The sequence below is a fragment of the Enterococcus durans NBRC 100479 = LMG 10746 genome (assembly GCF_001544215.1).
Classification (GTDB): Bacteria; Bacillota; Bacilli; order Lactobacillales; family Enterococcaceae; genus Enterococcus_B; species Enterococcus_B durans.
Genome location: NZ_BCQB01000012.1, coordinates 1 through 57671, shown reverse-complemented (window position 1 = coordinate 57671; position 57671 = coordinate 1). Strand labels below are relative to the sequence as shown.

Here is a 57671-nt window from a genome sequence, read left to right as displayed (position 1 = left end):
TTTAACTAAGTATTTGGCCCGAGGATTTTGAAAAAAATCCTCGAGTTTTTTGTTTAGACATTCAGGTCGAGATAAAAGCCGTTTATTCGAGCGTCTATAGCAAAACTGATTTTTAGATTTGTTACACTTTCTTTTGTTTAGACATTGACTAATTGGTCTTTTTACTGTTTACTTTGTTGAGATGAAAAAGTACATAACCAACATAAAAATAAAGGGGGTGATGATAAGATGCGATGTGTATCTTATTTAAAAGAGTTTGAGGGCTTTATCTAGAGGCACTTTGATAGAAAGATCACTTTTTTCTTCAAAGTAGCCGATTTTGAAAGAAGAAAGGACTCAAAGTCATGGAAAAAACAATCAAACCATATCAATATTATTTTATCAAGCGAGAAGTCGAGCAGCTGTTAAACGCCTATAGTTCAGTGAATGATCCAAAGACAGTCCAAACAGTCCAAGCATTAGCTGCGGAAAAGATCCACGAGGTACTTGGTCATCCAAATACAGCTGTAAATGAATTTATGGAAAAGGTACTAGACGTCACTCTAAAAAAAGAAAAAGCAGAACGACTATTAGAGGAATTGAAAGTGATCGTTCTTCCATTCATACAACCGACAAAACCGCAGATCGATAAATTATTCCGAAAAGTGAAAAAGTTAAAACAACCAGATTGGAATCAACTGGATTTAAGGGAACATACTTATATTGGTTGGAACGATCCAGGTAGCCAGAAAAAATTTATGATCTATTATGAAGAAGAAAAACTAAAAGGGATCAGTGGAACATTATCTCCTACAATCAACAAAGGAATTTGTTCGATTTGTCAAAGAACTTCAAATGTTTCACTCTTTCTTTCTACCACAAAAACTGGTTCAGATGGAACATACACGAAAAAAGGAAATTATATTTGTCATGATAGTGACCAATGTAATCAGCAGTTGGTACAATTAGCTCCTTTTTACGAATTCACAGAACGAGTGAAACGTGAGCGATGATTTCATTGTATTTTTCTGAAAAATATGCTATCTTATTTGGTGAAGTGAATAGGTGATGGTGTTCGCCTTTAAACGTTGATCGTAAGATAACTAATGACGCCTACTAAAGAAACGGGGTACCCCTTTTTTTAGTAGGCGTTTTTTTGAGGAGGAAATGAAATGGAAAATCGATTACCTGATCCATTGAAGGTGATCATCTATATGATCAAATGGTTATTGATCACAGCAATTTTAGGTATTTTTATGGGAAGTTTATCCGCATTCTTTCTAACTAGTTTGACTGATGTGACAGCTATTCGGCTGGAGCATACTTGGTTACTTTTTCTTTTGCCGATAAGTGGGGGACTTTTTGCTTATCTATATACGACGTATGGGGGCAATTCTTCCCGAGGAAACAATTTAGTGATCGATCAAGGGAATGGAGGAAATGAAAAGATTCCATTACGGCTGATCCCACTGACCTTATTTGGCACCATTACCACGCATCTTTTTGGTGGTTCTGTTGGTCGGGAGGGCACAGCGGTCCAAATGGGCGGGGCACTTGCTGAGAACTTTGCTCGTTGGCTAAAATTGAACAAAATCGAGCGTGAGATTCTTGTCATCAGTGGGATCAGCGCAGGTTTTAGCTCAGTATTTGGGACGCCCTTGGCTGGGACATTGTTTGGATTAGAAGTATTGGCAATCGGAAAAGTGAGAACCGAAGCACTGTTTCCAAGCTTTTTTGCAGCACTTTTTGCGAACTTTGTAACGGAAAGTTTCAATGTCAAGCATACCCATTATCAAATGGGGGCGATTCCTGCATGGAACCCTTCACTTTTCTTCAAACTGTTGCTTGCGGGCATTGCATTTGGTATCATTGGCTGGCTCTTTAGCCGTTCGATCGTCTGGTTAAAAGCTTGGTATGCAAAGAGGATCCCCCATCCAGTTTTACGCAACTTTATTGGAGGAGCAGTCGTGGTACTCGTAGCAGTGATTTTACAGACGCAAAGATATCTCGGATTAAGCTTACCTTTATTACAAGATGCATTTAATGGAAGTGCTCATCCTTATGATTTTCTTGGGAAACTTGGCTTTACCGTTCTATCACTTGGTGCGGGGTACCAAGGAGGCGAAGTGACCCCTCTGTTTGAGATTGGGGCAACTTTAGGTGCGACATTAGCACCCATTCTTCATGTATCAGTACCTTTTTTAGCAGGATTAGGGTTTATTGGGGTGTTCTCTGGAGCAACGAATACACCGATTGCTTGCTTTGTTATGGGGATCGAACTTTTTGGAGGTCAAGCAGCCAGCTACTTCTTTATGATCTGTTTGATTAGCTTTATGTGTTCAGGGAATAGTGGAATCTATTCTGCGCAAAAAGTTGAAGTGAAAAAAGGGATCTTGTTCTTACCGATCCTTGGAAGAATCTCACGACAAAAAGAGAAATAAAAAATGGAGTGCCGCAAGGCCTCCATTTTTTATTGAGCAAATTTGAGAATAAGAGCAGAAAATACTGCAAAGCCGATCATCAAGCCACAGATGATAAGATGGCGTTTTTTGTGTAAGACAAGGATGGCAATAAATTCTCTTAAGATAGCATTCGGTAAGTAGTATAGTGCAGTTTTTGCACCGATTCCGTTTGCATTGAGTTTCGCTTGCCGCGCATATAGTCCAGCTCTAAAGGTATGGTAATTATTTGAAGTAAAAATTGCGCGATAAGGCCCATTCATTTGCTGATCCATTATTTCTTTTGAAAACAGCATATTTTCTAGCGTCGTTGTGGAATTCGTTTCTACTAAGATATCACGCTCGGGAATCCCTTTTTCTAAAGCATATTGTTTCATTGCAATGGCTTCAGCTACTTTTTCATCGGTTCCTTTTCCTCCTGACATGAGCAAGACTGGCGGATTCAAAGTTGCTTTACTTTGTGCCCAATAAAATGCGATCGCCTTATTGATCCTTTTAGCAAGTAGGGGAGATACGCGTTCACCATCAATCAAGCCAGCGCCGAGAACAACGATATAATCTTGGTTATACCTTGGACGGTTGAACTGATACAAAATTGAAACAGTCATAAAATTAAAGAAAACGATGAGTAGATAAGCAAAAATAAACGGAATGACAGCAAATAGAGCATTTGCCCATTGTGGGAGCCAACGGACTAATGTATAGTCCAATATCAAAAAGATAGTCAAAGCGACTCCTAACAAGAGGGTCAAAAGATTGGCCAAAGAACGGGATTCTTTTTTCATGACTACAACACCATTCCAAAATAAAAAAATGATCAAAATGTAGATACCGATTGCCAAAAGAATTAATATTGGTATCCCGATCAAAGCCAATAACCCATCGATAAAGATATTTTGCGTCTCTATTAGTAGCCACCCTAGATAACCACCAAAGACAATCAAAAACGTATTAAAAAGTACGCCATTCATTAACCTACGTTTCTCCTTAAAATAGAAAAATGCAAAAATACTGAAAAATAGCAATGGAATCAAAAAATAAAATGTATGATAAAAAACTTCTAAAACGACGAAGTAAGTGACCATCATCATAAAAGTCCACGTCCCACAATAAAAGAATAGAGCGGGATCGCTTTGGCGCTTGCGCCAATAGAGGATGCCTGACATTCCTAAAATATAGATAACTAAAAATATCAGGTCTCTAGTAAGATTCATTGAATGAACTCCTTTCGATTTGTAAATTTTTTCTTAAAAAAGATAGCATCATTTAGTAGTAAATACAGCGGATATAGATAATTGAGTTACTAAATAGTCAATCAGTTTTTTCACGACGTTTCTATTATAACGAATTATGTTGAAAAAAGCTTTTATCGAAAACATAAATCTTCAAATTAACAGATTTTTTAGACCTCGATCTTGAGGAAGACTTTTGTAGATACAAATAACTGTAACATTAAAAATGAATGCGAAAACGATATTTTTTTTATTGGAAAATATCGGTCAAGCAACAAACCAGTTGCATAATAAAATGTTAACGGCAACAAAATCTGTGGAAGGAATGAACTGGATGATTTGATGGAAAAAACAAGATGGACAAGAAGTATACATAGTAAAACGTGGAACAAGTAGGCCAGAATGAAAAAATCAGTATTTATCTACTCGCTTTTTTATACATTCACTGTCACAAATATAATCGAAAGTAATTCTATTTTGAGATAAAGTATTTTATAGGAGATAGTATATGAACAAAAAAAGATTTAAACGTATTGAAAGAAAATTTGCATTAACTTATGACCAAGCTAAGTATTTGAAAACACTATTTCCAAAACAGGTAGTTCGGGATAAATATAGTGATCATTTTATTTCTTCCTTGTATTTTGATACAAACGATCATCACTTTTTAAAAGAAATCACTACAGAAAAGTCCTATCGAGAAAAATTTAGAATCAGAAAATATGGAGATCCTCAGGACATATCGCCTATCTACTTAGAGATAAAAAGAAAGTTTCAAGGAATGACAGATAAACGTAGAATAAAATTAGCGCATCATGAGCTCGATGATATGTTGGAAAATATCGAGTTGGCAGAAACCACATTCAGTAATTTAGAAGAAGAGTATATTTTTAATGAAATACAGTGGTTGTTCAGAAGGTTGGCATTGGAGCCCAAAGTATATATCTATTATTTAAGAGAAGCATTTGTAAATAGAGATTCAGAAGATTTGCCAATCACTTTTGATCAAAATATCCATTACCGTCTAATGAACTTAACGACCTGGGAACACTGTACAGAAGACAATCTGGTAGCACCAGAAATCGATGTGCTGATGGAAGTAAAAACGACAGGAGAAATACCTGAATGGTTACAGGTAGGATTGGATAGGATGGGCAAAAAAGAGATAAAATTTTCTAAATATAAACAAGTCTATAAAAGATATATCCAAGAGGACCCGCTCTATGTTCAATAGTGTCTTAAAAAATGAGCCTTCTCAACTCACACTAGATGATTTCTTTTTATGTATGGTGGTGTCGATTTTGCTAGGCATTCTGATTGCTTACACCCATATGTATCAAAACAACTGTACAAAAAACTTCATGTTTGCCTTGATTGGGTTACCTACTTTAGTACATACCATCATTTTGTTGATCAACGGTAACTTAGGCACGGGGATCGCTGTTCTGGGCGCATTTAACTTAGTGCGATTCCGGTCTGCTCAAGGGAATTCAAGAGATATTTTCAGTATTTTTTGGGCAACGTCGATTGGTTTAGCCACAGGGACGGGGTATATTGTCTATGCACTATTCGTGTCTAGTATAGTTGCTGCTATCCAAGTCATCATCTTCACGCTTCCAATCAAAAATAAACATACAGTTTTTAATACTGAAAAAACGATCAAGCTAAAAGTTTCTAAATCCTTGTTTCTTTCGAGTATGATTGAAGAAAAAATTGCAGAATATACAGAAAACTGCAATTTAAAAAAAGTAAAAATCAATAAAGAAACTTGCTCCTTACACTATATAGTAAAAGTAAAAACGAGTATGCTTGAAAAAGAATTGGTTCGAACGATCATGGATCATCCAGAAGTCATTTCGATCACTGTAGGTATGGATAAATCGAATAAATTATTGTGATAACTAAGAAAAAGAAAGTACTTAACAATGAAGTAAGACCCCAGTTCCAAAGTTTAGCGGGGACACTTCAATAAAGTACTTTCTTTTTTGTCTTCAGCAATCACTCTTAAAACTGAGACCAAGCTTTCTTGAAAAGATAGCGATAAAGATCAACCTCCCTTTTTATCTCGAGCAATTTCCTTGCAAGGCTGTTTCGTTGATCTTAAACGAGTAATCAACAGTCAAAGATGCGATGGCCATAAAAAAATTGCATTAAGTTGGCTGGTATATGATAGCTGAGAATCTAAGGAAGACTATCCATTCTGTTTCTTAAATTCCGCTAGTTGATAGATATCAGCCAATTGTTCCAGATGATCAACATCAAAGATAACCGAAAGATGTTTCCTTTGATTCCCGTTTGCTTGAAGAGTTTTTATCTTCTCTTTGGTTCCTTCACTTAAAGAGAGCGTGACTAATTTCTCCCTCATTTTTTCTGGAAAATGAAAGGATACTTTGAAAAATCCGTCCCAAATAGAAAGCCAGAAGATCGGTTTTACTTTCTGAGAGTGGGACAAAAGTAAGAAACACTTTTGTCTCATTCTTTAAAAACGAATAAACGGTGGGAGCAGAAGCAACTCCTTCGGAAATAAGCCGAAATTCACAAAAATTTGAAAAGCAATTTTCGTGAATTTCTTCTTATTTCTCGGAGTTAAACACTTCTGTCCCAACCTCTTGTATTCACCTTTTGATAGCCAAGCTTTTCCATCATTATAAAACCGCCAATCCATAAGAGTGATTCCTTGGCTTTTTATATTCCTAATGAACTCTTCGTATAGTATAGTTGCTTCTCCTAGTCCAGCAGAGATTAATTCCTCGGTTGGCGTTACCGTTGCATCTCGCAATAATTGTTGCTTTTCACCCATACGTATTTCCTCCGAAATTTCCATTTACCTGATTATACCAAAGGAATCAGAAGGGACAAAAGAAAACCCACATACTTCGCATTATGTACTCATGCAGTGTACCAAGATTTAGTTGATTTTCTCGGAGAGCTACAGTTTTGTTGCTCGGAGTTTTGCAAAGCAAATATCCATCAGACACAAAAAAAACGAACAATACAAAAAGCGTATTGCTCGTTTTTCTCTTCAGTTTCTCACACCTAAACGACTTTTGTCTCGACCTCTTTTTGGTGACTATTCATGATGTTAAAATAAATTACTGAAAAAATCTGTGACATGGCGCCAACCAATGACAAAAATATTAGCTTTTTCAACAGTAGAAGTGGTGATGATGTCTGTCGAAGGCTCTTGATTTGCTTCCAAATAGCCTAATTTGTCATCAGCTAATTGGATCGTTGCTGAGCCAACTGTAGTGCCTTTGTTGATAGGAGCGTTCACTTGATCATCCGTTACTTTCTTTTTATCAAGTGTTGGAGTAATCGTTAATTTTCCAGTATCCATTCCATTTTCGACCCAGACTTTTACAGGGCTTTTTAGCGCAACATTGACGGAGGTTTCTTTTCCATCTTTCACTTTGATGTCTTTTAGGCTTGGAATGCTTGCATTTGCTTTTCCAAGTTCTTTTTCTGACCAGTTGTCATAACAATAATCCATCAATCGTGACGTTTCATTGAATCGGGCACTTGGATTTTCTTCATGGTTATCTGCATTTAAAACGACTGTGATGATGCGTCGGCCATCTTTGTTGATCGTTCCGACAAAGCATGCACCCGCAAAATCAGTTGTGCCAGTTTTTAATCCATCGACACCTTCGTGATAGTTTACAAAACCAGGTAGCATCCAGTTCCAATTGACCATTTCAACCGGTGACTGTGTGTTTTCGCCGAATGTTTGATTGGTGGTACTCGTGATTTTTAAGACTTCAGGATAATCTAAGATAAGGTGACGAGCAACAATAGCGACATCTTTCGCAGACAGTTGATTTTCATCTGTTTCACCAGTATTCTCAGGTCGATTCTCACCTAGGTAAGAATTGTTTAAACCTGATGCATTGACGATCGTTGCATCTTTGATACCCCAATCTTTTAGTTGTTTCTTCATTAGCTCAAGAAATTTACTTTCACTGCCTGCAACTTTTTCAGCTAAAGCAACCATAGAAGCATTGGCTGATTGGATGAAAGCTGAGTCAACAAGTTCTTTCACTGTATAATCATTTTCTTTATGCAAAGGAACATTCGATAGATCCGGCACGACACTTAATTTTTCTGCATAATCCGAAATAGCTACCTTATCTTCCCAAGATAATTTACCCTCTTTGATTTGGTCAAGTACGATATATAGACCAATGATCTTTGTGATGGAAGCAATTCCCATCGTTTTTTCGCCATCCTGATCATAAAGGATTTTTCCACTTTCTGCATCTACGGCAAAGGCAGCTTTGGCAATTATTTTAAATGCGTCGTCTGCTTGAACAGTTGCGCTAGGCAAGAAAGAAGTGATACATAAGATAAGACTTGCTAATAGTACAATAAAACGGGTATTTTTTTTGAACATCTTTGTTCTCCTCATTTTTAAATTGATTCTTACAACTTAGAATATTATCAGAGAGAACAAAAGGTTTCAATGGTTCTGAAAAAAACCTTATAAAGAACAAGTCTTATTAATGAGGAATCAGAGAAAGTTATCTTTTGGGTTCACTGACACGAACTCTGACTGGCTGTACTTCGGGTTCGGTTAGGCGTGATGCTGCAAAAAGGGCGCCTGCTGAGAGTGCGACCAAACTAAAAATCATGAATAATTGCATAAGATCACCTCGTTCTATTTTGTTTTTTTATAGTATAGCAAGAGAGTTTGAAGCTACTGTTAAGGAAATGAGCATATAATTGATGAAAGTATGAAAAAAATATGAAGTAGGACAACACAACTAAAATTCGATCAGGTATTTCTCTGGTAGGGATTCGTTTTATTGTATTGATAAAATGGGATGTGGTAGACTTTATTTACAGATACAAAGAAATGATTTTTTTAGGAGGGGTACGTTTATGGCAAAAAAAGAAAAAGAATTATTATCACAATTGACTTCAGAAGGTACCAAAGGACCGTTTGTCACGATTATGTTAAACACCCATGTTGCGCATCAAGACGTAGAAAAAGATCAAATCAAATTCAAGAATTTTGCAAAGGAAGCGAAAAAGCGCTTTGAAAAGAAATACTCTGAGCATGATTGGTCCCCATTCCAAGAAAAAATTACTAGTTTGCTGGACGATCCGTCTTTCTGGCGTAGTGCCACAACGAGTGTAGCTGTCATAGTATCATCAGAACAAGTGTTTATCCATCGTTTGGGGATTCCTGTAGATGACCAGTATTATGTGAGTGATCTACCTTATTTATTAGCGATCATCAAAAATGGACATTTCAACTATTCATACTATTTATTAGGATTGAATCGTGATTCGATGAAATTGTACGAAGTAACGAATAAACAAGTCAAAGAAGTGGCTTTGCCTGAAGATGCACCAAAAGATGTCGTCACTGCTTTAGGATCTGAACTAACAGGAGGCGGGTTGAACTACGCATCAAATGGTAGTGAAGGTACGACGTTCCATGGAGTAAATCCTAAAGATGAAGAAGTCGAAATTGATTGGGTCAATTATTATCAAGCAGTCGATGACTATTTGAAAGATACATTTGAAAATCCAGAGAAATGGCCTATCTTCTTATTTGCATTACCAGAAAATCAGACGATGTTCAAAAAAGTGGCGAAGAACCCTTATTATCGTTCCGATGTTGTGATCTCAGCTTCACCTGCACAACTTTCATTAAAAGAAATTGAAGCAGGCGCAAAAAAACTATCGCAAGAATTAGCTGTCAAAGAAGCAAGTGACTACAATAAGTTGCTTGATAAAAAGTTCATTGATCAACTCGTTGATATTATACCGGCAGCAAAAGAAGGGAAAATATCCCATTTATTCATTGCTACATCTAATTTAGCAGATGGTTTTGGCGAAGATCCAGAAACAGAATATGACCGCCGTCAGGTGCTGAATGAACTAGCAGATAATGTGATCACGAACGGTGGTCAGGTCTTTATCCTTGAACAAAAAGATGCACCAGACGAAAAGAGTTTAGTTGCGATCTTACGTTATTGAGTGAAAACTATCGAAGTAGATGAATGGTCAGGCGTTGATAGAAGTGTATAGCTCCGATAAAAGGAGTTTCCTCTGGTTCAGCCGTTGGATTCATCTTGAGCGAGAGACAAAAGTGTTCCTAACTTTTGCCTGTCGCTCATTATTTTTGTGCTTTAGTCGCATTGGCTTTGCGAGGGGAAGATACTTTTCTCAGAAAAACGACACCTTACAGTTGAGAGGTGATAGATGCGCATACTAATTTTTATCAGTTAAAAAATGATGTGGATCATTAGAGAATTCCAAAGTTCGTTCATCCTTTTTTCAGATAATAAATTGAAATTTTTTGCAAAAGTGAAAATAGAAAATAGAAATTTTCTGAATCTTATAGGGGTGATTTCGAGAAAACGCTCGTTTATTTGCAAATATATCTTCTAAATAAGAGAATAAATACAAAAAAATAAGGAAAAACTCTGGTAATTTTGTAAACGGTATGATATAGTAAGAATGTAGTTTTTGTTCGGTAATCTGTGGTAGCTTGTTTCAAATAAACATCTTCCAGACATACACCATTCAAGTAATTGCAAAATATGTGTTGATACACAAGGAGGATTTTTATTATGGAAACAGGTACAGTAAAATGGTTTAACTCAGAAAAAGGTTTTGGATTTATCACAGCAGAAAACGGTAACGATGTATTCGTTCATTTCTCAGCTATCCAAGGCGACGGCTTCAAAACTTTAGAAGAAGGCCAAACAGTAAACTTCGATGTTGAAGAAGGTCAACGTGGCCCTCAAGCAACTAACGTTGTTAAAGCTTAATCAACCTATATAATTTATAAAGCTCGGAGAAACTATTCAATTAGTTTTCCGAGCTTTTTTTGTCGTGCGCAACTGTTTTATCCATTGTGAAGCTCCCCATCTTTATGATGATTTACTAAAAGAAAGGAGAGGGTCAAAGTAATTTTCTTAGGTTTGTAGTATAATCGCAAGAGAATATTTAAAGGAAAGAGAAGGGGTATTTATTTTGAAACCAAAAACTTATGCAGTTGTTGATATCGAAACAACTGGGACAAATCCAAAAGAAGATCGAATAATCCAATTTGGGTGTGTCATGATTGAAGGTGGTCGAATCACTTCTCGTTTTTCGATAGATATTAATCCAGGCCGAAAGATTTCTAAACAAATCCAACATTTAACTGGGATTACAAATCAGCGTGTGCAGCAAGCACCTTATTTCGAAGATGTTGCACAAACAATCTATCATTTATTAGCTGACACGATTTTTGTCGCACATAATATATACTTTGACTATAATTTTCTTAACCAAGAATTGACACGTTGCAATACACCAGCTTTGACGATTCCAGGAATCGATACCGTTGAGTTGGCACAAATTTTCTTGCCCTGTGAACCAAGTTTTCGTCTTTCTGATTTATCGGAGAGTCTAGGTTTTGTCCACGAAAATCCCCATCAGGCAGACAGTGATGCAGAAGTGACTGCGCAACTTCTTTTACTGATCGAAGAGCGTATGCAGCAGCTGCCAATCATCACTTTAGAAAAAATCATTGAATTAAGCGGGCAGACAGGAATGGATACAGCTGGATTCATCCAACACGTGACCGATAAAATGCGAGAGAATCCTCCTAGATTGAAGGAAGACTGGGAAATCATCGATGGCATTGCTTTGCGAAAAAAAGAAGTAGAGCTCTACACAGATGTGCATTATGGCAAAAAGGTCTATCCAAGGAAGAAACAGGCCAAAGAGAAGATGTTTGGCAAAACATTGATGTATCGAAAAGAGCAGAATCGTTTGATGAATGCGGTGTATGACCATTTTACAAAAGATGAGTCTAAAAATCTGATGATTGAAGCTGCTACAGGAATGGGCAAAACAATTGGCTATCTCTTACCCCTTAGTTATCTGGCAACACCAGAAAAACCAGCAATCATCAGTACAGTATCGCTTGTTTTACAACAGCAGATCATGGAAAAAGATATCCCTTTGTTGAATCAGTTATTGGAGCAACCGATCCAAGCGACTATCATCAAAAGTTACCGGCATTATATCGATCTCCAACGATTCAAGGCAACACTGGCAACACCAAAGGAGCAAAAACAATATGCTCTCTATCAAATGTCGGTCTTGGTCTGGTTGACCCAAACAACAACGGGTGATTTAGATGAATTACATCTGACGAATCTGAATCATGCTTTTTTCTCAGAGATCGCGCATCGAGGAACAAACTTTTTAGCACGTAATCAATCTTTCTATGAACAAGATTTTGTCCGTTTCTTAGAAAGAAAAGTCCAGCAGAGCAATTTTTTGATTGTGAACCATGCTTTTTTAGTCCAAGAGACACAAAGGAAAACACCTTTACTTCCGAAAAGTCCTTATTTATTGATCGATGAAGCGCATCATTTACCAGACATTGCAGAAAAGGTGAACGACCAGCGTCTAAGTATTGCTCAATTTTATAAACAAATCCAGCAATTTGAAGATCCAGAACGATTGTTTGACCGCATTCAAAGTTATTTGCCGGAGAATCATGACATGCGTCGCAGGCTTGAGATTTACCGAGATGAATTAAGTGCATTATGTGAAGCACAGATTTTTCTGGCAGAAGGATTGAATGAGTTTGCACCTAAGGAGACCCATGGCGAATATCCAGAAGAAATAATGGTCACCAAAGATATGCTTGATCAGCTTCCATTAGAAGCAAGCATGGCAATTGATCATCTTCATTTGTTTTACCGCGAAATCCAACAATTGCAGATACAGATGCGCCTCAGTCTAGAAATCATCCAAGAAAGTTGGACGAACCAGATGCGGATCGATTTGGCGACTTTCTATCAGCTGTTTGATCAAATGGAAAAACAAGGATTTTTTATGGAAAAATGGCTAGAAGATTGGCATGAGAATCTGATTCATTGGTTCGTACCCGGTAAGAATCCGCAGCAAACGATTTTTCATTTGCATGATTTCCAGGCAGCTCTATTAGAAACAACCGCTTGGTATCCTCGCTATGAAAGAATATTATATATCGGTGGTACATTAAAAGTCGGGCCAAATCGTCACTATCTAGCGAAGCGCTTGGGGATAGAAGGAACACCACTCAAAGTGATTGCTTCTCCTTATGATTATGAACAACAAGCTAGAGTCTATGTGCCTAAAGATGCTCCGGCAATCAATCAAGTGAGCGGTCAGCAGTATGTTGATTATTTGGCAAATTCTCTCATGGAGCTGATTACACAAGAGAAGCGTCCGATCTTAGTCCTTTTTACCTCACATGATATTTTACAAAAAGTGTACCAACGGATTCATTTGACTATGTTGGAGCAAGGACGAGAGATTCTGGCACAAGGTTTTGGTGGCAGTCGCCAAAAACTTTTGAAACGGTTCACGTTATCGGAAATGAGCGTACTGTTTGGTGCAGACAGCTTTTGGGAGGGCGTCGATCTACCTGGAGATGCGTTACAAATCGTAGTAGTGACTCGACTTCCTTTCGATAATCCTTTGCGTCCGATGGTAAAGGCTAGAAATGCGTATCTTGAATCAGAAGGACTCAATCCCTTCTATCAGGAGTCGGTCCCCAAAGCAGCCTTGAAGCTGAGACAGGCATTAGGTCGCTTGATTCGTTCAGAAAAAGACCGCGGGGTTCTGCTGATTTTGGATCGGCGCTTGCTTTCTGCTAAATATGGGGCGCGGATCATTCAAGCTTTGCCTAAAAAAATCACGATCAAGGAAGACTCCATGGAAGAGATTTGCCATGATATCCATCACTTCTTAAACAAAAACGAAGAATAAACTTCCTGTGACATTCTTTTTTCATATCAAAAATCTGCTATAATGAATGATAGCGAACAAAAAAAGGAGCGACGATCCTTGAAAAAATCACCAAAGAAAAACAAAAAGAAAAAAACGGCAAAAGAAAAGATAATCAACCGCGTTTTACTTGGCTTGATCATTTTTTTATTAGCAGTGATCGTATTTAGTTCGATTTTCTATTTACGTTCAAGTCGTCCAATGATGCAGGCGAAAAAAGAAGCGACTGAGATTGCCGAAAAATATGCCGATCTAAAGGAAGTTGATCGTTTTTATTGGTTCACACGTAAAAAAACGTATTTCTCTTTGACAGGTAAAAATGATAAAGGCCAGGAAATCGTGGTCGTCATTCCAAAATCGGGTGAAAAAGTAAAAGTTTTAGCTCAAAAAGACGGGCTGACAGAAAAAGAAGCGAAACAAAAGATTGCGGATGCTCATCCAGATATCCAAGTCGAAAAAGCAACTCTTGGTATGTACGATGATCAAGTAGTCTGGGAAATCACAGGAGAAAATTCACATAATGAATTGAATTATTATCTAATTGCTTTTGACACAGGAAAAGAAGTAAAAACAATTACCGATATCTAAATTGTAAAGGATGAGTTAGATGAATCTATCAGAAAAAATTCAACGGCTAGAACCGTCTGTTACGCTGGCAGCAGCAGCAAAAGCGAAAGCGTTGAAGACACAAGGTAGGGATATTTTGAGCTTAACTGTTGGGGAACCTGATTTTGCTACGCCAGAAAACATTCAAGAGGCAGCCATCAAGGCAATCAAAAATGGTAAAGCTAGTTATTACACACCAAGCGCTGGTATCCCTGAATTGCGTCAAGCAGTCGTCGCCTATCTCAAACAGAATTATGGTGTCGATTATGCACCTTCACAAACAATTGTGACTGATGGGGCTAAATTTGCACTTTATGCGTTATTCCAAACCATTTTGGATCCGGCAGATGAAGTGATCATTCCGGTACCGTATTGGGTCAGTTATGGAGAACAAGTGAAGTTAGCAGAAGGAAAGCCAGTATTTGTCAAAGGCGAAGAGAGAAACGGCTTTAAAGTAACTGTTTCTCAACTCGAACAAGTACGCACAGCAAAAACGAAAGCAATCATCATCAATTCCCCGTCAAATCCGACAGGAATGATCTATGAGAAAAATGAACTTCAAGCAATTGGGGAATGGGCTGTCAAAAACGATATTTTGATAGTTGCAGATGATATTTATGGACGATTAGTTTATAATGGCAATGAGTTTACTCCAATTGCAACGATATCAGAAGCAATTCGTCAACAAACCATCATCATCAATGGTGTGTCAAAAACATATGCGATGACAGGGTGGAGGATCGGTTATGCTGTAGGTAACCAAGAGATCATCAATGGAATGATCGCTATTGCTTCACAGTCGACCAGTAATCCAACTGCAGTTAGTCAGTACGCGGCAGTTGAGGCTTTGACAGGGACTCAAGATACGGTAGAGGAAATGAGAAGTGCATTTGAAGAGCGTTTGAATATCATATATCCGCTTGTTTCTAACTTGCCTGGAGTAACGATCAATAAGCCCCAAGGTGCATTTTATTTATTCCCGAATGTCAAACAAACGATGGCGATTTGTGGATATGAGAACGTCACTCGCTGGGTAGAAGATCTATTAGAAGAAACTGGCGTTGCTTTGGTAACTGGTGAAGGGTTCGGTGCGCCAGAAAATGTGCGTATGAGTTATGCGGCAGATCTAGGAACCTTAGAAGAAGCAGTGAGACGGATTGCCCGATTCATTGAGAGTAAAAGTCAAAATTAATCCTAAAAATAGGAAATGATAAAGGAGAGTCAACGTGGAACAAATTCAAATCATCGATTCGAAAAACCATGTGGGAGAAACAGTAAAAATCGGCGCTTGGGTAGCCAATAAGCGTTCAAGCGGAAAAATCGCCTTTTTACAATTAAGAGACGGTACTGCTTATTTCCAAGGAGTAGTCGTAAAAAGTGAAGTGTCAGAAGAAGTTTTCCAACTTGCGAAAAACTTGCACCAAGAAACATCGATCATCATAACAGGTGAAATCCGTGAAGATAGCCGTTCGAAATTCGGTTACGAAATTGGGATCTCTGACATTGAAGTGGTCAGTGAAAGTCATGATTACCCTATCACACCAAAAGAACACGGCACAGATTTCTTGATGGATCATCGCCATTTATGGTTACGTTCTTCAAGACAGCATGCGATCATGCAAATCAGAAATGAAATCATTCGTGCAACGTATGAATTTTTCAATGATCATCATTTTGTTAAGATCGATCCACCGATTTTGACTGGTTCTGCACCAGAAGGAACAACGGATCTATTTGAAACAAACTATTTTGATCAAAAAGCTTACTTATCTCAAAGCGGACAGCTTTATATGGAAGCTGCTGCAATGGCTTTTGGAAAAGTATTCTCATTCGGACCAACTTTCCGTGCGGAAAAATCAAAAACTCGTCGTCACTTGATTGAATTCTGGATGATCGAACCTGAAATGGCATTTATGCATCAGGAAGAAAGTCTAGAAGTCCAAGAACAATATGTCGCTTTCTTAGTGCAAAATGTTCTTGATCACTGTGACTATGCGTTAGATGTCTTGGAAAGAGACAAAGAAGTACTGAAAACTTATACAAAATTACCATTCCCACGTATCTCATACGATGATGCAATCGAATTATTGAAGAAAAACGGCTTCGATGACATCGAGTGGGGCGATGACTTTGGTTCACCACACGAAACATTCATCGCAAATTCGTTTGAACAACCTGTCTTTATTTTGAACTATCCGAAAGCAATCAAACCTTTCTACATGAAGCCACATCCAACAAGAGATGATGTTGTTATTTGTGCCGACATGATCGCTCCAGAAGGTTATGGCGAAATCATCGGTGGTAGTGAACGGGCAACGGATTACGAATTTTTATTAGAACAAATCAGAAACCATGGATTAGATGAAAATGAATATTCTTGGTATCTTGATTTACGTAAATATGGTTCTGTTCCCCATTCTGGATTTGGACTAGGTTTGGAACGTACGGTGACTTGGATTGCCGGTATTGATCATGTACGTGAAGCAATCCCATTCCCACGTTTATTGAACCGTATTTATCCATAGAAAAACAGCTAGCTGTCCTAGATATTTTGATACAGTAAAGTACTAGAAGCGACAGGAAAAGCAATGGCTAAACCCAAAGAAGGATTCCACGAACATTCATCATGAATGTTTGTGGGGTCCTTTTTAGTATTGACATATTCCTCATAGATAGCAAAAATCAAACTGTCTCTCAAGGAAATGGCCAAGTACGAAGAAGTAAAATAGTTGAAAAAAAGAATTGCATATTTGTCTCTGGAAAATGATGGTATAATACGATTGTGTTGGTGTAAGATAGTCAAAATGAATGGCGATGCCTGATTAACAAGTTAAACGTAACGATAATGCAAAAATCTAATCGAAGCATGGAACTTTGGAAGAAAAATCTGTAGAGTTATTTTAGTGTAGACAGCAAAAAAAGAGCAATTGCAAACAGCGTGTTGGAATAGGAATGAAAAGACACATTCTCAATATTGCTTATTGTTCCCAGGTGAAATCTAAGCTTTAGATGCTGTGTTTTTTTCTTTTATACGAATGTAAGCGAATACGTTAAGGGGGGGAAGGAAGCCAAGCCTGAAAAGTATGCTGATTGATCATACACAAGAAAGAAAGCATAAATAGACACAATAGGAGGAAAGTAATTTGAAAAAACGTATTTTATTTATTGGTGATAGTATTACTGATTGTGGTAGAGAGTATAATGACCCAAAGGATTTAGGTAATGGTTATCCATTGTTGGTAGCAAAACGATTGAGCAAACAGTTTCCAACTATCGAATTTGATGTTCTTAACAAAGGCATCAATGGAAATAAGATTGCTGATCTACGAGCACGTTTTGACACAGACTGTTTGGACCTTGAACCAGATATCGTTTCGATTCTTATCGGTATCAATGATACGTGGCATAATGTGAATGATCCAACTACGTTTGCAACGAAGCAATCAATGACAATGTTTAAAGAAGATTACCGTTACTTGATCGAAAAATTATTGGAGAAAGGGATAAAGCAGGTTGTATTAATGGAGCCTTTTGTATGACCAGAGCCACTTGATCGTCAGAATTGGCGCAAGGACCTTGATCCGAAAATACAGATCATTCGTAGGTTAGCGGAAGAATACCATCTGGTGTTTGTTCCCTTAGATGGAAAACTGAATGCGTTGGGAATTACTCGAGGATTCAGCAAATATACAGGAGAAGATGGCGTACATCCTACACTTTCCGGACATGAGATCATTGCACAAAGTTGGTTAGAGTTTGTCGTACCTGAAATGTTAGTGAATCTTTGATAAAGGGTGAAACAAATGGAAATACGAGAAGCAAAAGCGGAGGATCTTCAACAAATCAACTTGCTTTTTCAAACTGCCAAAGGAGTACCTACTGTAAAAATAAAGGAGTATGATCTCCAAAATCCTACTAGGATCTCTGTAGTGGCGGAAGTGAAACAGTCAAATGGGACACCAAAGCTGATTGCCTTCGGTCAGGCCTTTCAAATAGACAAAACAGTGGGGATACGTTCTGGAAAACTAGTTGAAAAAGTGTTTATCGCAATCGAAGAAGAAGAAAAGGTCCAAACTGAATTTATCAAATACTGGCTACTTGCAGCAAAGAAAAGAAAGATCGCTGATTTTTTTATTGATTTACTTTGAACGTCATATTCTTTTTTGAATAGATAGTTTGATATTCAGAAATGGTCATTTTTTTTGAAAAAAGATAAAATCTGAAAAATATTTTTGTTCACTTCTCTAAAAGGACATTTTCCATTTGACACATGAGTGTTCATTCATATATAATTACTTATGAAGAGTTACTCATATGTAAATGCGAGGAGTGAGGAAAATGAAGAGTTATTATTTAGATGGATTAGATTGTGCCAATTGCGCGATGAAAATCGAGAAAAAAGTGAATGAAATCAAAGGAGTAAAGCAAGCAACTGTCAATTTTACGACATGTAAACTGACGATCGAAGCGAGTGATAAAGATTTAGCAACAATTGAAAACGAAACGAAAAGAGTCGTAAAAGAAGTAGAACCAGATGTTTCGATGAAAGAGATCACTAAGAAAAAGCAAGAAGTTCAGGGAGAAAAAGACGACCATGAAAAACGTGCATTGCTACGTATCATCCTTTCTGCTATCGGCTTGCTGATTTTGTTCCTGTGGTCACCAGCTGAACCAATCAAATTTATCGGATTTTTGTTGATATACTTAGTCATTGGATTTGATATCATCAAACGGGCAGTCGGGAACATAATCAAAGGACAAATTTTTGATGAGAATTTTTTGATGGCGATTGCGACTATCGGAGCAATGCTGATCGGAGAATATCCAGAAGCAGTTGCAGTTATGCTGTTTTATCAAGTTGGTGAATACTTCCAAGGATTTGCAGTGAACCAATCGAGAAAATCGATTCGTGAATTGATGGCGATCCGTCCAGAAGTTGCCCATGTCCAAACAGAAAACGGGTTGATAACAAAGCAACCCGAAGATGTAGTGATTGGAGAGCAAGTATTAGTCAAACCTGGCGAACGTGTGCCATTAGACGGAACGATCCTTACAGGGCAATCATTAGTTGATACCTCGGCACTGACTGGAGAGTCTGTACCTAAAGAAGTGTTTGCTGGAGAAACTGTTTTAAGTGGATTTATCAATAAAAATCAGCCATTAGTGATCAAGGTCGAAAAGACGTATGAGAATTCTACGATTAGTAAACTATTGGAATTAGTTGAAAACGCAAGCAGTAAAAAAGCACCAGCAGAAAATTTTATCACGAAATTTGCTCGCTACTATACACCAATCGTCGTAGGATTAGCTTTAGTACTTGCTGTCGTTCCACCCCTTGTGATATCTGGGGCAGAATTTTCTGATTGGATCTATCGTGCGTTGACTTTCCTAGTGATTTCTTGTCCTTGTGCGTTAGTGATTTCTGTCCCATTAAGCTTCTTTGGCGGAATCGGTGGCGCAAGTAAAATCGGGGTATTGGTAAAAGGTGGGAATTACTTAGAATTATTGGCCCACACAGATACAATTGTTTTTGATAAAACCGGGACTTTGACAAAAGGTGATTTTTCTGTTCAAAAATTAGAAACAACTCTTGGGAAAACACAATTTATGCAATACGTAGCAAGTGCTGAACAATTATCTACCCATCCCATTGCACAAGCTGTTTTATCTGCTTATGAAGGTTCATTATTGCCAGTAGAAGAAATAGAAGAAGTGGCAGGAGAAGGAATCAAGGCGCAGATAGATGGAAAACTTGTTTTGGTCGGTAATCACAAGTTAATGGAAAGATACCAGATCAAGAGCACGAAGAGTGAAGAAGTTGGTACCCTTTTATATGTAGCGCTGGATGGTGAATTTGTCGGTTATTTGGTGATTGCAGATACAGTGAAACCTGATGCGCAAGAAGCATTGCGCAAACTAAAACAAGTAGGGATCAAACAAACGGTGATGCTCACTGGGGATGCCAAAAATATTGCTGATCATATCGGACACAAACTTGGGATAGATAAGGTATACAGTGAATTACTGCCACAAGACAAGGTCGAAAAATTAGAAAATATCATGGAGAATGCAACACAACAAACCGCATTTGTCGGTGATGGAATCAATGATGCACCTGTTTTGGCGAGAGCAGATGTTGGAATTGCTATGGGTGGTTTGGGAAGCGATGCAGCGATCGAAGCGGCAGATGTGGTCATCATGAATGACGAACCCTCGAAAATCGTTGATGCAATTCGCTTATCTAGAAAAACGTTGAAAATCGTCAAACAAAATATCCTCTTTGCCATTGGTGTCAAAGTGCTTGTTCTGTTATTGGGCGCATTCGGAATCGCTTCAATGGGTGATGCTGTTTTTGCGGATGTTGGCGTGACTGTCTTAGCCGTTTTAAATGCAATGAGATGTTTACGCGTCAAATAATACTCAATCCACTTACGGATAAAAAAACTTTATTTTTTCGAGTCTTCTCGATCAAATAGAGGTTTTTTTGTTGCGCTCATGTCAGAAAAACACATAGCAACTATTCTGTAAAAAAAACAATTAAAATAACTTCGTTGATTTGATTTTTTCAGAATATTCTATAAAAAAGGAAAGCTTTTTTCATAAAATGTGCCTTTTTAAAAGGGTTTTACCTCGAAAAATGATAATAAGATGTAAGAAAAATGTGTAATTGCTAAAATAATCCACAATTAAAATAACATTATATTGTAAAAATGTAAGAGTTTTATTATGATTACATGTGGATGTTAGTTTTACCTATTAAAATCAAAAAGGAGAGAACAAATGAACGATAAACAATTACGTTGGTTTACCGTGGCTTTAATTGCATTCAACATGGTGTGGGGTATTGGGAATGTAGTCAACAATTATGCGCAACAAGGGATTTCCGTTGTTACCTCTTGGTTATTGATTCTTGCTATTTATTTTATCCCATATGCCTTAATTGTTGGACAACTTGGCTCCGCCTTCAAAGATAGCAAAGGGGGCGTCAGCTCTTGGGTAGAGAATACGACCTCGAATAAACGATTGGCGTATTATGCTGCTTGGACTTATTGGGTCGTCCATATTCCTTATTTGGCACAAAAACCACAAGCAATATTGATTGCAGCTGGTTGGGCAGTTGAAGGAAATGGCAATATCGTCAATACGATGTCAGTCCAAATGGTGGCGGTCATCTCGTTGATCATTTTCTTAGCCTTCCTTTATCTTTCAACAAAAGGACTATCGACACTAAAAGTGATTGGTGGTTTGGCTGGTACAGCTATGTTCGTGATGTCTTTATTATTCATCTTGCTCGCTGTTACAGCACCATTCATCAATCCAACAATGGAGTTTGCGACTCCTCATATGAATGAAGTCAAAACATACATCCCTACATTTGACTTTAGCTATTTCACGACAGTTTCGATGTTAGTATTTGCGGTTGGCGGAGCAGAAAAAATTTCTCCATATGTCAATTCAACACGTAACCCTGCAAAAGAATTTCCAAAAGGGATGATCTTTTTAGCGGCAATGGTCGGCGTGTGTGCGGTCTTAGGTTCAGTAGCGATGGGGATGCTCTTTGCTAGTGACAATATCCCTAAAGATCTGATGGCAAATGGTGCATATAGTGCATTCCAGATCCTTGGAAATTATTATGGTATAGGAAATGTATTGATGATCATTTACGCATTGACAAATATGGTCGGTCAGATTTCTGCATTAGCCTTTTCGATCGATGCGCCACTAAAAATCTTATTAGCTGATGCTGATCCAAACTTTGTACCTAATTGGTTGCGCAAACGTAACCGCAAAGGAACACTAGTCAACGGCTATTTATTAACTGGGATTTTAGTCGGTATCATCATCTTACTACCGATCGTTGGGATCAAGGATATGAATGAACTAGTCAAATGGTTGACGAACCTGAATTCAGTAGTCATGCCAATGCGTTATTTATGGGTATTCTTAGCTTATATGATGTTGAATAAAGCGTATAAGAAATTCACTTCTGAATATAAGTTTGTTAAAAATCCAAAAATCGGCTTTATTTTTGGCGCTTGGTGTTTTGCATTCACTGCATTTGCTTGTATTTTGGGAATGGTACCAAAAGTCGAGTATGCAGCTGATCCAAAAGCATGGTGGTTCCAGTTGGTCTCAAACGTCGTGACACCGATCATTTTGATTTTATTAGGAATGATCTTACCTGCAATTGCACGTAGAGATAAAAATAAAGTAGAAGAACCTGTTACTCAAGTATGATGAACAGAACGTGAGTCTATTCATGGATGGAGAAAAATATCCAATCGTTTGAAAGAACAGGAAATAAGCTGAAAATAAGAACAAAACGTTTATACGGATAAAGAGAGACAAGGCATAAGGATGCCTTGCCTCTCTTTTTTCCTATGGTAAGATAGAAAAAAAGATGAATGAAATGGGGAGAGTAAATGAAGCGAATGATTATCGGTCAAAGCGGTGCTGGGAAATCTACACTAGCAAGGAAGATGCAAACGATCACACATAGACCTCTGTTGCCACTAGACTTGTTATGGCATACCACAGATTACAGTGACGAGGCTGCAGAATGGTTCAAAGCAGAACAAAAAAATTCATGGCTGAAAATGAATCATGGATCATCGAAGGCAACTATACCGGTACAGCGACAGAGAGAATCGAAGAAGCAGATCAGATCATATTACTAAAAGTCCCCACACTCCTCGCAATCTACCGAGTGATTTTAAGAAGTATCAAAAGAAAAAGAAACAAAGCAACAAGACCAGATATGCCTCACACCTTTAGTGAAAAACTAGATAGCGAATATATAGAATTTCTCTCATTTGTTTTACATTATAAGAAAAAAATGAACCGCGGTTATTAAATCGTATTGATCAACTAGGTGCAAGCAAAAAATTGATTATTTTGCACAACAAACGGGAGCAAACAGTATTTTTAAAGAAATTGAGCAAATAATAGGAGAAACCATTTGACATTTTACGTTTACGGTTGTAATCTATATTTGTACTTAAGTTTACATCTGTAAACATAAAGGAAGAGTGATGAGATGAAAGAAGTAACTTCCCCAATCAAGATCAGTGACTCTGAGTGGGAGATCATGCGAGTCATCTGGACCCTTGGTCAATCGACAGCACAAGAAATCACGCAGATACTCGCAGAATCCATGGAATGGAAAGCAGCCACAGTAAAAACTTTGTTGGGACGTCTGGTGAAAAAAGAAGCGGTCTGGACAGAACAAGAGGGGAAAAAATTTATTTATCATCCTGCCGTTTCGGAGACGGAAACGGTTCGCAGTGCAACTGAGAATCTTTTTTCCCATATCTGTGCAAAAAGGATCGGGGCAACGATTGCTGACTTAGTGGAAGAAGCAACCTTGACGCAAGAAGATATCGAGATGATCTTAGACCAATTAAATAAAAAACAGCCAGTCGCATCCGTTGCATGCAACTGTATCCCTGGCCAATGCCATTGTAAGGAACATCAATAAGGAGGAATAAATGATGAAACAAGAATTTTCAATTAAAGGAATGAGTTGTAACCATTGTGTCGAACGTGTGGAAGAAGCCGTTCATTCACTTGATGGCGTAAAAAAGATAAAAGTCAATCTAAAAAAAGAAAATGGGATCGTGAAATATGATGAAGAAAAAATCCAACCGGAAAAAATCTGCCAGACGATCAATGCATTAGGCTATCAATCTGAGGTGATTTGATGGATGCCCAAACAAAAATGGATACATTTGTTATCACAGGGATGACCTGTGCGAATTGCTCTGCTCGAATCGAGAAAGAATTGAAAGAGCAACCGGGTGTTGTATCTGCAACTGTTAATTTAGCTACTGAAAAAGCTAGTGTGACCTATAAAGAAACGTCAACAGAAAAACTGATTCGCAGTGTTGAAAATATCGGGTATGGAGCAATCTTGTACGATGATGCACATAAACAAAAGATTGCGGAAGAAAAAACGGCTTATCGCAAGAAAATGAAATTTGACCTGATTTTCAGTGCAGTATTGACGTTGCCGCTAATGTTGGCAATGATCGCGATGATGTTAGGGAACAATAGTGAGATCGTCCACTTTTTTCATCGGCCGATCGTTCAACTTATCTTAGCTATTCCAGTCCAATTTTATGTGGGATGGCGTTTTTATAAAGGTGCCTATCATGCATTGAAAACAAAGGCACCAAATATGGATGTCTTAGTCGCGATCGGAACGACTGCGGCTTTTGCTTTAAGTGTCTACAATGGCTTTTTTCCAAGTCATTCCACCGATTTATATTTTGAAAGCAGCAGTATGATCATTACGTTGATATTGTTAGGTAAATATTTAGAACATACAGCGAAAAGCAAAACAGGTGACGCAATCAAACAGTTGATGTCGTTACAGACAAAGACGGCTCAAGTGTTAAGAGATGGACAGGAACAAACAATCTCAATTGATGAAGTCAATCTATCAGATATCCTAGTGATCCGTCCAGGGGAACAGATACCGACAGATGGAAAGATTATTTCAGGGACTAGTGCCATCGATGAAAGTATGCTGACAGGCGAAAGTGTTCCAGTGGAGAAAAAGGAAAATGACTCTATCTTTGGAGGGACGATCAATACAAATGGTTTGATCCAAATGGAAGTTTCTCAAATTGGGAAGCAAACAGTTTTGGCACAGATCATTCAAATGGTCGAAGATGCTCAAGGAAGCAAAGCACCCATCCAAAAGATCGCTGATAGGATCTCAGGGATATTCGTACCGATTGTTTTAGTGCTTGCAGTGTTAACGTTACTGATTACTGGATTTATGACCAATGACTGGCAACTTGCCGTGATCCATAGTGTCTCAGTTCTAGTGATCGCCTGTCCTTGTGCGCTTGGTCTAGCTACACCTACAGCGATCATGGTAGGTACAGGAGTCGGCGCCCGCAATGGGATTTTGATCAAAGGCGGCGGAGCATTAGAAGCAGCGGCACATTTGAGCAGTATCATCTTAGATAAAACAGGCACGATCACTCGCGGTACGCCAGAAGTGACAGATGTTTTGGGAAACGAAGAAGTAGCTTCGCTCTTTTATTCATTAGAATATGCTTCTGAACATCCTTTAGGTAAAGCAATCGTCGCTTACGGAGAAACTCAAGGGATGATCGCTGAGCCAATCACAGATTTCACTGCCCATCCAGGAGCTGGCATCAGTGGGAAAATCAATGGACAGTTTTATTTTGCCGGTACCAGAAAGCGGTTGGAAGAAATGACCCTTTCATTTGATGAATTTCAAGAACAAGCGTTAGAATTAGAAGGACAGGGGAAAACAGTCATGTTCTTGGCAAATGACAAAAAAGTCCTTGGTTTGATCGCTGTATCGGATCAAATCAAAGATGACGCCAAACAGGCAATCGCACAGTTACAGAACAATGGTGTCGCAGTTTACATGGTGACAGGAGACAATCAACTTGCAGCTCAAGCAATCGGTAAACAAGTTGGAATCGATCCAGCACATATTTTCGCAGAAGTGTTACCGGAAGACAAAGCGAACTACGTTGAGAGCCTTCAGAAAAAAGGAGAAAAAGTTGGAATGGTCGGTGATGGGATCAACGATGCGCCAGCGTTAGCTCTTGCAGATGTGGGGATCGCTATGGGAAGTGGGACGGACATCGCAATGGAAGCTGCGGATGTCACTTTGATGAATAGTCATTTGACTTCGATCAGCCAGATGATTGCTCTTTCGACAGCCACTTTGAAGAAGATCAAGCAAAATCTATTTTGGGCATTTATTTATAATACGATCGGCATTCCATTTGCCGCACTCGGCTTTTTGAATCCTATCATTGCAGGTGGCGCCATGGCCTTTAGTTCTGTAAGTGTTTTGCTAAACTCCCTAAGTTTGAATCGGAGGATGACACATTCGAAGAAAGGATAGGGTAAAGATGAAAGAAAAAACAACACATCCAGAAAAACAGGTTTCTAATGAACAACATGAGCATAGAGAAATGGATCATGGCCACATGAACCATGAAGGTATGGATAATGAAGAAATGGATCATGGACAAATGGGACATGAACACATGAATCATGAAGGTATGAAGCATGAACACATGAATCATGAAGGTATGAAGCATGAACACATGAATCATGAAGGTATGGACCATGAACACATGAACCATAAAAATATGAACCATGGACAAATGGACCATGGAAATATGAACCACGATCACATGGATCATGGAAGTATGGGCGGAATGGACCATTCCATGCACATGGGGAATTTCAAACAAAAATTTTGGTTATCGCTTATTTTAGCTATTCCGATCATTCTCTTTTCACCGATGATGGGAATGGAATTTCCTTTCCAAATTACATTTCCTGGGTCTGAATGGGTAGTTCTAGTTCTTGCGACAATCCTTTTTATATACGGCGGACAACCATTTTTAAGTGGAGCGAAAATGGAACTCCAACAAAAAAGTCCTGCAATGATGACCTTGATTGCTATGGGGATTACTGTTGCATATGTATATAGTGTCTATTCATTTGTCGCAAATTTGATCAATCCGCAAGCACATGTAATGGACTTCTTCTGGGAATTAGCCACATTGATCGTCATCATGCTGTTGGGGCATTGGATCGAAATGAACGCTGTTTCAAATGCTAGTAATGCATTGCAGAAATTAGCTGAATTACTTCCTGAGTCTGTTAAACGTCTGAAAAAAGACGGTACAGAAGAAACTGTCTCTCTTAAAGAAGTAAAAGAGGGGGATCATCTGATCGTTCGTGCCGGAGATAAGATGCCAACAGATGGTACGATCGTAAAAGGTGAAACGATCGTGGACGAATCTGCGGTTACTGGTGAATCTAGAGGCGTGAAGAAAAGCGTAGACGACCAAGTTATTGGTGGATCGATCAATGGTGATGGTACGATTGAAATCACTGTAACAGGAACTGGCGAAAATGGTTATTTAGCGAAAGTCATGGACATGGTACGAAAAGCCCAAGGTGAAAAATCTAAGCTAGAATCATTATCAGATAAAGTAGCCAAATGGCTCTTTTATGTTGCATTAGTCGCCGGTATCTTGGCTTTTATTGCTTGGTTATTCTTAGAGAATTTACCAGATGCGCTAGAACGAATGGTTACGGTGTTCATTATTGCTTGTCCACATGCGTTAGGATTAGCGATACCTTTAGTAGTCGCTCGTTCTACCTCGATTGCAGCCAAAAATGGCTTGCTTTTAAAAAATCGCAATGCATTGGAACAAGCCAATGACTTAGATGTCATCATGCTGGATAAAACAGGGACATTGACTCAAGGCAAATTTACAGTGACAGGTCTCGAAGTGTTAACTGACAACTATACAAAAGAAGAATTGCTGAAATACATTGGTGCTTTGGAATCCGCAGCCAATCATCCGTTAGCGATTGGTATCATGAACTATCTAAAAGAAAAGGATATTGCCCCATATGAAGCGTTGAACCAAAAAAATCTAAGCGGTGTTGGTCTAGAAGCAGATGTTGAAGACCAAAAAGTGAAGATCGTCAATGAAAAAGAAGTGAAGCGCTTGGGGTTATCAGTTGATGCAAGCCGAGTAAAACCTTATGAAGAACAAGGAAATACAATAAGTTATTTGATTATTGGAGAACAACTGGCGGCAATCATTGCTCTAGGTGATGTGATAAAACCAGAAGCAAAACAATTTATCCAAGCCCTTAAAGAAAAGAATATCACGCCTGTCATGTTGACTGGCGACAATCAAAAAGCCGCACAGGCAGTAGCAGAATATTTGGGTATTGAGAATTATTATGGTGGATTGTTACCTGATGACAAAGAAGCAATCGTGCAACAATATCTTGATAAAGGCAAAAAAGTGATCATGGTTGGTGATGGGATCAATGATGCTCCTAGCTTGGCACGTGCCACGATCGGAATGGCAATTGGTGCTGGGACGGATATCGCGATTGATTCGGCAGATGTTGTGTTGACAAACAGTGACCCTAAAGATATTTTACATTTCTTGGAATTGGCAAAACAAACAAGAAGAAAAATGATCCAGAATCTTTGGTGGGGTGCCGGTTACAACATTGTTGCTATTCCTTTAGCGGCGGGAATCTTAGCCCCAATCGGAATTATTTTAAGTCCCGCAGTGGGTGCAGTATTGATGTCACTAAGTACAGTAGTTGTTGCTTTGAACGCACTAACGCTGAAATAGTAAAAAACTGAAAGAAAATCAAAAAAGACAATTCTTAAAATAGCAGAAATCAAATGGACTTTACGCAGAGATGGTTTCTTTTAGCTAGAATAGGAATTGTCTTTTTTTCATGATTTAGTTATATCTGTTTTCTGATCGCATCCGCAACAGCGTGATACATTGTTTTATCAAATGGGGTAGCATGACTGCCATAGAGGAATGCTTCATAATGTGTCGTTAATTTGATGAAACGATCATCCAGTGGATAGTTCGCTTCAAAGCGCATACTGTATGATACGAGATCTTCTTCTGGTGCTCTAGGTAGCAGGCGCTCACATCCCCACAGCAGAAAACGATAGGCTTGCCGTTCGTTGACGATAAATAAGTGAAGACAGAGAACATAAATGAACCAATATAATTTTTTGCGATAGAGCCCGAGAACAACAAGCACTAAAACAGAAAATAGCGCAAAGAACAGAAATCTATTATTTTTTTTCAATGTGTCAGTTGTACCATTCTCAGTAGTGGTTGTTGTTTCTGAAGAGGAACGTTGCGTATCTTCAGGTTCACTGCTTTGTTCTGCTACATCTGAAGCAAGCGGCGCACTGGATGTTTCTGGAACTTCCTGTTCAGCAGTTGCTGGATTTGAAAAAGCAGGAGTAGGTTCAAAAGGGAGCCAACCAAAGCCAGGGAAATAAACTTCCGGCCAAGAATGTGCATTGCTGTTTAAAATCGTATATATTTTGTTATCATCTTTTGTACCCGTTTGATAGCCTCCTGTAAATCCTTTGGCCCAACGAGCAGGAAGCCCAGCTGCTCTAAGGAGAACCACCATAGCAGTAGAAAAGTTGTCACAATAACCTACTTTCGTATCAAATAAAAAATAGTCCACATAGTCACGATTTTCTGGGGTATGTTGTGCATCGATCTTTGAATACCGATAGTTCCCTAACGATTTTAGGTGATCTTCAATTGCTTTTACTTTTTCAATAGGAGTAGCAAGTCCATCTGTGAGTTCATTTGCTAGATTTTTGACTCTTTCAGGGAGTGAAGAGGGCAACTGCAGAAAACTTTCATGTCGCTTTTTATCATTGGCTGAGATCTGAATAGCTTGTAGGTTATCAGGCGAAGTGGAAATTTTATTGACAGCCATGGTAACCGTAGTATCTTTTTTGGCTCCAGTTAAAATGAAACGGTTCGATTGCTGCAAAAAATAGACGGGCATCTCGTTTTGATCAGGCAGAGTAGTCAATTGGATATTCCCATAAGGATAAGGAATGTAGGCTTGACTTTTCAAAGATAGCTGGGCAGTTTGTGGTGTTGCGTCAGCTTTCTGATATTCTTGAAGTCCATAAGGTATATTTTCCACTGGAGTAAGAGGAGCATTTGGATCTTCATTCCATCCTTTACCAGTATAATCAGTCTTGTTTTCCACTTTCCAGTAGTTGCTTTCAGGTTGTACAACAGTAAAAACGGCATCGTTGTTATCATATAGAGGGCCACCAAGTTGCTCATCATTTTCACTGAATCCAGTTTTAGCGGTACCAGTAGCTTGATAGTTGTTGATTTTGTCATAGAGCCCTTCTTGGTTGAGATAGTCCCTGATTGGTTCACTTTTTTCTTCTAACGCCTGATTGAATGTCGGTAAATAGGAAGGAAGTGTCGCACTGATAACTAAAAGGACAAGTAAAGTTGAATTTGTAAGTAATAGAAATTGGCCTTTTTTATTGCTAGGAAGGGTAACTAACAGTTGTCTGAAAATCAAATAGATACATAAGACAGCCACGACAAAAATCATTTCTTCAAATAGATCGAAATCCCTAAAAATAGTCAACAGCATAAAGTATACAGTTATAAGTATAAAAGGAATCGGCCATAGGTCATAATCGATCACTAGCAGACAGGCGAGATAGATCACGCATAAAATCAGACAAAAAGCAGTTTTTGCAGGAAAATAGTTCAATTCTCCCTGAAACAATTGCCCGAGCTCTAACGAAATCTGTGCGTAAAACTGTGAGAACCAACGGAAAGAAAATGGTGTTTCAGGAAAATAACGAACAAGTGCACCAATAGCCAAAATAATATAAAAAGGTAGTCGCAGTAGTTTTGAACGTAAACCAGCAGTGACGGCAGCAATCAAGCCAATGATCAAAACAAGGGTCAAATACTCTGGCAACTGATTCGCAGATAGAAAAACAAGTACTGGGACACTAAGTATAAAAAAACAATATATCCCACGAAGCCATAGTATTTTTTTATCAGTCATCTTTCGTACCTCCCTTGACAGCTAGACGAGCTTGTTTATGTTGAATGACTAAGTGATTGCTTTCGAAATAAATAAAAACGACAGTGGTATTTTTAGGGTTTGCCTCACTAAATGCTTGGAGTGCGTCGGAAAGTCTAGGCGTAAAAATGATAAGGTGCGGGCTATGAGCATCTTTTAAATAGGCGGTTGCCTTTTTTTCATCAGTCACAGGAAATGGCTGTAATTTGGCAAATAATTGATTGGTTGGTTCATTCTGGCTAAAATGATCCTTTCCTAAAACGATCATTTCCGGATTTTTATCTTTAACTAATTGGTAAAAAGAATAATAGATATCCAATGTTTCTTCGAAAAATGGGTCATGTACTCCCCAAAAACATAGGCTGATCTCGCTCATTGGCTGTTTTTCTTCTGTTTCACGATAAAGCCATTCTTGACTATGTGCCGATAATTTCCAATTGATCCGATTCACTGGGTCACCATAGCGGTAAGGTCGATACTCTTTCAATTCCTCTCCACCTTTTTGGGGGAATTGCCTTTGATCGTGGATCAACTGTTCAAATAGTTGGTTGGCTTCTTCTTCACAAAACCGGGGAAGAACGGTGGTATTGAAAGGAATCTCCAGTTTGATACTTTTACGAAACAACCCTAAAGGATCATAAGCGATCAGTTCGATCGGGGCTGTTTTTAAAGTTCCCCGACTTGGCAAATTGATGGTCGTTTGCACGCCTTGCTTCTTTTTTGATAGGACAAAAATCGTTTCCTGTTGGGGAGAGAAGTTCTCAGAAAAGCGAATAGTCAAACGAGGTAAGGGAATAGAAAAGGCTCGTGCTTTCGAAAAATAAACAGTTGTGACAGTTGCTTTTTCACGGTTGATGAAGTCTGGAACAGAACTAGAGACTGCTATTTTTCGTAAAAGTGAACCTAATGAAAGAAAACTCCATAACAAATAAAGTGTGGTAAAAGTTGCAAGGAACCAACCCAATGAATTATTGAAAAGAATAGCAAACCCCACAAATAAAAAATAGATACCGAGCAACAAGGAGTTAGTCAGGTAATTGAATAGTTTTGTCATTTGCTCACCTCACTGGTATGGGAACATGAGAAACGATATCGTTGAGAAGCTCAGTGATCTGTGTTTTGCTCAATGAAGGATCATGAAACATCAGACGGTGAGCAAATACGAAAGGAACCAATACTTGGAAGTCCTTTGGCGTGACATATGTCCGGCCATGTACAAGAGCATAGGCTTTCGCTGCATGAATAAATGCTCGACTTCCTCTTGGACTAATGCCTAATTTGATTTCAGGATGTTCTCTGGTTGCTGTCACGAGTTGTAAGGCAAAAGAAGCAACAGCAGGGTCTACGAAGACTTGATTCACTTCTTCTTTTAAGGAGGTCAATTCTTCACTACTTAAAACAACAGATAAGGATTGCCGATTCTGCTCATATTCATTCATCAATAGATAGAGCTCTTCTTCAAATGAAGGATACCCAATCTCTAATCGAAATAAAAAGCGATCTAATTGGGCTTCAGGTAAAGGATATGTTCCTTCATATTCGATGGGATTCTGGGTAGCCAAAACAAAGAAATGCGGATCTAAAGGATACGTATGATTGTCGATCGTTGCGTGTCTTTCCGCCATCACTTCTAAAAGTGCGGCTTGAGTTCTTGGCGTGGTTCGATTGATCTCATCAGCTAAGAGAATTGTCGTAAAAACTGGTCCCGGTCGAAATTCAAAGGAATGGTTTTGAGAATTATAGACTGAAAATCCCAAAATATCACTGGGAAGGAGATCCGGTGTAAACTGGATGCGACTAAAGTTACCTTTGATTGCTTGAGATAAAGCTTTGACAAGTAAAGTTTTACCGACACCTGGTATATCTTCAAATAGGACGTGCCCATTTGCTAATAAAGCGACAACCATTAACTGAATCGTCGAACGTTTACCAACAATTGCTTTTTCTAATTCAAGAATCAGTTGATCCACTTTTTCTTTGGATGACTGGATTTGGTTATTCATTCTCTCATCTCCTTCTCATGAAATTTGCTACTCTACTTCTATATTTTAATGGAAGGGTATCGTTCCGACAAGCAATGTCTCTTACAACGCGAACGAATGAAGTATAATAAAATTAAAAATAAATTAATGGTTTATAAAAATAATTTTTTGTTTTTTTTCGTACATTATATATAGAAACTAGCTATTTGCAATTTTTCTTTTTTATGAATCAGAGTAAATGGATTAAGTGAGGTAGCTTCAATGAAATGGCAAAAACTATTAACAAAAAATGTACAAAATTTATTTTTATTGATCCATCAGATGAAGGATCTAACTTGGAAAAAAGCCGATCTAGCCGAAAAGTTAATGGTAGACGTGAAAACGATCGATCGCTATTTAAAAAGATTAGAGGAAAAGGATATCCCAATCCAATTGATCCAGCAGAAAAAAAGTGTTTGCTTGGTCTATAACAAAGGATACAGCGAACCTTATTTATTATTTGATTTTTTGATCCAGTCTTCTTCCTTTTGTTTATTAAAAGATTTGATCCTCCAAAAAAAATATCAGCAGGTCTATGATCGTTCTTCACAGGAACGTTTACGGAAGTGGTTAGGAGAATATCATCTTTCCTTTTCATATAAAAAGGGACAAATCTATGGTGCTGAACGAAAGATCCGTTATCTGATCTTTTGTTTCTTAAGAGATTTTCCACATTTTTATGTTGAAGATACAGAACGGTCTTTTTCAGAAGTTTTTATTCAACTATTGGAGCAAAGAAAAGAAGTCTCAGAGGTGGAACTGTTAAATGAAAATCAGACGGTATTCTTTGAGATGTTTCCTGAACTGCTATTTTTGAGAGAACAACACTTATCAGACAAAGAAAAAATATATCGATGTATTTTGCGCTTGAGCTGTAATATCATCATCGAGAAACGTTGGGAAAAAATCGAAGAAACACAGGATTACCGTAAATTGATGATCGTCACTGAAAAGCTAGATTCTTTATTTTGGCTAACCAGTGAATATGAAAGTACGAATAAAAAAAGCATCACACGGGTGATTTATCAAGAATGGTTGCGCTATACGATCGGTATCCATGAACATACAGTCAAGGAAGAATTGCAAACATATCATGAATTTCTGAAAAAGATACCGAATTGCCAAGAGAAACTAAGTCAATTTCGAACAGCTTTACAACAAGCACTCGATTATCCAGCAAGTGAGTGGGACTTGTGTTTACTAAAAGTATTACAAGAGCGTGGCTATTTGGAACTTTATCCGCCAGAAGTGAAGATCGTCTTTTTTTTTCGTTACGACCATGAGGAAGCGAGAAGACTGGCAGCTGTTTTAGACAAAACACTTAGACACCGAAAACGAACAGCGATCCACGTATGTACGAGAGCAACACCGCCTAATTATGCACAATTGATCATTACGGATCATTTTTTCCCGCTGGTCAATAATAAGGATCAAAAAACCTATTTCTACCAATCTTCCTTTGGCATCGACCGACTACTTTCAGATATCGATTACTGGATCGATACAAAAAATTGAAGGATATTTTCTTCGGATGTTTTGGATATGCTATAATGAAACAGAGTAGTAAAGGAGGATGTCCATTGGATTTAAAGAAATTAGAGGTACCCACATCTTCGATCACAGAGGTAAAAAGATCACCGATGGATGTGTTTGACCAGGCGAGAAAAGCCGAAACTGGGGTATATATATTCAACCGAGAAAAAGTTGCAGGTGTCATGCTGACTCAAGAACAGTACGAAACCTTGTTACAGGAACTAGCAGACTTGCGAGAATCGGTGAAAGAGGAAGTACGGATCAATGAAGAAAGCAAACAAGTACTGGATAACTTTACCGATCAGTCCACGTCAGTTGTTTCAACAACAGAAGGGTTAGAGGAGTTAGTTCAAAAGTTAAAACATTCTTTGATCACTGGAGTAACGGTCTCCGCTAAAAATTTAGATGAACGAATGGTGGCATTAGGATTCATTACAAAGAAAACAGGTTTTGGTGGCGTAGTAGACATGTTAAATGAATTGAATGCGACTGGGAAAATAAATTACCAGTTACGGAAGAAATCAAATAACCGCACAGTGATTGCTGAAATCATTGGTGAACAAGATAGTCAGTCACAATTATTCGACAAGATCGTGATCAAGAAAGTGTATCTGCATGAGATATAGGTAGGATTCAGTCTGTCATAGGATATACTTTAAAAGTGTCAGAAGAAGCCGCAGTATACAAATAAATCACACTAAAAAAGGGAGCAGACGATCGATGACGAAAGTCTCCTCCTTGTTTTATATTCTATTTAAATATGTTTATATTCTGCTTTTTTTGAGTAAATATCCGTGCCCAAAAAATACCCATCACTTGTGGAATCAAATAAATGACAGCTAGTAGCAGGATAAGTTTGGTCGGGCTAAATGGCTGATAAAAAAAGTGCCAATCTGTATAATGGAGACATGCTAAATAGGAAGTCACAGTCGTAGCGATGTTCCCTGGAATCAAAAGAAAGAGTTGGTCTTTTTTCTGCATGAGAAAACCAGTATAAAATGCCAGAAAAATTAGAAAAATCAATCCAAATATAGAATGATAGCGGTAATCTAGCAACAATGCAAAATAAATATACGGAACTAAAAACAGGAGTAAAATACATTTTTTTAGATATTTTACCATGATGTTTGTCCTCCAAACCTGTGTATTCGATTCTCCCCCACAACTTTATTTTAAGATCAAAATAAAATTAAGCAATTCCTTTTTCATATTTTGATGGTTAAATGAACAAACTCTCATTGCGTTATCTCTAAAAAAAAAGATTTTCCCCCTAATTTTTTTAGAGAAAACGCTTATAGTATGGTGAAAGAAAATCGTGTATGGGAGGAAACGAATGAGAAAGATAATAAAAGTTGAACGTTTGTATTTGTTTTTTTGGTTTTTCCCAATTTTCTTGGCACCTTTTACATGGGTAAATGCGGTAGTACAAGGGGCAGAGATTTTAGGATTGATCCAAGGTAGCGGATTTGTCGTATCAAAGAATTTTCCACTTTTAACGATGTTTTATTTTTTGATCAGTGTGAGTTTGCTGCTTTCAAATAAATTCATTAAAGCTTATAACTGGCATATGCTCCATTTTTCTTGCATGTTGGTTTTTGCCTCGTTTTTCTCGATGTTGCCGCGGATCATCGTTGGTCCTAATGGGCTAAGTGAAAGCGGGTTAAAAGATTCTGCTTATTCAGCAATGTATTTTTTAACAATAAAGCCAAGTTTCTATCTAGCAATTCTCTCATTCTTTTTAGCAGCATTTTTTTATTTTTACACGGAAGTTCGAACAACAAAGATGATTTCAGAGCGCGGATGATACTGATTAGTACGCCCTTATAAATAAGCACAGGAACAAACATGGTCGATGAGGACTCTGTTTGTTTTTTTCGTTTTACCGGAAATTTACATAAATTAACTGGATATTTACACCATCCACACGTAGGATTTACAGTACATTGGTATACTTTACTTGTAAATAAGAAAGGGGTATATCAATGAAAAAAGTATTATTCTCTTTAGGTGTCCTAGGTTTTCTTTTAGCTGGGTGTGGTTCAGGTTCTGGAAATACAGATGGTTCCGCAGCACAGAATAGTTCGGGCAATTCAAATGAACAAGTAAAAATCGTTGCGGTGGGCTCAACCGCTTTACAACCTTTAGTTGATGCGGCACAAGAAAGTTTCGTGCAAGAAAATCCCAATTATCAGATTTCTGTCCAAGGTGGTGGGAGCGGAACAGGCTTGAGCCAAGTTGAAGCCGGAGCGGTCACGATCGGTAACTCCGATGTTTTCGCTGAAGAAAAAGACGGTGTCGATGCCAGCAAGCTAGTGGACCACAAAGTTGCTGTTGTTGGAATGGCACCGATCGTCAACAAAGATACTGGTGTAAAAAATATCACCAAACAAGAATTGATCGACATCTTTACAGGTAAAATCACAAATTGGAAAGATCTAGGCGGAAAAGATGAAAAAATCAGTGTAATCAACCGAGCAAATGGTAGTGGTACCAGAGCAACATTTGAAAAATGGGGTTTAGATGGCGCTACTCCTATCCAATCACAGGAGCAAGATTCTTCTGGCACAGTTCGCCAGATCTTGGCCCAAACGCCAGGCTCGATCAGCTATTTAGCATTTTCTTACTTGGATGACACGACACAAGCGTTAAGCATTGATGGTGTAGAACCTAAGGAAGAAAACGTTGCAGACAACAGTTGGAAGATATGGTCGTATGAACATATGTATACAAATGGTAAACCTTCCCCAGAAGTGAAGAAGTTTTTAGACTACATGATGAAAGAGGATGTTCAACAAGGCGCAGTCAAAGAACTAGGTTATCTGCCGATCACTTCAATGAAAGTCGAACGTGATGCGAAAGGAAATTTAAAATAAGTTACCCCAAGGCTGGAACAGAAGTATCTCACTCATAAAGAGTGGCTTCTGTTCCAGCTTTTTTACTTCGTAGAATATAAGTGACAGTGTGCCTTGATAGGTATGCTTTTTTTGCTTGATTAACTGGCATATAACAGGAATGAAAGACATTTATCAGCCGTTTCATAGGCTTTTTTTCGATGATTGTATTATTGTATTCATAAGAATAACAATCGAGGTAAAAAATCATGGAAAAATTCAGAAAAAGAAGCAAGAATGAATTCGATCAAAAAGAGAAAAATCCTGTTACCCGTTACGCCCCCGATTATCATGAGGGGCTTTCAGAAAAAATAGTCGCAGAGAGAATACAAGATCATGCGACAAACCAGACGATAGATACCTCATTTAAAAGTAACAAGGAAATTGTTTTTCAAAATACATTCACATATTTCAATTTGATTTTTATGGTTTTAGCCATTTTATTATGTTTAGTCGGATCTTATAAAAATCTCACTTTTTTACCGGTGATCTTAGCGAATACGGGAATCGCCATCTACCAAGAAATCCGTTCAAAAAAAATCTTGGACAATTTGACCGTATTGTCTGCTGCCAAAGTAACGGTCATTAGAGAGGGAAAAGAAAAGAAGGTCGATATTGAATCGTTAGTATTAGATGATGTAGTACTTCTTGAAACGGGGCAACAAATACCAGCAGATGCCACCGTGTTAGAAGGAAAACTGCAAGTCAATGAAGGTTTATTAACAGGTGAAGCAGATGAGATCACTAAAGAGATTGGCGATTCTTTGATGTCAGGAAGTTTTATTATTTCCGGCAAGGCCTATGTTCAATTGGAAAGAGTTGGATATGATTCTTACATCTCGCAACTGACAGTAAAAGCAAAGAAAATGGGTGAAGGGGAACAATCTGAAATGATCGCTTCCTTGAATAAACTCATCAAATGGATCGGGATCATCATCATTCCCTTAGGTCTTACCCTCTTTGGACAAAGCTATTTTGTAAACGAGGATACGATCAAAGAAAGTATCGTAGCAATGGAAGCAGCGTTGATCGGTATGATCCCCGAAGGCTTGTATTTGTTGACAACGATCGCTTTAGCAATGAGTGCCAGCCGATTAGCGAAGGAACGAGTCCTTTTGCATAATATGAAAAGTATTGAAACATTAGCTAGAGTAAACGTCCTATGTGTCGATAAAACAGGTACGATCACAGAAAATCGGATGACTGTTCAAAAATTGCTTGTTGCAAAAAATGAAACTGCGCAAAAAAACAGCGAGAGAATCAAAGGGCTGATTTCTGATTACGCAAAAGCGATGGCCAGCGATAATGTGACGATGGAAGCCATCCAAGATTATTTTACGGACTACACAGATCAAGAGGTACGAACAGTTCAGCCATTCTCTTCCGTACAGAAATTCAGTAGTGTATCTTTTTCTGAGGGAACCTATGTATTAGGGGCTCCAGAAATGGTTTTACAGGATCAGTTTTCAAAATATCAAGAGGAATTCAGTCACTATACTGAACAGGGCTATCGCGTGTTGGTTTTTGGAGCCTATCCACAAGAACTCACAGAAATGGTCTTAGAAGCAGAGGTAACACCATTAGGCTATATTCTGATCACTAATCCTATACGAAAAGAAGCACCAGCAACATTCGCTTATTTTAAAGAACAAGGTGTAGCGATCAAAGTGATCTCAGGGGATAATCCGCAAACTGTTTCTAGCGTAGCCAAACAAGCAGGAATCGCAAATGCTGAAAAATATATCGATGTTTCTCAGTTAGCAGAAGAAGAATATGGTAAAGCAGTTGAGGAATATACCGTTTTTGGGCGTGTGAAACCAGAACAAAAAATGAGATTTGTGCAACTGTTAAAGGAAAAAAATACTGTAGCAATGACAGGTGATGGCGTAAATGACATTTTGGCGATGAAAGAAGCAGATTGTAGTATTGCCATGACTTCAGGAAACGAGGCAACGATCCAAGCAGCACAAGTTGCGTTACTCGATTCTGATTTCTCAAAAATGCCTGAGATCGTAGCAGAAGGACGTCGTGTGGTAAATAACATTGAGCGTTCTGCTAGTTTATTTTTAGTCAAAAATATTTTTTCTTTTTTGCTTTCCGTATTTTCTATTTTATTTGCACTGACGTATCCACTTGAACCTTCTCAAATTACATTGATTAGTTTATTCACGATTGGTGTGCCATCCTTTTTACTTGCACTTGAAGAAAACAAGAACCGGATTGAAGGAAAATTCATGTTCAATGTGATGGAAAAAGCAATCCCTGGTGGTTTGACTGATATGATGGTCGTGGGTGCCTTAGTCGTGAGCGGTGTGAGCTTGCAGCTCAATAAAACAGACGTTTCCACAGCGTCTACGATGTTGCTGACGGCCGTTGGTTTTTTAGTTCTATATAAAATCTGTCAGCCACTGAATCGGTTTAGAGGGAGAATTATTTTATTTTGTGCAGGAGGAATCGTCTTTTCAGTTATTTTTCTCCATAAACTATTTTCTATATCGGCAATCTCCGCAGTCTCTATTTTGTTACTGATCATTTTGTTTTTTGCAGCAGAATCTATTTTTAGACAACTGTCGCAACTGATCGAAAAATACAGTCGGTTGAAAAATGACCAAAGAAAACGAACGCTTATAGAGTGGTTGAAGGACTTATTTCGGTTCAAATTTGACGAACCGAAAGAATAAATGCGAGTGAGATAAAGGGAAGAAGAGAATGTGGGACAAATCTAAAAATCAGTTTTGCTATAGACTCTCGAATAAACGTCGGGAGCAAAAAGCAACTCCTTCGGAAATAAGCCGAAATTCACAAAAATTTGAAAAGCAATTTTCGTGAATTTCTTCTTATTTCTCGGAGAGAGATACTTCTGTTCCGCTCTCGATTCAACTTGGAAATTTTGATTGTAAAGCGGGGATCGTGACCGTAAAAGTAGAGCCAGTCCCTGGATGACTGTCTACTAGGATTACCCCACCTAATAGATTGACATAATCTTTTACGATCGCTAGGCCTAGACCAGTTCCACCTGAGTGTCGGCTTCTGGCTTTATCCACTCGATAAAAACGTTCAAAAATCCGTTCTTGATCTTCCTTATCAATACCAATGCCAAAATCTTGGACTGAAAAGGTTAATTTGTTCGTGACTTGATAGCGAATGATGATCGTGCTTGATTCTTTTGAATACTGGATGGCATTTTCGACTAGATTTTTAATGATCGGATACAATAGATCTGTCTGCGTAGTGAATGATACATCTTCCCCAAACAGTTGGATGGTCAACTGTTTTTTCTCGATCGTTGGCTGATAGCTTTGAATGATCTGGTGGAAATAAGGATCCAGATAAATCGTCTGTGTCTCGTAAGGTGTTTCTTCATCTTTTGACAGTTGGATGATTTCTCGAATCAACTTATCTAATCGGATGGCATCTTTTTGCATGATCAAAAGAAAGTCCGTCAACGTTTTCGGGTCGTCTTTTGCTCCGTCCAGCAAAGTCTCAGTAAAACCAATCAAAGAAGTGACTGGAGTCTTTAATTCGTGAGAGACATTTCCAACAAAGTCTTTTTGAAGTTTTTCCAAACGTCTGATTTTAGTTAGATCATACGCGACCCCCAATATTTGTCCGGTTTCTTCTGAACTATTAAAATAGCGAAGGCTGATGTCCAACGTTTGTTGTCCTTCAGAAATCGTGATTTCTTTGTGTACAAGCGGTTCAGTCGGGGTAACTTGATGGATCAGCTGGATCAATTTTGGTTCTTGGATGATCTCTGTGTAGCGTTTATTGGGGCGAAAGTGACTTACACCTAAATGGTTTTGCATTTTTGGATTAAGCAAACGTAATCGGGATTCTGAGTCAATGAGGAAGACACCGATCATCAATTCGTTCAAAAGTGAATATAATTGTTCTTCAGTGGTGGTATACGCACGATACATTTTACTCATTTGTTCACTTAACTCGTTGATCGTTTGATACAATTCTTCCCACTGATCGGACGTTTGCATAATGATTTCCGTCTTATCGGGATTGTTGACCATCTTTTTCAAGACTGGTAAAACTGTCTTGAGTGGTTGATTTCGCTGATAAGCCAAATAATAGATCATACTAGTTAAGACAATGAAAAAAATCAAGAAAAAGAAGAAGACCCACCGACGAAAGTTTTCTGTTCGAGGTAAGAAGCCACTCGTTGGTTCTGCGATTCGAATAATTGCTTCAAGTTGCCCGTTTACTTTGATTGGTAATGCTACATAGAGCAGTTCTTCATTCAATGTCGTACTCATTCTCAATGAGGTGCCAAGTGTCCCACCATTCAATACTGCTTTGATCTCAGGACGGTCATCCCTCGATTGATCCAACGATTGATCCGTTGTATCAAATAAGACTTTTCCATTAGAATCCAGCAACGTGATCCGTTCGTTCGATTGATGGACAAATTCTGTTAAAACATTTTTATTCTGTTGAGAAGTCAAATCTTCTACATCCAGTTGTTGGGTCAACAGCTGTGCTTTTTTTATCAGATAACTTTCTTGCTGTTCGATGATCTGTTGTTGAAAGTAATGTGAGATCATCTGCCAACCACCAAAAAAGAGCCCAATCAAAAGGATAAGAAAGAATGCCCGTTCGGATAATTTTTTCCAACTCATATCTTTGGTTCCTGAAACTTATAGCCAAAACCACGAACAGTGATCAAATATTTGGGATGTTTCGGATCTCTTTCAATTTTTTCTCGTAAATGGCTGACATGAACATCTACGATCCGGCTTTGACCAGCAAAATCGAAATTCCAAATGCGATCAAGTAATGTATCACGATCGATCACACGATCTTTTCGCTTCATAAAATAAACAAGTAATTCAAATTCTTTTGGCGTCAATTCAATTGGACGATCATCGACCGTCACCTGATAATTCGTTAGATCAGCTGTGATCTGTCCACTCGACAAGTACTCAGGTTCTGCTTCTACTGTTTGGTTGTTCCGAGGTTCGACCCGTCGGAAAATAGCTTTCATCCGCGCTAGTACTTCTCTAGGGCTGAATGGTTTCGTCAAATAATCATCGGCGCCGATTTCTAGTCCAATGATTCGATCCACTTGGTCATCTTTCGCTGTGAGTATCAAAATCGGTGTGTCGATTTTTTCTTGTCTTAGTTTTTGAGTAATTGCTATCCCGTCGATGGAAGGGAGCATAACGTCCAGAATAATAAAATCAAATGATTGCTCAAGAGCAAGATCAAGACCGATTTGTCCGTCATCTGCACTAATAACTTTGTAGCCTTCTTTTTCCAAGTTGAAGGTTAGTAATGTGACAATCGAAGGCTCATCATCTACGACTAATACTTTTTTCATAAATTCTCCTTTTGCGAACAGTCTGTTTGGTTTATCTAAACAAGCAAAGCTTGTTGAATGTTTGCCGCTTCAAGTTGCTTACTTTTTTGAACGGTCGGAACCATGATCCAAGAAAAGCTTCAGCTATTCGGCTGTTCTTATTTTAGCATATAATCAATAGTAAGTACTATTTTACTCACTGAATAAATGGTATAATGGGAAGGCACTTGTTGGATAAGGAGGAAAGTAACGATGATCGGTATCAGTGCTTGTTTAGGCGGTCTAATCTGCCGCTATGATGGTCAGCAAAAAGCTGTTCCTGCATTAAAAAAACTGGTAGATGAAGGAAAAGCGATCATGGTTTGTCCAGAAATGATGGGTGGATTGCCCACACCGAGACCTCCCGCAGAAATTGTCGGTGGGAATGGTATGGCTGTTTGGCATGGCCACGCTAAGGTTGTGACGGTGACAGGTGAAGATGTGACAAAGTCCTATCAAGAAGGCGCAGTTAAAGCCTACCAAAAATTACGTGAACATAAAATAGACACCGTCATAATGAAAGCGAAAAGTCCTTCATGCGGGGTCCATCTTATTTATGATGGTTGTTTTACTGGAACTCTTGAAGAAGGCATGGGGGTAGCGACTGCCTATTTTATCCAACAACAAATGACCGTACTCTCAGATGAAGAATGGTTGGAAATGCGAGGTGAATCGAATGGAAATCGAGAAAACGAACCGAATGAATGCACTTTTTGAATTTTATTCCACCCTTCTGACCGAAAAGCAAATGAACTATATGGAATTGTATTATGCAGACGATTTTTCATTAGGAGAAATAGCGGAAGAGTATGAAGTGAGTCGCCAAGCCGTTTATGATAATATCAAACGGACAAGTAAAATTTTAGAAGATTATGAAAAAAAGTTGCATCTTTTTTCTGACTATATCGTTCGTGAACAATTTTTAGAAAAAATGACTACTTATGTGAAGGAAACTTATCCAAAAGATGAGACCCTTCTTGATTTGATCAAACAGATCCAAGAAATCGAAGAATAAAGGAATGAAGAAAATATGGCATTTGAGAATTTAACAGAGCGCCTGCAACAGGCGATGAGTAAATTAAGAAAAAAAGGAAAAGTATCAGAAGCTGACGTCAAAGAAATGATGCGGGAAATCCGCCTTGCTTTGCTGGAAGCCGATGTCAACTTGCAAGTAGTAAAAGATTTTACGAAACGAGTAAGAGAACGGGCAGTTGGCGCAGAAGTGCTGGATAGTCTATCACCCGCACAACAAATCGTTAAGATCGTTGATGAAGAATTAACGATCACTCTGGGCTCAGAAACAGTGGAATTGAACAAGTCTCCTAAGATCCCTACAGTTATCATGATGGCTGGTCTCCAAGGGGCTGGGAAAACGACTTTTACCGGTAAATTAGCCAATTATTTAAAGAAAAATGAAAATGCACGTCCATTACTGATTGCAGGAGACGTGTATCGTCCAGCAGCGATCGATCAATTAAAAGTATTAGGCCAACAATTAGATGTACCGGTATTTGATATGGGCACAGAGGTCAGTCCAGTCGAAATCGTCCGTCAAGGGATGGAAGTAGCCAAAGAAAAGAAAAACGATTATGTCTTGATCGATACGGCCGGACGTTTGCATATTGATGAAACGTTGATGGATGAATTAAAGCAAATCAAAGAACTAACTAAGCCAAATGAAATTTTACTGGTTGTCGATGCGATGACTGGTCAAGATGCTGTCAATGTAGCAGATAGTTTCAATCAACAATTAGGGATCACTGGGGTAGTCATCACTAAATTAGATGGTGATACTCGTGGTGGTGCGGCACTTTCGATTCGTTCAGTGACTGGTGCACCAATCAAATTTGTTGGTTCTGGAGAAAAATTAACTGATTTAGAAGTCTTCCATCCAGACCGTATGGCAAGCCGTATCCTTGGAATGGGTGACATGTTGACGCTGATCGAAAAAGCGCAACAGGACTATGATGAGAAAAAAGCGGAAGAACTTGCAAAGAAAATGCGGGAAAACTCATTTGATTTCAATGATTTTATCGAACAATTGGATCAAGTGATGGGCATGGGCCCTCTGGAAGATATCATCAAAATGATCCCAGGAATGAATCAAGTACCTGGCATTGAAAATGTCAAAGTCGATCCTAAAGATGTGGAACGCAAAAAAGCAATGGTTTATTCAATGACACCAGCTGAAAGAGAAAACCCTGATTTATTGAATCCAAGCCGCCGCAGACGGATCGCCGCAGGTTCTGGGAATAGTGTGGTCGAAGTCAATCGTATGATCAAACAGTTCAAAGAATCACGTAAAATGATGCAGCAAATGTCTAAAGGAGATATGAATATCCCTGGCATGGACCAAATGTTTGGCACGGGCGTCAAAGGAAAACTTGGTAAAATGGCGATGAACCGTATGATCAAGAAAAACAAAAAGAAAAAGAAAAAACGTAAATAAACGTAATTAATAGTAGAGAAGAAGGACTTCAGAGTGATCGGATCACCACGTGGTCCTCTCTTTTTTTATAAAAATAAGATTATTAGAGGTGAACCTAGTGAAAAAAAGATGTGCATGGAGTGAACAGACAGAAAGTATGCGGATCTATCATGATACCGTTTGGGGTGTCCCCGAATATGACGACCAGAGGCTTTTTCGCAAATTGATGTTAGATATCAATCAGGCGGGGCTGAGCTGGCAGACGATCCTCAATAAAAGCGAAGCATTTGATGAGGCATATGATTCATTTGCCATTGAAAAAGTAGCACGATACCAAGAAGATAAAATCAATGAATTGATGGAAAACAAAGGAATCATTCGCAATCGTCGTAAGATCGAAGCAGCCATCGCTAATGCAAAAGCTGTTCAACAAATCCAAGCGGAATTTGGTAGCTTCTCAGGCTATCTATGGGGATTCACGGATCAGAAAGTGATCAATCTTTCTTATCATGAACAAGCAGATATTCCAACGACTAGCCCGTTATCTGACAAACTGGCAAAAGAGTTGAAAAAAAGAGGGTTTAAATTTATCGGTAGTACAACGCTCTATGCGTTCTTAGAAGCAGTCGGCATCATCAATGACCATGTGGATGGTTGTTTTAGAAAACAGGAAGTAGCATGCAAGGAATAGAGGAGGAAGAGATGGGGAGAATACTATTTTATGGTGCGGTCAGTTTAGATGGCTATCTCGCGACCAAAGAGGACAGCCTGCAATGGCTCTTCGATACTCCAACAGGTATCGGTACGACGTATGAAGCTTTCTATAAACAAATAGATGTGACGGTCATGGGAAGAAGGACATATGAGGAAGCAAAAAAATACTTGGAAACAGATGCGCTTTATCCAGATAAACGCAACATCGTTTTTTCCTCAAACAAGGAACTGAAATTAGAAGATGCAACGGTTGTGCACGAAGACCCAGTAGGAGTTGTTGAACAATTGAAAAAGAATCCTGACACAACTGTCTGGGTGGTTGGTGGTGGCACATTATTAAGACCGTTGATTGAACATCAGCTGATTGATGAATGGTATATTCAAATTGCTCCAGTGCTTTTAGGAAACGGTATTCGCCTGTTTCAAGAAGGAAAGTATGAAGAACGACTAAAACTGACTGATAGCCAACGGTTTGGTGAATTCATCGAACTGCACTATATCAAAAACCAGTAGCGCATGTGGGACAAAGCTAAAAATCAGTTTTGCTACAGGCTCTCGAATAAACGGCGTCCAAAAGTCAGGTTTTTCTCTCCAATTTCTCAAATCGAAACGACTTTTGTCTCGAACGCCATTTCACGAGTATGTATAGAACAAAAAGACCACATAATCATAGGAATAGGAGGAGCATCGTAAACAATTGAACTTGGTTCCTCAACTATTCTGTGATTAAGTGGTCTTTTCTTTTATCGCAGCCAGCCTCGTTCTTATTAGTTGTGATAAGCACGAATGTTGACAGGCGGTTAGTCAAATAATTAGTAGATAATATTAATCAGCTAATTTATTAGCAAAAGCTAAATACGCATCTAAAATTGTTTGGAAAAAGTTCAAAGTACCTTCAACTACGTTACCATTTTCGTCAACTAGGTTAGCGATATTGCCGATATACGCTTCTGGTTGTTGTAATGTTGGCACATTTAAGAATACCAATGATTGACGCAGATGATGGTTCGCACCAAAACCGCCGATACCACCAGGTGAAGCAGTAACAACTAGTCCAGGTTTGTTATCCCAAACACTATGGCCATAAGGACGTGAGCCGACATCTAAAGCATTTTTTAGAACAGCAGGAACAGACCGGTTATATTCAGGTGTCACAAAAACAACGCCAGCTAAATCTTTTACTTCCTCACGGAAACGAGTCCATTCCGCTGGGGCATTTTCAGGTGTTTCAAGATCTTCATTATAAAAAGGCAGATCATCGATTTTTACAAAGACACTTTCATATCCTTCAGGTAATAATTTTGCAAAAGCCTCTGCAACTTTTTTATTGTATGAATCTTTTCTTAAGCTTCCTACAAAGAAACCAATTTTTTTAGTCATCAATAATTCCTCCCTTTATCTTTCTATATTTATCTTACAAAAAATAAGTAACTGGAGCAAATAATAACCCTTGGCTATAAAAAGTCAACGGTTGGTTAAAAAGTATTGAATAGTACTTTTGGTTTCGATTCCTTAGATGAAATGCTCCTTTATGTGGACAAAATCACCAGTATGTCAAAGCCAAATACCAAAAAACTGGAACTATCAACAGTAATCGATGTATACCATCAAGATGATAAGAGAAACTCTCTCAAGAGAAATGAAGTTACGGCTAGGCGTCACACAAACACTGTTGAATGAATTTAAACTATTGTTTTACGATGAACCTACTTTATCATTTGATCTAATTGGCTATAGAGAAATCTTCGCCAGTTTGTTGTGAGAAAAAGAACAAATAACTTTTTTCCACACCTATTTTAGCTGATGTGGAACAAAGCAATAATGAGGTTGTATTTTCAAATGATGGCGAAATCGTTTTATCAGTTGCAGTTGAGGATTTGAAACCACATACGAAAAAAAGTGAGTTTCTCGCTAGTTTCTTCTCTGTGAAACATTTAAGTAGATTTTTTGCTCCCTGACAGTCAGACATAGGTCAATTATTTTGTTGCTACCTGTATTTAAAGTAAACGCTATTTTCTCATTTTTTTTGAAATAAAAACTATCAATATTGGCACGCCTGCTCACTCATATTGATAGTTTGTGTAAAAAAATACATGGTAAACTCTCCTTATAAAATCAAACAAAGGAGGTCGGGAGTTAAACGATTCGATGATAAAGGGGGCGGATAATGATTGAAGGTTGTTTTATGAATGAAAATAGTAACTATTTATGTAAAAGAATCAAAATGATACACAATCAACGATCCGAAATGGAGGAATTTGATGATGAATAAGCGTGAAATGCGCCATAGTAGTCCTCCGAATTATGTTAAGAGTAAGATTTGGAATAGATTCAAAATAAAAATACTCGTTTCGTTTGGTTTTCTTTTCGCCTTGTTGTTATCGCTGGCGACTCCCATCAACAGTATAGAAGGAAGTAATACCGTTGAAGCAGCCACTACTGAAACGAGAGTTCCATTCACAGTACCAGAGACTTATACAGACGGTAACGTAACGATTAAATTCGATGTCAGCGGTTACTTAGTTGACGGTTGCCTTTCCCAAACTGATGATGTCAAAATCGTGATATATGATCCGCCGGTAAATCCGCCAGCTGCACAAATCTGGAGTGCAAACGCTGTTGCCGGCTTGCCAGTAGGAAGTGCAGAAAAAAACGGGAATAATTATACGTATACATTTACAGCCGATAGATTGATTAGTAGTGATATCTTTTCCCAAGATGGTGAGATGACAGTTAGCCTTGGCGCTACGGAATTCAAGATAAGTAAAGATGGGGCGCCAATTACTGTAAAGGCACTTAGGATAAAAATCAATTACGTGGATACGGATGGCAATCCTCTAGATAATCCCCCTGCATTATCAGAAGTAAGTAACGCGGATCTACAAGCCAATTCTGATGATGTTTTTAATGGGAAAGCTGGCAGGTTAGATGGGCAAGTGACCAATATTACAGGATATACCTTCAAATTAGACCAATCTACACTGACTGTGCCTAATGCGCCTGCTCCTGACTTGAAAGCAAGTACAACGGCAAATGATGGGTCACTATTTGAGGGCATTCGAAATCTTATAAATGACGCTAAGTATGGCAGCGGTCATATCAAAGATGGTTCAGTTTTGACCTTAGTCTATCAAGGGTTGAAACCCACCGCAAAAATTGCTATTGTGCCTATTGATCAGCGGACTGCCCGCTATGGCGTAGGTGACACGGTGTTCCAATATGGCGGTATGTACCAAAATAAAATTACGACCCAAGCTGATCTGCTCAAACAAATTGTTCAAGGGGTTAGTTACAGTGATGGAATAGGCAGAAACCTTGATTACAAAAATTTTACTATTTCTGGCGACGTAATTAAGCCGGATGGTAGTTTGGATACAAGTAAAAAAGGAACGTATGAGGTTGCTGTAACCTATAATTCTGATGAAATTCAAAAAAGTGTTACTGTCAAAACAGAAATTACTATCGAACCAACCTTCCATATCAAGATAAACTGGTTAAGCGATACTGGGAAGAGAGTAGCGGGGCTGTATGATCACATCCTATTGGGTGAGAAAACACTTGACGAATTAGACACCATATTCGGAAATACTTATAATAAACAAATCCAATCTAAAGGTGCAACCCCTTATATGGTAAATAATCATAATCTAGCAAGTATAGAAAATTCAACCTATGAGATCAAACAAGATGGAAAGGTCGTAGAATCAGATACCGGCTTAACGAAGTTTGGTTCAGACTGGAAGACGGTCATCAGTGCACTCGAGGATGCAACACGCCAGTACGATTATAGTAACGTGCAAACCACCGAATACACCTTGACTTACGTGTATGTAGTGCCTAAAACTGGGGTTTTGAAGGACTTTTACTTCAGATTACATGAAAGTGCTGATTTTGTAGATAATTTTCCTGGACTGACGTTAAGTGATGGTCAAGTAGTGGATTCTCCGTGGTTGATTTTTGATAGTCCGATTGTTTATGACGATGCTCTAGTCGATACCAGTAAAGCAGGGGACTTTCCGGTAACAGCAAGGTATAAGTTTGGGATGATAGACATTACTGCAACTGCCACGATTCACATTTTTCCGGTACTTGTTCTTAGAACCCATTACGTTGATGAGAATGGCAAGGAGATAAAAGATAGTGATTACCAAGAGGACCTTGATGGTAGAAAGCTATTTTTTGCCCCGCCAGATCCGGTCATAAACGGGCTCATCCCTTCAATCAAGAACTCGAAGCTTATTAAAATGGTAGATGGCAAGTATGTAACACTTGATGAGGCTGAGTTCCAGAAAACGAATTGGTCTGATGTTCTAACTGCGATCAATGGTGAAGGATTAATGCCTAGTAAAGGAACAAGCTCCGCATATTATGATTTGAACTATGTTTACGTGGCACAACAAACAGCTGTCTTAACGATCGATGGTCAAGCTGAAAAACCCGTGATAGGGGAACCAGGGGATGAGATTTCCTTTGATAAAACTGATGATCAGCTAGTCCGAGGTGGCTATTCTTATACGGTAACGGGTCCTGACGGTACAACTTATGACTGTTTAGCTAAAGCTTTAGAAGCCAACAAGACATTTGATGATTCAAAACTGTCGTCAACCAACGAAGATTCCCACAAACAAGTATTTGAGGTCGTTTATAAGAAAATACCTGAGACAGGAATCAATTTGAACAATCAGTCACTGATACCGTTAGTAGTTGTTTCCCTTGCAGGCTTAGCATTCTTTGTTTTCAGAAAATTGAAACGAATTAAATAGTTGAACAAATTAGTGATGTTGCTAAAAAGGTCGTAGAAGAGGAAATACAGATGATTGAAAAATTCCACAAGAAAAGAAAAAATAAAATCGAAAAAAGTACAACCGAAAACACAAGGAAAGATGGGACAAAACCTAGTTTAACTGAGGATATTTTGAATCTCGTTTTGAAAATATTCATCATCATCGCACTGTTTTGGTCGCTTTTTGTATTCGTTTTCGGACTACATCAAGTGGAAGAAACTGGCATGTCACCAAGCATCAAGCCAGAAGATATCATTATGTATTATCGCTTGGATAAAAACTATGACCTGTTGGATTCAGTTGTTTTAAAGGTAAAAGACACGGTGCAAGTGCGCCGAGTAGTGGCCAAAGCTGGTGATACAGTAGATATCACTGCCAAAGGACTAGTTGTCAATGGGTCACTGCAAACCGGGCTGGAAAAGGATTTTGTCAATGGCGATACGTTGCCTTATAAACAGGGCATCACTTTTCCCATCACAATCAAAAAAGGTGAAGTGTTTTTATTGGGAGATAATCGGCAGCAAGCACAAGATTCAAGGATCTATGGACCAGTAAAAATCAAAGATACGATGGGAAAACTAATGTGGGATTTAAGACGACGGAACCTATGAAATTATAAAAACAAACAGAAAAGAGGAATTTTAATGAAAAATGCAAGAATGAAAAAAATCGGACTGACTTTTGGTTTAGTTGGCTTGGCACTTGGACTATCAGGAATAAAGGCTTACGCTGCGGATACAGCAGCACCAACTAGTAAAGATGTCCGATTCACCAAGACCTTAGTTTCTCCCGCATCGAACTTAGCGGAGATTCCTGACATGAAGTTTGATTTTACGTTTACAGGCGTAGGGTTTTATCCATATTCAGGAAATGGTGTGGCTGATCAAGCGGATGGATCTGTGACCGTACCAGACTTAACATCACAAGAAATCAAATTTACGGAACAAGATATGAAAGCTGCAAATGATAAAGATGGTATGAATACTGTAACGAAGCAAAGTACGGACGTTATTGGGGGAGTAACTTTCCCTAAAGCAGGTGTTTATCAATACACAGTTAAAGAAGCAGATGATACAAATACCTTTGCGCCAGATCCGAATAAGAAGGAAGAAGTTACTTACGATGGCAATACCTACACCTTACGAGTTTGGGTAACAATGGATAAAGATGGCAATAATACGCCAAGTGATACGGTAGATAAGGTGGAAAAAGTCGTAGTAACAGACAAAAATGCCAATAAAGTTGATCCAACACCAGTTACACCAACGCCAGATACTCCTGTCGATCCGGATCAAGTGGTACCAACACCTGAACCAAATAAAACCTTCAACTTTAAAAATATCTATACTGTGACAGCCTCAGACAAACCTTTTAACGGAAATGATCCTAAAACGGCACCATTCTGGATCAGTAAAGAAGTTAAAGGGCAAATGGCAGATAACACACTCGATTTTGATTACACTTTGGATATTGAGGCAAATGAACTTACAGCTGGAAAAGATTATGAATTAAATATCAAACGGACAAACGACGATGTAGATAAGGTAAAAGTTACTCCTGGAACACCCGCTACATTCAAGCTAAAACATGGCGAAATTGCTTATTTTGAAAAGATCCCAGCTGGAGCTATGGTAAATGTCAAAGAAGCAGATACAGCTGATTATGATGAAGCAAATGAAGCTACTTTCAATGGGGAAACACCAGTTACTGGTACTCTTGAAGCAGCAGGAGCACTCGGAACAAAAGGGGACAATTCCGTTGCGTATACGAATACTCAAAATGGTGGAAATATTACACCAACTGGGATCCTATTGAATAACTTCCCTTATATCGCTTTGATTCTAGCAGGATTCGCAGGTTTGGCCTTTTATATCGTTAAAAAACGTCATCAAGATGCATAAAATTTCTTAAGAAAAAAGCAAAAGGAGAACTTTTCACATGGAGAACAAGTCTAGTTTGAAAAAACATTTGTTTTGGGTGACAAAAGGATGTATCGGTCTGCTAGATAAATTCATTGATCTTATCGCTGTTCTCCTTTTGTTACTGATGTTCAGCTACGGTATGTTTAGTATTTGGGACAACCAAAAGATTCTCTTAAATGGTCAATCTAGTGAGTATCAAACATTTAAACCAGAAACAAGTAACGCACCAAGCTTTTCTGAGTTACAAAAGAAAAATCCGGATGTTTTTGCTTGGCTAAATGTTTATGGCACCCAAATCGATTACCCAGTCCTACAAAGCGGCGATAATGAATAATATTTGAATACGGATGTTTTGGGGAATTACAAAATGTCAGGTTCGATCTTTATGGATTATCGCAATAAAAAAGATTTTTCCGATTTCAACTCGATTATCTATGGGCATCATATGGCGGAGTCTGCCATGTTTGGTGATCTGGATAAGTTTAAAGATCAGAAATTTTTAAGGAACACGCCTTTGGGAATCTCTATTTTCAAGGCAAGGATCACGGAGTTAAATTCTTCGCATTTTTAAACGTTGATGCGTTTGACGCGCAGATTTATCAGACGCCAGTAACAGGAAGGGAAAATAGTCAGAGGTATCTCGACGCAGTAAAAGAAAAGTCACAATCCTATCGCGAACTGAATGTTCGTCCTGAAGACAGGCTAGTCCTGCTAAGCACATGTTCAACAGACGCTACGAACGGACGGTATGTGTTGGTTGGTGTGATCACAGATAAAAAGATCGCTATTCCTAAGGAGCTTCAAACAAAGACTCAGCAGAATACTTTCACCGGGAAGGCCGTCAATTACTTACGTTCATTTCGTTTGAAAAGTCAAAAGAGCTTACTCTTGTTTATCTTATTGTTTCTAGTCTTGCTCTTCTGGTATGTGATGCTCATTACTCAAAGAAAAAAGCGGGAGAAAGGAGGGAAATATGAAAATAAAACGAATTAATGCTTTACTGATAGGGATTTTAGGACTTTTAAGTGTGTTTCTTTTAACGCCAGATGTATTTGCAGAAGAAGTAACTCTTCCAGTTTTGATTCAACAAAATGTTCAAGGGAAAACAATCAACTATCGACTTTCTACGCAGGATGAAAATGCAACTTATCCGGAAGAAGCGAAAAATGGACTGTTTTCCATCAGTGATAAGCAAAGCTTGACGCTACACTTTGCATTTTTCAAACCAGGCAACTACCACTATACGTTGGCACCAGTTGAAAAGAACTTGATCCAAGCACAAGAGCAGATATATGACATTAACGTTTTGGTTTTCTATAATAAAAATTCTCAGCTTTCATCGGTAATATCCGCAACAAATTCAGCTGGCTACAAGGTGGACTCCATCGCCTTTGCAGGTGTTGCTCCAGATAAAAATCCGGCAAATCAAGGAGGAGTCATTGGGGGAAAGACTGCAATCAAAATGTATCCCAAGACAGGTGAGTTAAAGATCCAAGTCTCGTTATTCGGTTTGCTACTAGTAGTTGGGGTGATGATCATTGGGGGCACGCGCCAGTATTTTTATCAACAAAAGGGGAATTCAAGGGGGTGGTAGCTTTCCTTTACTTCCTTTTGATTACTGGAAGAATGCACTCATTTCTCTATTAGAGAAGAAAAGTATCTACTACTTTATTTATAGAAAATTTGGCTCTATCATTTATGCTTATGCCGCTCATCATTTGCTGTTTCTGCGCTTTGTATTCATACTTGGGGGATGGCGTTTCGTGTGCACCTGTATCATGTTCAGATCTTGCACGATAGAAAGTTGATTGTTTGAGCAAAGAAGCAAAATTTTAGGAAGCATGTGGTTTTCAGCGAATAGTATCTGCCGTTTATTCGAGAGCCTATAGCAAGAATGATTTTTAGATTTGTCTCACAGTCCATTTGTTTATCTACAGGGGGAAAGATTTCGGTGTATCATAGCAAAGTATTAAAAAATTGCAGCTGTAAAGAAAAAAAGCTTTACAGGGTAAAAAAAAACTGTTACACTACATCTTGTGAATAAAACAATGGAGGTGGAAATATATAATGGCAGTTAAAATCCGTTTAAAACGTATGGGTTCTAAAAAGAGTCCTTTTTACCGTATCGTAGTAGCTGATTCACGTTCTCCTCGTGATGGACGTTTCATCGAAACTGTAGGTACTTACAATCCTTTGAAAGATCCTGCAGAAGTAGTTTTAAAAGAAGATTTAGTTCTTAACTGGTTGTCTAAAGGTGCACAACCTTCTGATACAGTACGTAACATCCTTTCAAAAGAAGGCGTTATGCAAAAACACCACGAAGCTAAATTCTCAAAGAAATAAGGTGATCGGATATGAAAGATTTAAGCGAATTAGTCTTAACAATCGTTCGTCCGTTAGTCACTCATCCTGAACAGGTCCAGTTAGAAGTCGTTGAATCAAATGATTTTTACGAATACAATCTAACCGTGGCTCCCGAAGATATTGGTCGTATCATTGGCAAACAAGGCCGAGTTGCAAAAGCAATCCGGACGATCGTCTATGGTGTGCGGCTAAATGCACCAAAAAAAGTGCGTTTGAATATCGTCGATAATAAGGAATAATCAAAAGCTGTTTCGTTCATGCGAAACGGCTTTTTTATTATACATGGTTTTGATTGGCAAAAGACTACAGAGAGCGTATTCTTAAAGTAAAGAGGAGGAAATACATATGAAAAAATGGTGGATCGCTATACCAGCTATCCTGTTTTTAGGCGTTTGTCAAACCTCGGCTGATCGAACAACACAAACGCAAGAATCAACTCAAGCTTACAATCAGAGCCATTCACAAGGCACACAGACGACTGCAGAAACCTCTACAGGAGAAAGTGCCAAGGGTAAAGAAGAACATTCAGATGCCACGACAGGAACAAATCAGACCCAAAAAACTGCCTTTGAGCAATTGAAAGCCGAACAGCCAACGCTACCAATGCCACAGGTCATCCCGATTTCTTCAGGGAATCTAAATCTCGCTGCAGCACAATCAAAGCAAGGATACACGGTCCTCTACTATGCGTTGCCAGAAAAACTCGCGCTAAATGCACAAGCGTTGAATCAAGAAACACCGATCGCCACTTATCTTTATCAATACGGATTTGCTTCAAGCCAAGAAACCATCAATGTGTTGCAACCTTTTACGATTGATAAGAATGGGCAAAAAGTCGATCTCGGCCATCAAATCATTGCCTATCAACAAGGAGCAGCTGGATCGAATTATCTTGAATGGCAAGAAGGAAACTGGCGTATCCGAGTGCGATCAAGCAACATCGAAGGACAAGATCCACTACCTTTAGCAAAAAAAATCGTTAATTATTTAGAAAAGGCCACTCTACCGGCACCTGAAAAATATGGAAAAATCATAGTCGATATGAATGATTCATCCAATCAAGCTACACAGGTCATTTGGCAAGAACCGAATAATGTCTTTACAGTCACACATCAAGACGCATTAGCCGCCCTAGAAATGGCTGTTTCAATGAATTAAATGCCAATTTATGATCTTGGGCATGACGAAAGTAAAAAGAAGGGTAGAATTGCCTATAACCACATGCTAAAATAAAACAGATACGTAATACGTTGTTTTTTATACTGAATGAAAAAACGGATAAACGTTGCATAAGAAAAAGAAAAGGGGATACAAGTTGACTGAATATTTAAATGTAGGAAAAATTGTCAATACTCAAGGAATAAAAGGCGAAGTCCGTGTCATCTCAACAACGGATTTTCCTGAAGAAAGATATAAAAAAGGTGCAGTCCTGACCTTATTTCAAGAAAAAAAAGCACCGATCGAATTAACGGTCAAAAGCCACCGAAAACACAAAAACTTTGATATCGTAAGTTTTGAAGGTCATCCATCGATCAATGACGTAGAAAAATACCGCGATGGGATACTTAGAGTGTCAAAAGAAAATACAGTAGAGTTGGAAGAAAATGAATTTTACTACCATGAAATCATTGGAGCAACTGTCATCGATGAAGATGGAACAGAGTTAGGTAAAATCAAAGAAATCCTTTCACCAGGAGCAAATGATGTCTGGGTCGTCCAACGTCAAAAGAAAAAAGATATATTGTTGCCTTATATCGATTCGGTTGTTAAAGAAGTAGATACGAAAAATGGTATTGTACGCGTAGAAATCCCTGAAGGACTGATTGACGATGAAAATTGATGTATTAACATTATTTCCGCGAATGTTTGAAGGACCAATGGGCGAATCGATCATTGGTAAAGCAGTCAATAAAGGATTATTGGATATCAATATCTCAAATTTTAGAGACTATTCAGACAATAAACACCAGAACGTCGATGATTATCCCTATGGTGGTGGGGCAGGAATGCTACTAAAAGTCCAACCTATCTATGACAATATCAAAGCAATTGAGGAAGCTGCGCCGGAAACAAAAAAAAGAGTGATCTTATTAGATCCGGCAGGAAAACAATTCGATCAAAAGATGGCCGAAGAATTTTCACAAGAAGAACATTTAGTATTTATCTGTGGTCACTATGAAGGCTATGATGAACGGATCAGAAGTCTAGTCACAGATGAAGTATCATTAGGCGATTATGTATTGACCGGAGGTGAGCTAGGTGCGATGGTAATGATCGATGCTACGGTACGGCTATTACCAGATGTCTTAGGAAACCAGACTTCTGCTCAAACGGATTCTTATTCAACCGGTCTATTGGAACATCCGCAATATACTCGCCCAGCAGAATACAAGGGAATGAAAGTACCCGAAGTCTTGACAAACGGCAACCACAAGTTGATTGAAGAATGGCAATTAAAAGAATCACTACGAAGAACCTATCTGCGCCGTCCAGATTTATTGGGACAGCTAGAAATGACGCCACAAATGCTCAAATTATTAGAAGAAATCAAACAAGAAGAAAACGAATAGCAGATATAACTGGGAAAAAATAAAATTATCCTTTACATGAAAATCGTAATATGTTAGTATTTTATGGTGAGTGCAAAGCACTTAACTATTACGATGTTCCGCTGTGAGAAAAAGCTCATACGAATGTTTGGAATAAGGAGAAAAGATCAATGAATCCATTAATCGAAGAATTAACAAAAGAACAATTACGTTCTGACATTCCAGCTTTCCGCCCTGGTGACACTGTACGTGTTCATGCGAAAGTTGTCGAAGGTACACGTGAACGTATCCAGTTATTTGAAGGTGTTGTAATCAAACGCCGTGGTGCTGGAATCAGCGAAACTTATACAGTACGTAAAGTTTCTAACGGAGTGGGCGTTGAACGTACATTCCCATTGCACACACCACGTGTTGCAAAAATCGAAGTTGTTCGTTACGGTAAAGTACGTCGTGCAAAATTGTACTACTTACGTGCATTACACGGAAAAGCAGCTCGTATCAAAGAAATCAGAAGATAGGCAAGTTTTTAGACTTCCTGTTGAAGTACAACCTGCGAAAGTCCTTGGTAAACAAGGACTTTTTCTTTTGCTCTTTTTTTCTAAAAATCGAAAATTTCCGG

The 57671-nt window shown here is 38.5% G+C and carries 49 protein-coding genes, 4 pseudogenes and 1 riboswitch; of the genes and pseudogenes, 41 read left to right on the top strand and 12 right to left on the bottom strand.

The features are described from left to right. Window positions 1-344 precede the first annotated feature (344 nt). On the top strand, window positions 345-992 hold the full coding sequence (locus ED2_RS05260) for a FusB/FusC family EF-G-binding protein (protein ID WP_005875535.1): 648 nt from the start codon (window positions 345-347) through the stop codon (window positions 990-992). Window positions 993-1034: 42 nt separating this feature from the next. Next, window positions 1035-1102, top strand: a riboswitch (Fluoride riboswitch). Window positions 1103-1151: 49 nt separating this feature from the next. Next, entirely contained in the window at window positions 1152-2420 is a 1269-nt protein-coding gene (locus ED2_RS05255; protein ID WP_016177483.1) for a voltage-gated chloride channel family protein, read from the top strand. A 29-nt stretch (window positions 2421-2449) separates the two neighbouring features. On the opposite strand, the gene ED2_RS05250 is transcribed toward ED2_RS05255, so the two are convergent. Beyond that, window positions 2450-3652, bottom strand: a complete 1203-nt coding sequence (locus ED2_RS05250; protein ID WP_016177484.1) for a YdcF family protein — start codon at window positions 3650-3652, stop codon at window positions 2450-2452. A 526-nt stretch (window positions 3653-4178) separates the two neighbouring features. On the opposite strand from ED2_RS05250, the gene ED2_RS05245 reads away from it, so the two are divergent. Next, complete coding sequence (locus tag ED2_RS05245; protein WP_016177485.1) at window positions 4179-4904, top strand: polyphosphate polymerase domain-containing protein; 726 nt, start codon at window positions 4179-4181, stop codon at window positions 4902-4904. After that, complete coding sequence (locus tag ED2_RS05240; RefSeq protein WP_005875543.1) at window positions 4894-5568, top strand: DUF4956 domain-containing protein; 675 nt, start codon at window positions 4894-4896, stop codon at window positions 5566-5568. The genes ED2_RS05245 and ED2_RS05240 overlap by 11 nt, the downstream gene beginning before the upstream one ends. Before the next feature lie 293 nt (window positions 5569-5861). Here ED2_RS05240 and ED2_RS05235 read toward each other — a convergent pair whose 3' ends face one another. The 3 genes and pseudogenes from ED2_RS05235 to ED2_RS05225 form a co-directional block, all read right to left on the bottom strand. Next, on the bottom strand, window positions 5862-6146 hold the full coding sequence (locus ED2_RS05235; RefSeq protein ID WP_081606623.1) for a DUF3788 family protein: 285 nt from the start codon (window positions 6144-6146) through the stop codon (window positions 5862-5864). A 189-nt stretch (window positions 6147-6335) separates the two neighbouring features. Continuing rightward, a pseudogene (locus tag ED2_RS15985) lies at window positions 6336-6470 on the bottom strand (DUF3788 family protein); the annotation flags it as partial. 282 nt (window positions 6471-6752) lie between these two features. Next, window positions 6753-8060: a serine hydrolase gene (locus ED2_RS05225; RefSeq protein WP_016177487.1), complete on the bottom strand. Its 1308-nt coding sequence runs from the start codon at window positions 8058-8060 to the stop codon at window positions 6753-6755. Window positions 8061-8548: 488 nt separating this feature from the next. Here ED2_RS05225 and ED2_RS05220 point away from each other — a divergent pair, with 488 nt between their 5' ends. From ED2_RS05220 to copB, 15 genes and pseudogenes are all read left to right on the top strand, one after another. Next, window positions 8549-9655: a baeRF6 domain-containing protein gene (locus ED2_RS05220; RefSeq protein ID WP_005875553.1), complete on the top strand. Its 1107-nt coding sequence runs from the start codon at window positions 8549-8551 to the stop codon at window positions 9653-9655. A 596-nt stretch (window positions 9656-10251) separates the two neighbouring features. Then, the gene (locus ED2_RS05215) at window positions 10252-10452 is read left to right on the top strand and encodes a cold-shock protein (protein WP_005875554.1); all 201 of its coding nucleotides are present in this window, start codon (window positions 10252-10254) and stop codon (window positions 10450-10452) included. 205 nt (window positions 10453-10657) lie between these two features. Continuing rightward, entirely contained in the window at window positions 10658-13438 is a 2781-nt protein-coding gene (locus ED2_RS05210; RefSeq protein WP_016177488.1) for a helicase C-terminal domain-containing protein, read from the top strand. Window positions 13439-13516: 78 nt separating this feature from the next. Further along, the gene (locus ED2_RS05205) at window positions 13517-14044 is read left to right on the top strand and encodes a cell wall elongation regulator TseB-like domain-containing protein (protein WP_005875558.1); all 528 of its coding nucleotides are present in this window, start codon (window positions 13517-13519) and stop codon (window positions 14042-14044) included. A 19-nt stretch (window positions 14045-14063) separates the two neighbouring features. Then, window positions 14064-15254 (top strand): pyridoxal phosphate-dependent aminotransferase, encoded by a 1191-nt coding sequence (locus tag ED2_RS05200; RefSeq protein WP_016177489.1) that lies wholly within the window; start codon window positions 14064-14066, stop codon window positions 15252-15254. A 34-nt stretch (window positions 15255-15288) separates the two neighbouring features. Next, the gene (gene asnS / locus ED2_RS05195) at window positions 15289-16587 is read left to right on the top strand and encodes an asparagine--tRNA ligase (RefSeq protein ID WP_005875563.1); all 1299 of its coding nucleotides are present in this window, start codon (window positions 15289-15291) and stop codon (window positions 16585-16587) included. Between the two features lie 618 nt (window positions 16588-17205). Further along, window positions 17206-17850: pseudogene (locus ED2_RS05190) on the top strand (SGNH/GDSL hydrolase family protein). Between the two features lie 15 nt (window positions 17851-17865). Beyond that, on the top strand, window positions 17866-18210 hold the full coding sequence (locus tag ED2_RS05185) for a hypothetical protein (RefSeq protein WP_005875568.1): 345 nt from the start codon (window positions 17866-17868) through the stop codon (window positions 18208-18210). Between the two features lie 190 nt (window positions 18211-18400). After that, window positions 18401-20479, top strand: a complete 2079-nt coding sequence (locus ED2_RS05180; protein ID WP_005875571.1) for a heavy metal translocating P-type ATPase — start codon at window positions 18401-18403, stop codon at window positions 20477-20479. Between the two features lie 363 nt (window positions 20480-20842). Further along, entirely contained in the window at window positions 20843-22300 is a 1458-nt protein-coding gene (locus ED2_RS05175; protein WP_016177491.1) for an APC family permease, read from the top strand. Window positions 22301-22485: 185 nt separating this feature from the next. Next, window positions 22486-23008, top strand: a pseudogene (locus tag ED2_RS15630) (P-loop NTPase family protein). Between the two features lie 91 nt (window positions 23009-23099). Continuing rightward, window positions 23100-23540, top strand: a complete 441-nt coding sequence (locus ED2_RS05165) for a CopY/TcrY family copper transport repressor (RefSeq protein WP_005875576.1) — start codon at window positions 23100-23102, stop codon at window positions 23538-23540. Window positions 23541-23553: 13 nt separating this feature from the next. Then, window positions 23554-23763 (top strand): copper chaperone CopZ, encoded by a 210-nt coding sequence (gene copZ, locus ED2_RS05160; protein ID WP_005875579.1) that lies wholly within the window; start codon window positions 23554-23556, stop codon window positions 23761-23763. Then, window positions 23763-25958, top strand: a complete 2196-nt coding sequence (locus tag ED2_RS05155; RefSeq protein WP_005875582.1) for a heavy metal translocating P-type ATPase — start codon at window positions 23763-23765, stop codon at window positions 25956-25958. Before copZ ends, ED2_RS05155 begins: the two co-directional genes overlap by 1 nt. Before the next feature lie 115 nt (window positions 25959-26073). After that, complete coding sequence (gene copB / locus ED2_RS05150) at window positions 26074-28236, top strand: copper/silver-translocating P-type ATPase CopB (protein ID WP_408582049.1); 2163 nt, start codon at window positions 26074-26076, stop codon at window positions 28234-28236. A gap of 118 nt (window positions 28237-28354) precedes the next feature. Here the strand turns inward: copB and ED2_RS05145 are convergent, their stop codons facing one another. Genes ED2_RS05145 through ED2_RS05135 form a run of 3 tightly spaced genes read right to left on the bottom strand, consistent with a single transcriptional unit; the run spans window position 28355 to window position 32502 of the window. Further along, window positions 28355-30481 carry a transglutaminase-like domain-containing protein gene (locus ED2_RS05145; protein WP_016177494.1) on the bottom strand — a complete coding sequence of 709 codons (2127 nt, stop codon included), beginning with the start codon at window positions 30479-30481 and terminating at the stop codon, window positions 28355-28357. Continuing rightward, window positions 30474-31553 (bottom strand): DUF58 domain-containing protein, encoded by a 1080-nt coding sequence (locus ED2_RS05140; RefSeq protein WP_016177495.1) that lies wholly within the window; start codon window positions 31551-31553, stop codon window positions 30474-30476. Before ED2_RS05140 ends, ED2_RS05145 begins: the two co-directional genes overlap by 8 nt. 4 nt (window positions 31554-31557) lie before the next feature. Beyond that, window positions 31558-32502, bottom strand: a complete 945-nt coding sequence (locus ED2_RS05135) for an AAA family ATPase (protein WP_016177496.1) — start codon at window positions 32500-32502, stop codon at window positions 31558-31560. Window positions 32503-32742: 240 nt separating this feature from the next. On the opposite strand from ED2_RS05135, the gene ED2_RS05130 reads away from it, so the two are divergent. Continuing rightward, entirely contained in the window at window positions 32743-34035 is a 1293-nt protein-coding gene (locus tag ED2_RS05130) for a helix-turn-helix domain-containing protein (RefSeq protein ID WP_005875592.1), read from the top strand. A 65-nt stretch (window positions 34036-34100) separates the two neighbouring features. Further along, window positions 34101-34679, top strand: coding sequence for a hypothetical protein (locus ED2_RS05125; protein ID WP_005875594.1), 579 nt, complete (start codon window positions 34101-34103; stop codon window positions 34677-34679). A gap of 124 nt (window positions 34680-34803) precedes the next feature. On the opposite strand, the gene ED2_RS05120 is transcribed toward ED2_RS05125, so the two are convergent. Then, window positions 34804-35175 carry a hypothetical protein gene (locus ED2_RS05120; RefSeq protein ID WP_016177498.1) on the bottom strand — a complete coding sequence of 124 codons (372 nt, stop codon included), beginning with the start codon at window positions 35173-35175 and terminating at the stop codon, window positions 34804-34806. A 211-nt stretch (window positions 35176-35386) separates the two neighbouring features. On the opposite strand from ED2_RS05120, the gene ED2_RS05115 reads away from it, so the two are divergent. From ED2_RS05115 to ED2_RS05105, 3 genes are all read left to right on the top strand, one after another. Continuing rightward, entirely contained in the window at window positions 35387-35857 is a 471-nt protein-coding gene (locus ED2_RS05115; protein ID WP_005875598.1) for a hypothetical protein, read from the top strand. Window positions 35858-36035: 178 nt separating this feature from the next. Next, a complete protein-coding gene (locus ED2_RS05110; RefSeq protein WP_016177500.1) occupies window positions 36036-36926 on the top strand; it encodes a phosphate ABC transporter substrate-binding protein PstS family protein in 891 nt (296 codons plus the stop codon). Between the two features lie 227 nt (window positions 36927-37153). Beyond that, window positions 37154-39625 (top strand): cation-translocating P-type ATPase, encoded by a 2472-nt coding sequence (locus tag ED2_RS05105; protein ID WP_016177501.1) that lies wholly within the window; start codon window positions 37154-37156, stop codon window positions 39623-39625. A 64-nt stretch (window positions 39626-39689) separates the two neighbouring features. On the opposite strand, the pseudogene ED2_RS16520 reads toward ED2_RS05105, so the two are convergent. From ED2_RS16520 to ED2_RS05095, 3 genes and pseudogenes are all read right to left on the bottom strand, one after another. After that, window positions 39690-39816: pseudogene (locus ED2_RS16520) on the bottom strand (DUF3788 family protein); the annotation flags it as partial. A gap of 4 nt (window positions 39817-39820) precedes the next feature. Continuing rightward, on the bottom strand, window positions 39821-41572 hold the full coding sequence (locus ED2_RS05100; RefSeq protein ID WP_016177502.1) for a sensor histidine kinase: 1752 nt from the start codon (window positions 41570-41572) through the stop codon (window positions 39821-39823). Next, window positions 41569-42273, bottom strand: a complete 705-nt coding sequence (locus ED2_RS05095; RefSeq protein ID WP_005875606.1) for a response regulator transcription factor — start codon at window positions 42271-42273, stop codon at window positions 41569-41571. The genes ED2_RS05100 and ED2_RS05095 overlap by 4 nt, the downstream gene beginning before the upstream one ends. 231 nt (window positions 42274-42504) lie before the next feature. Between ED2_RS05095 and ED2_RS05090 the strand changes: the two genes are divergently transcribed. The 5 genes from ED2_RS05090 (at window position 42505) to ED2_RS05070 (ending at window position 45946) form a co-directional block, all read left to right on the top strand. Further along, window positions 42505-43008: a 2-thiouracil desulfurase family protein gene (locus tag ED2_RS05090; RefSeq protein ID WP_016177503.1), complete on the top strand. Its 504-nt coding sequence runs from the start codon at window positions 42505-42507 to the stop codon at window positions 43006-43008. Next, complete coding sequence (locus tag ED2_RS05085) at window positions 42968-43306, top strand: putative DNA-binding protein (RefSeq protein WP_005875610.1); 339 nt, start codon at window positions 42968-42970, stop codon at window positions 43304-43306. The genes ED2_RS05090 and ED2_RS05085 overlap by 41 nt, the downstream gene beginning before the upstream one ends. A 15-nt stretch (window positions 43307-43321) precedes the next feature. Continuing rightward, window positions 43322-44740, top strand: a complete 1419-nt coding sequence (ffh, locus tag ED2_RS05080) for a signal recognition particle protein (RefSeq protein ID WP_005875612.1) — start codon at window positions 43322-43324, stop codon at window positions 44738-44740. Between the two features lie 97 nt (window positions 44741-44837). Continuing rightward, complete coding sequence (locus ED2_RS05075; protein ID WP_016177504.1) at window positions 44838-45410, top strand: DNA-3-methyladenine glycosylase I; 573 nt, start codon at window positions 44838-44840, stop codon at window positions 45408-45410. Between the two features lie 11 nt (window positions 45411-45421). After that, window positions 45422-45946 carry a dihydrofolate reductase family protein gene (locus ED2_RS05070; RefSeq protein ID WP_005875614.1) on the top strand — a complete coding sequence of 175 codons (525 nt, stop codon included), beginning with the start codon at window positions 45422-45424 and terminating at the stop codon, window positions 45944-45946. A 312-nt stretch (window positions 45947-46258) separates the two neighbouring features. Here the strand turns inward: ED2_RS05070 and ED2_RS05065 are convergent, their stop codons facing one another. Further along, entirely contained in the window at window positions 46259-46813 is a 555-nt protein-coding gene (locus tag ED2_RS05065; protein ID WP_005875615.1) for an NADPH-dependent FMN reductase, read from the bottom strand. Window positions 46814-47694: 881 nt separating this feature from the next. Here ED2_RS05065 and ED2_RS05060 point away from each other — a divergent pair. The 12 genes from ED2_RS05060 (at window position 47695) to rplS (ending at window position 57570) form a co-directional block, all read left to right on the top strand. After that, the gene (locus tag ED2_RS05060; RefSeq protein ID WP_016177507.1) at window positions 47695-50196 is read left to right on the top strand and encodes a hypothetical protein; all 2502 of its coding nucleotides are present in this window, start codon (window positions 47695-47697) and stop codon (window positions 50194-50196) included. Between the two features lie 50 nt (window positions 50197-50246). After that, window positions 50247-50828: a signal peptidase I gene (gene lepB, locus ED2_RS05055; RefSeq protein ID WP_016177508.1), complete on the top strand. Its 582-nt coding sequence runs from the start codon at window positions 50247-50249 to the stop codon at window positions 50826-50828. Between the two features lie 33 nt (window positions 50829-50861). Further along, complete coding sequence (locus ED2_RS05050) at window positions 50862-52118, top strand: DUF7601 domain-containing protein (RefSeq protein ID WP_016177509.1); 1257 nt, start codon at window positions 50862-50864, stop codon at window positions 52116-52118. 37 nt (window positions 52119-52155) lie between these two features. Further along, entirely contained in the window at window positions 52156-52473 is a 318-nt protein-coding gene (locus ED2_RS15820) for a sortase family protein (protein ID WP_174520038.1), read from the top strand. 33 nt (window positions 52474-52506) lie between these two features. Continuing rightward, on the top strand, window positions 52507-52710 hold the full coding sequence (locus ED2_RS15815; protein ID WP_174520037.1) for a class B sortase: 204 nt from the start codon (window positions 52507-52509) through the stop codon (window positions 52708-52710). Window positions 52711-53112: 402 nt separating this feature from the next. Next, window positions 53113-53733 (top strand): hypothetical protein, encoded by a 621-nt coding sequence (locus ED2_RS05035; protein ID WP_016177511.1) that lies wholly within the window; start codon window positions 53113-53115, stop codon window positions 53731-53733. A 473-nt stretch (window positions 53734-54206) separates the two neighbouring features. Further along, on the top strand, window positions 54207-54482 hold the full coding sequence (rpsP, locus tag ED2_RS05030) for a 30S ribosomal protein S16 (protein WP_005875628.1): 276 nt from the start codon (window positions 54207-54209) through the stop codon (window positions 54480-54482). An 11-nt stretch (window positions 54483-54493) separates the two neighbouring features. Further along, the gene (locus ED2_RS05025; RefSeq protein WP_005875630.1) at window positions 54494-54742 is read left to right on the top strand and encodes a KH domain-containing protein; all 249 of its coding nucleotides are present in this window, start codon (window positions 54494-54496) and stop codon (window positions 54740-54742) included. Between the two features lie 106 nt (window positions 54743-54848). Beyond that, window positions 54849-55661: a hypothetical protein gene (locus tag ED2_RS05020; RefSeq protein ID WP_005875632.1), complete on the top strand. Its 813-nt coding sequence runs from the start codon at window positions 54849-54851 to the stop codon at window positions 55659-55661. A 157-nt stretch (window positions 55662-55818) separates the two neighbouring features. Next, the gene (gene rimM, locus ED2_RS05015) at window positions 55819-56343 is read left to right on the top strand and encodes a ribosome maturation factor RimM (RefSeq protein WP_005875633.1); all 525 of its coding nucleotides are present in this window, start codon (window positions 55819-55821) and stop codon (window positions 56341-56343) included. After that, window positions 56333-57073: a tRNA (guanosine(37)-N1)-methyltransferase TrmD gene (gene trmD, locus ED2_RS05010; protein ID WP_016177512.1), complete on the top strand. Its 741-nt coding sequence runs from the start codon at window positions 56333-56335 to the stop codon at window positions 57071-57073. Before rimM ends, trmD begins: the two co-directional genes overlap by 11 nt. Window positions 57074-57222: 149 nt before the next feature. Next, window positions 57223-57570, top strand: a complete 348-nt coding sequence (gene rplS, locus ED2_RS05005; RefSeq protein ID WP_002286913.1) for a 50S ribosomal protein L19 — start codon at window positions 57223-57225, stop codon at window positions 57568-57570. The last annotated feature ends 101 nt before the right edge of the window (window positions 57571-57671 follow it).

What these genes read in the sequence shown, in the direction of transcription:
- ED2_RS05245 (WP_016177485.1), top strand. Translation starts at nt 4,179, where the DNA reads ATGAACAAAAAAAGATTTAAACGTATTGAAAGAAAATTTGCATTAACT.
- trmD (WP_016177512.1), top strand. Translation starts at nt 56,333, where the DNA reads ATGAAAATTGATGTATTAACATTATTTCCGCGAATGTTTGAAGGACCA.
- ED2_RS05085 (WP_005875610.1), top strand. Translation starts at nt 42,968, where the DNA reads ATGGAAATCGAGAAAACGAACCGAATGAATGCACTTTTTGAATTTTAT.
- ED2_RS05090 (WP_016177503.1), top strand. Translation starts at nt 42,505, where the DNA reads ATGATCGGTATCAGTGCTTGTTTAGGCGGTCTAATCTGCCGCTATGAT.
- rpsP (WP_005875628.1), top strand. Translation starts at nt 54,207, where the DNA reads ATGGCAGTTAAAATCCGTTTAAAACGTATGGGTTCTAAAAAGAGTCCT.
- ED2_RS05130 (WP_005875592.1), top strand. Translation starts at nt 32,743, where the DNA reads ATGAAATGGCAAAAACTATTAACAAAAAATGTACAAAATTTATTTTTA.
- ED2_RS05235 (WP_081606623.1), bottom strand. Translation starts at nt 6,146, where the DNA reads ATGAGACAAAAGTGTTTCTTACTTTTGTCCCACTCTCAGAAAGTAAAA.
- ED2_RS05240 (WP_005875543.1), top strand. Translation starts at nt 4,894, where the DNA reads ATGTTCAATAGTGTCTTAAAAAATGAGCCTTCTCAACTCACACTAGAT.
- lepB (WP_016177508.1), top strand. Translation starts at nt 50,247, where the DNA reads ATGATTGAAAAATTCCACAAGAAAAGAAAAAATAAAATCGAAAAAAGT.
- ED2_RS05215 (WP_005875554.1), top strand. Translation starts at nt 10,252, where the DNA reads ATGGAAACAGGTACAGTAAAATGGTTTAACTCAGAAAAAGGTTTTGGA.
- copB (WP_408582049.1), top strand. Translation starts at nt 26,074, where the DNA reads ATGGATCATGGACAAATGGGACATGAACACATGAATCATGAAGGTATG.
- ED2_RS05060 (WP_016177507.1), top strand. Translation starts at nt 47,695, where the DNA reads ATGATGAATAAGCGTGAAATGCGCCATAGTAGTCCTCCGAATTATGTT.
- ED2_RS05220 (WP_005875553.1), top strand. Translation starts at nt 8,549, where the DNA reads ATGGCAAAAAAAGAAAAAGAATTATTATCACAATTGACTTCAGAAGGT.
- ED2_RS05070 (WP_005875614.1), top strand. Translation starts at nt 45,422, where the DNA reads ATGGGGAGAATACTATTTTATGGTGCGGTCAGTTTAGATGGCTATCTC.
- copZ (WP_005875579.1), top strand. Translation starts at nt 23,554, where the DNA reads ATGAAACAAGAATTTTCAATTAAAGGAATGAGTTGTAACCATTGTGTC.
- ED2_RS05120 (WP_016177498.1), bottom strand. Translation starts at nt 35,175, where the DNA reads ATGGTAAAATATCTAAAAAAATGTATTTTACTCCTGTTTTTAGTTCCG.
- ED2_RS05155 (WP_005875582.1), top strand. Translation starts at nt 23,763, where the DNA reads ATGGATGCCCAAACAAAAATGGATACATTTGTTATCACAGGGATGACC.
- rplS (WP_002286913.1), top strand. Translation starts at nt 57,223, where the DNA reads ATGAATCCATTAATCGAAGAATTAACAAAAGAACAATTACGTTCTGAC.
- ED2_RS05225 (WP_016177487.1), bottom strand. Translation starts at nt 8,060, where the DNA reads ATGTTCAAAAAAAATACCCGTTTTATTGTACTATTAGCAAGTCTTATC.
- ED2_RS05250 (WP_016177484.1), bottom strand. Translation starts at nt 3,652, where the DNA reads ATGAATCTTACTAGAGACCTGATATTTTTAGTTATCTATATTTTAGGA.
- ED2_RS05095 (WP_005875606.1), bottom strand. Translation starts at nt 42,273, where the DNA reads ATGAAAAAAGTATTAGTCGTAGATGATGAGCCTTCGATTGTCACATTA.
- ED2_RS05110 (WP_016177500.1), top strand. Translation starts at nt 36,036, where the DNA reads ATGAAAAAAGTATTATTCTCTTTAGGTGTCCTAGGTTTTCTTTTAGCT.
- ED2_RS15815 (WP_174520037.1), top strand. Translation starts at nt 52,507, where the DNA reads ATGTCAGGTTCGATCTTTATGGATTATCGCAATAAAAAAGATTTTTCC.
- ED2_RS05185 (WP_005875568.1), top strand. Translation starts at nt 17,866, where the DNA reads ATGGAAATACGAGAAGCAAAAGCGGAGGATCTTCAACAAATCAACTTG.
- ED2_RS05140 (WP_016177495.1), bottom strand. Translation starts at nt 31,553, where the DNA reads ATGACAAAACTATTCAATTACCTGACTAACTCCTTGTTGCTCGGTATC.
- ED2_RS05255 (WP_016177483.1), top strand. Translation starts at nt 1,152, where the DNA reads ATGGAAAATCGATTACCTGATCCATTGAAGGTGATCATCTATATGATC.
- ffh (WP_005875612.1), top strand. Translation starts at nt 43,322, where the DNA reads ATGGCATTTGAGAATTTAACAGAGCGCCTGCAACAGGCGATGAGTAAA.
- ED2_RS15820 (WP_174520038.1), top strand. Translation starts at nt 52,156, where the DNA reads ATGGAGAACAAGTCTAGTTTGAAAAAACATTTGTTTTGGGTGACAAAA.
- ED2_RS05100 (WP_016177502.1), bottom strand. Translation starts at nt 41,572, where the DNA reads ATGAGTTGGAAAAAATTATCCGAACGGGCATTCTTTCTTATCCTTTTG.
- ED2_RS05025 (WP_005875630.1), top strand. Translation starts at nt 54,494, where the DNA reads ATGAAAGATTTAAGCGAATTAGTCTTAACAATCGTTCGTCCGTTAGTC.
- ED2_RS05115 (WP_005875598.1), top strand. Translation starts at nt 35,387, where the DNA reads ATGAGAAAGATAATAAAAGTTGAACGTTTGTATTTGTTTTTTTGGTTT.
- ED2_RS05065 (WP_005875615.1), bottom strand. Translation starts at nt 46,813, where the DNA reads ATGACTAAAAAAATTGGTTTCTTTGTAGGAAGCTTAAGAAAAGATTCA.
- ED2_RS05135 (WP_016177496.1), bottom strand. Translation starts at nt 32,502, where the DNA reads ATGAATAACCAAATCCAGTCATCCAAAGAAAAAGTGGATCAACTGATT.
- ED2_RS05105 (WP_016177501.1), top strand. Translation starts at nt 37,154, where the DNA reads ATGGAAAAATTCAGAAAAAGAAGCAAGAATGAATTCGATCAAAAAGAG.
- ED2_RS05165 (WP_005875576.1), top strand. Translation starts at nt 23,100, where the DNA reads ATGAAAGAAGTAACTTCCCCAATCAAGATCAGTGACTCTGAGTGGGAG.
- ED2_RS05180 (WP_005875571.1), top strand. Translation starts at nt 18,401, where the DNA reads ATGAAGAGTTATTATTTAGATGGATTAGATTGTGCCAATTGCGCGATG.
- ED2_RS05145 (WP_016177494.1), bottom strand. Translation starts at nt 30,481, where the DNA reads ATGACTGATAAAAAAATACTATGGCTTCGTGGGATATATTGTTTTTTT.
- ED2_RS05035 (WP_016177511.1), top strand. Translation starts at nt 53,113, where the DNA reads ATGAAAATAAAACGAATTAATGCTTTACTGATAGGGATTTTAGGACTT.
- ED2_RS05175 (WP_016177491.1), top strand. Translation starts at nt 20,843, where the DNA reads ATGAACGATAAACAATTACGTTGGTTTACCGTGGCTTTAATTGCATTC.
- ED2_RS05260 (WP_005875535.1), top strand. Translation starts at nt 345, where the DNA reads ATGGAAAAAACAATCAAACCATATCAATATTATTTTATCAAGCGAGAA.
- ED2_RS05020 (WP_005875632.1), top strand. Translation starts at nt 54,849, where the DNA reads ATGAAAAAATGGTGGATCGCTATACCAGCTATCCTGTTTTTAGGCGTT.
- ED2_RS05200 (WP_016177489.1), top strand. Translation starts at nt 14,064, where the DNA reads ATGAATCTATCAGAAAAAATTCAACGGCTAGAACCGTCTGTTACGCTG.
- ED2_RS05050 (WP_016177509.1), top strand. Translation starts at nt 50,862, where the DNA reads ATGAAAAATGCAAGAATGAAAAAAATCGGACTGACTTTTGGTTTAGTT.